The organism is Undibacterium sp. TC9W (genome assembly GCF_049339865.1).
In the GTDB taxonomy this organism is placed as follows: Bacteria; Pseudomonadota; Gammaproteobacteria; order Burkholderiales; family Burkholderiaceae_D; genus Undibacterium.
Genome location: NZ_JBMPPJ010000018.1, coordinates 1 through 57,671 on the forward strand (window position 1 = coordinate 1; position 57,671 = coordinate 57,671).

The window sequence follows — 57,671 nt, forward strand, 5'->3', positions numbered from 1 at the left end:
CTGAAGAAGTTGGGGATGCAACTCCCCAATTCTTGATGAAAATCATGTTCAGCAGCACGTTTTATGCTTTGACTGGAACATGATTTTGTAACGGATGGAAATTAGAACTTAATCAGACGTTCCTTAAAAATCACTGCTTCCATCACCATAAAGTATCGCAATAATACGCAAATAAGCAGGCAAATCATCTATGATCATGTGCATCATTTCATAAGGTGCGCACATGAATATCGAAGTACTCTTCCCCACCCTGGTTGGCATCTCCAAGGCCGATGACGACACCATTTATGCAATCAATGACGAAGTCTTGCGCCGCAAGGAAGACTTGAACCGCTTGCTTGGCCATTCATGGGGTGACAATGTGCTCAGTTCATTCAACAATGAGAAAAATATTTTCGCACTTGCCGGATTGCAGCATTTAAGAAAATTCATCGAAGACAGTGTCTTGCAGTTTGTCCACATGACCAGGCGCGACAAGGACTGGAAAATAGATCACCAATATACGCAAAGCTGGATCAATGTCACCAAGAAATTTGGTTACCAGGAAAGGCATAATCACGACAGGAATGTTGAAGGCGTACCCATCAGCGGCGTATATTACTTCAGCACCAACCAGCATGATGGCGAGCTCGCCATCTTCCCTTGCGACATGCAATACAAGCAGTTTGAAAACTACGTCATCGAACCTGAAGTCGGCAAGCTGGTCTTGTTCAGGTCCGATGTATTTCACAGAGTAGGCCCCAACCTCACAGATACCGACAGAGTGTCTTTCAGTTTCAATTACCTGCTCAATAAATAAGCTCGTTCTAATGCAATAAATGCTTCTCAAAGAATGCGGTAATTTTCTTGTCCACCGCAGACATTTGCCCACGGTCAAAACCGGGTGGGTCATTGAGCATGTCGCCAACCAGGCCAGTCAGATTTGGTGGCAGGGGCGACAACAGGGAACCATGGCCAGCGTCAGGCACGTCCGCAATATGTTCACAAGTCTGACAGACAGCCAATACCCTGCCGCTATGAAAGCGCGGCACCAGCCAGCGGTCTTGTCCGGCGGTGACCAGACCCAGTGGCACAGGTGGATTTTGCAGTGATGCCATGTCAAAATCAGCAGCAGCAGGTACTCCGGCCACAATCGCAGCCACACGGGGATCATGGTGCTCGCGCATTGTAGTATCACTGAAGCGGCTGCGGATAATCGTCAAAGCCAGCCATTTTTTCAGCCCATCAAAGAAGCCACCAGTGAGCCTGGTATTCAAGCCTACGCACGATTGAAAATCATTGACCAGGTCTTCTTCGCAATGCTGCTTAAATCCCGCCGGTGACCAGCGCCCGCCTGCCATGCTGAGTGCGGTATGACCACCTGCCGACATGCCATACATACCCACCTTGTCCAAAGTCAGCAAGGGTCCAAAGCGCGGGTCACGGCCAACAGCATCAATGGCACGGGATACTTCCGCAGGTCGCAAGGTCCAGCTGTCGGGGCCAGGATGACCATCATCCTTGTAATTGTCACCATGGTGTTCGGGCATGGCAACGATAAAACCTGCCTCGACCATACTGCGGGCAAGGTCTGCATTGACCCAGGGGGAGCCACCTGAACCATGCGAAATGATGATCAGATGGCCATTGCCGCGCACAGGTTCTGCGTGTTCAGCCAGCTTGAACTCAAAACGGCCACGATGCACTTGTTGCTCGGGCGCATTGCTGGGGTAATACAGGGTGATGGTGCCATCCATGGCGCTTGGGGCTATCGTTGTCAGGCCAACAGATGCGCTCGCGATGCCGCTACAAAAAAACAGCAGGTATAGCAGCGCATAGGTGAAACAGTGATGTGGTCGTTTTACAAGAAGTAGATACTTCGCTTTCATCATTCAGGCTCCAATCGGTTGAGTGCTGGAGGCTGTACTCCAGATGAACCGGACTATGCGCAGGAAAGCGAATGATGTCTTGCCGCAGACTGAAAATTACAGATTTCGGCTAGCCGATTTCAGGAATCGGCCATATTTTGTTTGCGATACTCAGTAGGCGTGAGCCCGGTGGCAGTCTTGAAGGCACGGTTGAATGGCCCTATGGACTGGAAGCCGGAAGTCAGCGCAATCGTTAGAACAGGCAAATCGCGCCGCGCCGGGTCAGCCAAAGCAGCGCGTGCTTCGTCCAGGCGAAAGGCGTTGATGTAGGCATTGAAATTGCGGTAGCCAAGCTGCTGGTTGATCAACTTGCGTAAACGGTATTCAGGGATTTGCATCTTGCCAGCCAGGCTGGCCAGTGTCAGGTCCTCGCTGCGGTAGTGGCGCTCATCCTGCATCAGTTTCTGCAAAGCCAACACCAATGCACCTTCGCCTGCGCCTGCTGCAGGCACTGGCGGGGACAAGTCTGGCGTCGTTGACTGCTTTTGTACGGGAGGTGCAGGCAAGGGAAACAAATCCAGATGTCCCAGTTTTAACATCCTGAATGTCACGATGGAGATAATGAGCAGCAACACAAGTACATCTGCCATCGCAGTACCGCCTGCCAACCTCCCCTGTGGCGAGCTTAAGCGGGCTATCAATAATAAAACGGTATAGACACTACCAGCAATCACGATAAAAGCACGCAGCCGACGTCGCGGTTCAACCAGATCGGTACGCCAGTTCTTCGCCGCTGCCAGCGCCGCCAGAATGGCAAATACCAGCGGTATCGCTCGCTGCATGCCCATCGTCACAGGGGCAATAATAGTGGCACTGCCCGCTACTACGGCGCAGTTCAAGGCACTCAGGGCGGCTACCGCAAACCAGGCAAGCAGGTGCGTGGGCCGCAATGCATAGTCATCATCGAACAGGGCTTGCACAAATACCCAGAACAGTACGGCGTTCGCAACAGAAATCGCCACCAGTGGCGCTTGCCACAGACGTGGCACCGTGGCTTCTATCCAGGGAGTGGCACTGATCACCTGCACCGCCAGGCCCAGACAAAGTGCGATACCTGAGCGCACTACCAGCAGTTGCGGGCGGTCACGGCCCAGTATGGCGGACAGCAGCAACAGCAAAGCCAGAAGCGTGCCGCGCAAAGCCGCATCGAGCAAGACCAAGGGATCAAAAGCCAACATGCCTGTCCATGAAGATGAAAGGCAAAACAATAACAGCAGCCAGACTGCTCAGGCAAGCTGCATCGCTTAGATTAAAGCTTAATCAGCTATCCAGATGAGAAATCAGCAAATTACTGAAACGCGATAACTCCTTGCGCTTGACGTCATCGCCATGCCCTTCTGTTTCAGGTGTATCAACCGACAAACCTACCGCGATAATATCAATCAGCAATAATTGCAGTATGCGTGAAATCATGGACAGGAAGGTTGCATTGTCTTCGGTATGATTGACCGCCAGACAGACTGTTGCCTTCTTCGCCAGTGGTGACTGATTAGGCGTGATCGCAATCACGTCTGCTCCGGCAAGGCGGGCGGCATCAACAGCTTTCAGCAACTCTGGCAGTTTGCCGGAATTCGAAACCACGATAACCACATCACCAGGATTCAGCAATTCTGCTGCCATGGAAAACAAATGTGCATCACCGTAAGACGCGGTAGGAATGCGGAAGCGGAAGAACTTATGCTGACCATCCAGCGCCACGGCACGTGAATTACCCATGGCATAAAACTCTACCTTGTTTGCCTTGCGCAACAGGGCAATTGCCTGATCAAGTGAACGGACGTCCAGCTGATCACGGAAATTCAAGATTGCCGACACGGTATTATCGATCACCTTGGCGCTCAGGTCATGCGTGCTGTCGCTCATGCGTACCTGGCTGTGGCGTACAGGTATCGTGCCGGTCAGGCTGCTGGCAAACTTGAGTTTGAAGTCAGCAAGACCGAGGAAGCCCAGAGAGCGGCAAAAGCGGATGACGGTGGGCTGACTGACATCGGCCAGGCGGGCAATCTCAGCAATTGCTTCATTCAATACCGTGCGCGGGTTTTCCAGCACCAGGGTAGCGACGCGGCGTTCTGCCGGTGTCAGCTCTGCCTGGATTTGCTGTATGCGGTCCATCAATGAACTGTCGCCGCTACGGCCACGCAAGTGTTCAGACAAAATCGCCGACACGCCATAAAACGCCGGGTTGGGCGTCGTAATGACGAAGGTAGGTATTTGCGCCAGATAACTGGTGAAGCGCCCTTTGGCTTCAAAGCGAGTGCGGAAGGCTGAAGTGGAGAAATAATCGCCCATCAGCGGAACAATACCACCACCGATATAGATGCCGCCAAAAGCCCCTAGAGTCACAGCGAGGTTGGCACTAAAACTGCCCAGCATGCCGCAAAAGCATTCCAGGGTTTCCAGACAAAGTGCATCATCATCAGTCAAGGCGCCACGCATGATATCTTGCGCTGCCAAGCCTTTGACTTTCTTGTTATTTCTATCTGCCAGGGCGCGATAAATCAATTCCAGGCCAGGGCCAGAAATCAGGCGCTCGGTAGAGACGTGAGGCCATTCTTTCCAGGCAAATTGCAGGATGGCATATTCACGCTCATCCACCGGCGCGAAATTGACGTGGCCGCCCTCACTGCCCAGTGTGACGAAACCATCAGAAGTCGGGATCAGGCCAGACACACCCAGACCCGTACCTGGTCCTAAAACACCGATGACGGATTTCGCCACCGGCGTACCACCGCCAACCTGCATCAGGTCTTTGGCTTGCAAACCCGGCAAGGACATAGCCAAGGCGGTAAAGTCATTGACGATGAGCAGGGTATACAAACCGAATTCACGACGTACATCTTCTATGGAAAATGCCCAGTCGCGGTTGGTCATCCTGACCTGGTCACCGTCGATAGGATTGGCAAGTGCAAACGCCGCATGATGCACTTTGCTGGCAGGCACCGTATATAAATAGGCGCGCAGCAAGGCGATGATGTCGGTGTATTCATCGCACTTCAAGACCTTGACGGATTCAAACACACCTGGCGAAGACTCAAGTGTAAAGCGCGCATGGGTTGCGCCTATATCCGCCAACAAGCGCGGGCCGCTGGAAAAGCCTGCCGCGTTACCATGTTCTACCAGTGCGTGTTCTGTCGTCATGCTGTCTTCATATATACGGTTTGCTGCCTATTGTCTTACAGAGAATACAATCCCGCAATTTACCACAAACAGCTTTGTATTCATGCTCCAAATCAGGGCTTGTCGTGACAAAGCCCGGGGCCAGTATGTTGCGGGTATTCTCTGAAGCACAAGACAATATCATTTACCCAACTTTATTGATAGCTCTGCCTTGCTGTTTTTCAGCCAGTGCACATCAATATGCAGCTGCTTTTTGGACTCATCCCAGTTAAAAGCGATTGCTTTCCCCTGCAGGTTTACTGATACTGGCTTGCTGGCAATATGATGAATATGAACTGCGATATCCCTGTCCACCGCCTCTGCACTCTTGCCGGTTTCTGTTCGCAGGCTGATTTTCAACTGCGCCGCATTTGCCTGACTATTAAAATGCATGAGGGTATAAGCACCTTTTTCATAGGCATTCGCAGTCTCGCCATCATCGTCATACAGCTTGCCTGCCGACTTTTTTACGGTGGCATCATGGTAGTAATGCAGCTCCAGTTTTTTTGCTGAATAGTCACGGGTATTCTGGATCAGCGGGCTCATGGGAACAAAAGCGCCGGCACGCACAAACACTGGGATATGATCTGGCTCCACGCTTACCATGCCAGTCGCACCACCCTGATGTTGCTGACCAGTATAAAAATCAAACCAGGTACTGCCTGCCGGGAAATACACGCTGGCTTCTTTTTCACCCGCCTTCATGACAGGATGCACGAGAAAGCTGTCACCCCATAGATAAGTGTCAGCCACGGTTTGCAGTTTCTGGTTTTGAGGCTCCGCATAAAACAACGGGCGCATGAAAGGCAGGCCGTGCTGGTTATTCTCAAATGCCAGGGTATAGTTATACGGCAGCATGCGGTAACGTAATTCTATGGCTGCCTTGGCCAGGGCCTTGGTCTTGGCTTCACGCAAGACCGGTTCAGACGCCACCTCTTCTTGCGCATGGGGGCGGAACACCGGCTGGAACACGCCATACTGCAACCAGCGTGCATACAACTCATCATCCAGATTGGCACCGGCAAAACCACCAAGGTCAGAATGCATATAAGCCATGCCTTGCATGCCCATCTGCAAGGCTATTTCAGGTTGTGAACGCAATCCCCCCCAACTGCGATTGACATCACCAGACCACGGTATCATGCCTAGTCTTTGCGAACCTGAATAACCAGAACGCATGAGGATGAAAGGCCGCTGATTGGGGTAGTCTTTCTTGTAGCCGTCAGCAATCAGTCTGGCCCAGTTATGACCGTAGATATTATGCAATTCATCGGCACTGCCAGTTTTATGCTGCAAGGCAGATGGATGGACTTCCGGTTCACCCAGATCCCCCCACCAGCCAGCCACACCCATGTTTTTTAAATTTTTATAGATGGCCCAGAACCAGTCTTGTGCAGGCGGGTTGAAGATATCGATGAGGCCGGTATTTCCAAAATAAAAATCATAGGTATAGGGCTTGCCCTGCTTGTCAGTTGCCAGAATATTTTTATCAACAGCCTCTTGCCATTTTTTTGAAGTCGTCAAAATAAAAGGCTCGGTAATCAGCACAGTCTTGATACCCTGCTGGGCAAAGTCAGCAATCATGCCCTTGGGATTGGGGAAGCTGTCTTTATCGAATTCCAGATTGCCCATGGTGCCCTTGATATCCTTGCCAAACCAGTAGAGGTCAAAGATGATGGCATCGACAGGGATTTTTTCAGTGTGGAATTTATCCAGTATGCTGCGCGCCTCTGCTTCATTATGATAACCAAAGCGGCTGGCGAAATTACCAAAGGTCCAGCGCGGCGGCAGAGGCTGGCGTCCGGTCAGGCTGGTGTAATTACTGACGATGTCGGCCCAACTGTCACCAGCGATGACCTGGTAAGTCTTGCGGCCACTAATGGTTTCATACGCGAGCACATTGTTTTTCTTGCTGTCGAGATCAAGCTGGCCTATCGCGGCATTATCAAAATGCAGGCCATACATTTTTGATGAAAACACCAGCGGCATGGCAAAGTTCATTTGTTCAGAACGTTCTTCATAGCCATAGTGTGCCTTGTTATACAAAGGCAGGCGATTGCCGCGACGGTTCATGCCCAGTGCACGGGCACCGCCACCATACAGGGCTTCGCTGGCATCCAGGTTGAAATCCAGCACTTCTGCATCAGCAGTTTTGCTATAGCCATTTTTTTCTGACAGCAAGGGCTTGCCCTTGTAGGCATAGGCAATTTGTAGCGGTGATTTGCTGATGCTGACACTGATGTCACCCGCAATGTACTGAATGCTGCTTGCTGTCTCCTTGAAGCTGGTCTTGACGCGCGCTGGCGACAAGACGACGGCATGCGAAGCCGGATTAAATTTTTCAGCAGCAGGGATAAAACTGGTTTCGATTATCTTGTCGCTGTAGGGCTTCAAGATATAGCGACCATCATTGGTCTTGATTTCCAGATGATCGGCCTGCTTGCTGACCAACACAATAGTGCGTGAAGAATTTTGTGCATGTGCTGTTGTCGCCATTGACAGGATCGCGGCTGCAAAGACATTCAGTTTGACTATGCTTATTTTTTTCATGCTGTCTCTAAATTTTTAACCTGCTCATACTAAGGCGCGATCAATATCGTGCTCAAGCCGCTATTGAATTGCACCTTGCCATTGACAACTGTGGCCGTCTTGCCAGAATAATAGTCGCGCAGTTTTTGTCCATCGGCAAACACGCCTGCGACGCTGATGGCAGGATTGCTATTCGCCGGGATATCCAGTGCAATCACTACTTTGTCGCTGATACCGTTCTTGTCATAAACACGCTTAAAGGTATAGGGTTGCTCAGCGAGTTTTTCGTGCAGACCTGCTCCTATGGCAGGATGGGCACGCCGGAATAAACCCAGGTGGCTCCAGTGCTGACGCACCTCAGCAATGCGGTAGCCATCACGGCTGGCATTCTTTGCAAGCTCATCCCAGTTCATGAAAGAACGCAAGGTCGCGTCGCCTTGCGCGCCAGCGACATTCAGCGAGCGTGCAGTTTCATCACCATAATAAATCTGCGCAGCGCCAGGACTGAGTAAGAGTTTATTGGCAGATTCAAATGGCTTTTGGCGCAAGAGATCAAATGGCCCACCGTCATCGTGCGAACTGATGTAATTGAGTACGGAATATCCAGCCAAAGGCCCATGCAGACGCGTGGCGTAATCACTGAACAAGGCTTCATAACTCTTATTGGCATCTGACTTGAAACCAAAATTGATGAGGCTGTCAAAACTATTCTGGTAAAAATTGACGGTCTTGCCGCCACCCATGTCAAATTCCTGGCCATGGCCAATCGCATAGTTATACACTTCGCCGGTCATGAAAAAAACCTGGTTACCCAGTTTCTTTTTGGGGTAGGCCTGCTTCCAGTCTTCATAAGCGGCACTGGCAAGGCCATGCAATTCTTTCCAAATATCTGGCTCTGTATGTTTGGCAGTATCTGCCCGAAAGCCATCAACACCGTATTTTTTCACCCAATCCACATGCCATTTCATGAGGTAATATCGTGGCGCACGTGGCAAACCTGTGCGCTGGAAAAAGTCATCCAGCTCCTTGACTTCTTTGTCGTAACGCCCTTCTGCCTTCCATTTTTCTACCAGCACTGGCGGCAAGCTGACTGTGGCTTTGCTGTCTGTGCGTATGTCCGGCAGGTTTTTCACCAGGGTGCAACTGACCGTGGTTTCAGTATCTTTATAAGTACAGGTGGGCGATGTCCTAACCCATTCATCTGGCCAGACAGTGTCTTGCTCAGTCACGGGGCCCAGGTGGTTCATGACTACATCCAGCAAGACCCGCATGCCATGTGCATGCGCGGTATCGACAAATTCGCGCATGTCAGCTTCTGTACCCAGATTGGCATCGACACGGGTGAAGTCTTTGGCCCAGTATCCATGGAAGCCATAGGACTTGCCCGTGCCTTCATCGGTACCGGCATGGATTTGCTCGACCGGCGGCGTCAGCCAGATGACATCAACACCGAGGTCTTTGAAATAACCAGACCTGATCTTCGCCGTAATACCAGCCAGGTCACCACCAGCATAGCCGCGCAAAGGTGCTGCATCATTTTTACGGCCATAGGCAAGGTCGTTTTTACGGTTGGCATTATGGAAGCGGTCTGTCAGTAAAAAATAGACGGTGGCGTTTTCCCATAAAAATGGTTGCGCTGTTTTTAGCTTGGGTGCTGCCAGCGACATGGAAACGCATGACGTGGCCAGCAGTGCTGCCAGCCCCAGTCTGATTGCTTTTGCTTGCATGAGAAAACTCCGTCGAATGCAGGGACTAATGCTAGGATTAAACTGCTGCAGCATTAGCTGCCGTCTTGTCCAAGCCTGATGCAACTTCGACAGCTTCATCCTTGACCAGCAATGTCAACAAGCCAGCCACTATCATGCAAGCCCCACCCAGCATCAAGACCTTGACGGACTGGTTATCAAAGAAATGCTTCAAGATCGCACCAAGTACGACACCGGCAATGATCTGCGGTATCACCACAAAGAAATTGAACAAGCCCATGTAATAACCCATGCGGTTCGCTGGCAATGCCCCGGCCAGAATTGCATATGGCATGGTCAGTACACTGGCCCATGCTATGCCCACACCGACCATAGGCAAGAGCAGTATTTGTTTCGATGAAATCAGGAAGATACTCATGAGGCTGACACCACCTATGACCAGGCAGAGCATGTGCACAAATTTGCGGCTGGTCATCTTCGCCAGCACGGGCAGCAAGAAAGCCGCCAGTGCAGAGACACCACCATACACCGCGAACATGATACCCACCCAGTTACCACCTTCCTGGAAAGCTGCAGACTGCGCGTCACTGCTATGGAAAACCGTTTGCGCTATCGAAGGCGTGGTATATACCCACATGGCAAACAAGGCGACCCAGGTAAAGAATTGCACCAGCGCCAGTTGCACCATGGTCTTGGGCATTTTGGTGAAACCACCAAGAATCTCCGATACAGCCTTGCCTATGCCCTGGTTATTTTTGCGTTCCTGTTTGAATTTTTCCAGGTCTGCTGGAGGAATTTCCTTGCTGGTAAACACTGTCCACATGACAGACAAGGCAAATATGGCACCGCCAAAATAAAAGGAATAACGCACGGTATCAGGGATCGCGCCATTCACAGGCACATTGCTGACGCCGAGATAATCAGTAAATATCGTCGGCAGCAAGGAGGCAATCACGCCACCGCAACCGATGAAGAAGGTCTGCATCGCAAAGCCCGCAGTTTGTTGTGAAACATCGAGCTTGTCGCCAACAAAGGCGCGGAAAGGTTCCATGGAGATGTTGATGGCACTGTCCATCATCCACAGCACAGCTATCGCCATCCACAAGACGCTGGAATTGGGCATGAGGAACATGGCAATCGATGCCAGTATCGCACCGATGAAAAAGAAAGGACGACGGCGTCCCCAGAATGGGTGCCAGGTATTGTCGCTCAGATAGCCAATGACAGGCTGCACCAGCAAGCCGGTGATGGGAGCAGCCAGCCAGAACAATGCCAGCTCATCGGGGTTCGCACCCAGGGTAGAAAAGATGCGGCTGGTATTGGTATTTTGCAGCGCAAAGCCAAATTGAATACCGAAGAAACCGAAACTCATATTCCACAACTGCCAGAACGACAGACGTGGTTTGTATGCAGATACTTGCATGGTGTTTTGTCCCCAAATTTATTATGAACTACTATTGCGGTATTACTTGGTGGCTAAAACGACTTCCCAACAAAGTCACCATACCAAGAATGCCAGCATACTGAAATACTACCACAGCAAAATGTAATCAAACTACATAAATTTTTAAGACTTACTACAAACAGCAAGCATGCCTGATAAAAATGAGAATCTGGCACAAAACCTTCACTTGAAAACAGCAAACTGTAGCAATACTACCCATGATTGTCTGCACATTTCAAGCTGATCCTGGCACATTCAGGCGTACCAGCCACATCAAGAAAATGCTCGCTACTTCCACAAAAGCAGCGGGCATTTCATTTGCAAAAACAGAGATTCAAAATTCTTACCTGCTCCTGAAAATCAACTCCTTCATTTTCTGCAATTTCGGATACACCACAGGCACAGTCAGCATGGTGCTGGCGATAGCCATAAGCAACAAGGCCGTAAAGGTTTCACTGGTGATGATACTTTTATCCAGCAAAATATTGACAAAGATAATCATGATCAAAGCCTTGGTCTGCAACAGCCAGCCTATGATAGATGCCTCGCCTTTTTCCCATTTCAATATTTTGCCCGCCACCTGTATGCCTATGAGCTTGCCAGTGACAGAGGCGAACAGCAACACAGCCGCAGCGACGAAAACAGCGACGCCGCCCACTGCCCAGTTGGTACGCAAACCCGTGCTCAGGAAAAACACTGGCATGATGGCCAGTAAGACATGGTGGCGCATGAGGTCCATTTTTTCCTGGTTGAACCAATGTGCATCCATGACCGCCCCCGCCAGGAAAGCACCTACCATATAGTGCAGACCCGCCCAGTCAGCCGCAAAAGCACAGGCAGCCAGCCAGATCAGGCCTACATACCAGCGGTCGCGCTCTTCCAGCCAGACCATGAGTTTGCGAAACAAGACAGTAGCAACCGCAAACACCACCAAAAAGCCAACTTGTCGCCCTACCCTGGTCCAGTCCAGCAAGATCACGGCCAGCACACCCCAGATGGCAATATCGTCAAGACTGGCGTAACGCAATATGCGCTGGCCTACGGGTTGGCGCAGGATATCGAGCTTTTCCATCAACAGGATCAGGATGGGCAAGGCAGTGACAGCGCAAGCCATGCCCACACCGAGCACGAATTGCCAGCTCATGGCCTTGGGCCCCATCCAGCCATCCATACTCAGCAGACCCATACCAGCTACGCAGCCAAACAATAAAGGCATGCCCAATGCCAGGCCTGCAGTGATGGTGCTTTCGCGACGGTATTCCCATGCCTTCTTCAAGTCCAGTTCTATTCCGGCAATCATGACAAAGATCATGACGGCCCACCAGGCAATGCCATTCAATGACTGTATCACCTGGGGATTGAATACGAATTTATAGTAGTCCGGATAAATCGCACCAAGAATACCAGGCCCTAGCAAAATACCAGTGATAATTTGGACTACTACCAGTGGTGCGTAATAGTCAGTTTTACCTACTCGCCAGATCAGATAAGGCAAAGTAAAAATCACAAACATCGCGATCAGAAAAATCTCGGTGGTGCTCATACCAGTATGCATAATTTCAACTTTGTTTTTAGTTTATTTTTTTATGCCCCACCAGTGAAACATGACAGTGGCGCCCCCCCCCACTCAGTACTGACTCAGCTTCTGGCCTTGCAATGCTGGGCAATATAGGCAGCATGTCCTGGCATGATGGCCACGCATTTATGCACTACCTCACGCACACTATCGAGATATTCCATGGTGTCCGTTTCGGTCTGCAAATTTACCAGAGGATTGAGGCTTTCAGGAATTAAATTTTGACCTTCAAAAACCTGCAACCAACCAACCTCGGCAAACAATTCATTATCGACACGCAGCAAGCGGCCGCTGGCGCGGAACAGGTCAATCTTGTGCTGCAAGCTGTCCGGCACGGGCATGGCTGCGCAGGCTTTCCAGAAGTCAGAATCATCGCGCTGATTGAGTTTGTAATGCAGGATCACGAAGTCACGGATACGCTCATATTCAAAGCGCGACTGGCGATTGTATTCAGCAATATCGACAGCATTGAAACTACGGTCAGGGAAGAAGTCAATCAGCCGTGCAATGGCCGATTGTATGAGATGGATACTGGTTGATTCCAGCGGTTCGAGAAATCCACTGGACAAGCCTATCGCTACCACATTCTTGTTCCAGGTTTTATTGCGCATGCCAGTCTTGAATTTGATAACGCGCGGATCAGCCAGCGGCCTGCCATCAAGATTCGACAACAACACGGAAGCCGCTTCATCATCACTGACATACTGGCTGCAATACACATGGCCATTGCCTATGCGATGCTGTAGCGGAATGCGCCATTGCCAGCCAGCGCGGTGCGCGGTGGCGCGGGTATAGGGCAAGAGCTCTGGTGCAGATTCACAAGGCACGGCCTGCGCCCTGTCGCATGGCAACCAGTGCGACCAGTCTTCATAACCTGTCTGCAAGGTCTGCTCTATCAGCAAGCCACGGAAGCCGGAACAGTCGATGAATAAATCACCTTCTATGCGCTCGCCATTTTCCAGAACGATGGCATCGACAAAGCCATCAGCTTCGCGCTGACTGACCGAGACTATCTTGCCTTCGGTACGCACCACACCGCGCGACTCGGCAATCTTGCGCAGATAACGCGCATACAGACTGGCATCAAAATGATAGGCGTGGGCAATCTGGTTCAGCGGTGAATTCGGCACATCGTAACGGGCGGGCATGAATTTATTTGCCTTGCCCATCATACGGGTAATCGAATACGCAGCCAGTTCATCGGCCTTACCCAGCATGCGCATTTTTTGCCAGTACTGATCAAAACGCACACTGCCAAGATCCTGGCCTATCGTGCCAAAGCCATGCATGTAACGATCACCCTGCTTGCCCCAGTTGACAAATTCTATCGCCAGCTTGAAAGTGCCCTGGGTCTCGCGCAGGAATTCATTTTCATCGATACCGACCACCTGGTTGAATCTTTGTATCATCGGTATGGTGGCTTCGCCGACACCAACAATACCAATTTCATCCGACTCTACTACCCGTATCCGGTATTGTCCCTGCAAGACAGTCGCCAGCGCCGTTGCTGTCATCCAGCCTGCTGTACCACCACCTACAATCACCACGTTTTTTATAATTGAATTCTGCATGTTGTCTCCACCAAAAAAAACAGCCCCTGTGAGCTGACGCTGACAGGGGCTGCTTACAATCCAGATCAGAACCTGTTTACGATCTGTAGCGGGCGAGCATAATCAGGACTCCCACGCGCTTAAGATCGCAAACTGGTTCTTAGAACTTGTAGTTCAGGCCGAATAGATAAGTCCTGCCATACACGGTCTTGTCCGTGATCTTGTTTGGATCAGTATCATATTGCTGGAACGGTGCGTTGTTCCAGTTATTGGCTTGCGCCAGCAATGACAAACCCTTCAGGTAACCAGTCTGGAATTCATACGAGACCTGGAAATCAACGATAGTTTCACCCTTGATGAAAGTCAATTGCTGATTGTCCTGGAAGTCGCTGATCTGCCCCAGGAAATCAGAGCGTTTGCGACCTGCAATGGCGATCTGGAAGCCATTTTTTTCATAGTACAAACGCAGATTGCTGACACGCTTGGAGAGGCCTGGCAAAGGAATATTTTGCGCACTGATATTTGAAGTGCCGAAACCAAACGCTGGCAGCGTGATCTGGCTTGAGGTATCAGAGTGATTCACCATGACACCAAAACCATCCAGCACCGGAGTGATCATGGAGAATGGAATATTCAAGGCAACTTCAAAGCCATGAATATTGCCGCCTTCACCATTTTGTGGCGTCGTCAGCAAACCAACAGTCGAACCTTGATATGGACCACTCAGAGGCAAAGGTGTAGTTGCACTGACAAAAGGCTTAAAGTCGAAAGTACGTGGTGCACGGTAGATATAAGTATCGAGTTGCTTATAGAAACCGGCAACGCTGAAATAACCCTTCTTGCCGAAATATTTTTCGTACGACAAGTCAAAAGCCTTGGCGCTGAAAGGTTTCAAATCCGGATTCCCGCCACTGCCGCCAAGGATAGGAAATTGACCCGTGGTTTTGACACCAAATTCCTGGCTGGCACGCAAATCATCCATGTTTGCGCGTGACAAAACTTTTGCCAGACCTACACGCAAGAACTGCTCTTTACCGAGATCAAAAGAGACGTTCAGGCTAGGCAGGAAATCAGAATAAGACTTGCCACCTGAGGTAGTCTTGAATGGGCAAGTATCTACAGTGATGCCTGTGCACTTGGCCAGATCAACCTGATTACCAGTCGATCGCTGATTAGTATGAATGAATTGACCGCCAAAATTACCGCGATAATTCAAACCCATTACCTGACCATCCAGATCACCCATTGCGTAGGCGGTCGTTACTTTTTCATTGACGGTCCAGTCTTTTGCGAGCACGGATGCATCAACCCAGCGCGCCAGTTCATAAATCGGGCCCAAAGAGCCATCAGGGTCAAACGAGACTACTGGCAAACCAACTGTGCCCGCAGTTGCCACTGCACTGCCTGGTACCGCTGCAGAAGCATAGCCACCACCGCCTTTAACGACCAGACGGCCTTCCTGGCCAGTACGGGCTTTATCGCGCTCAGTATAGTTAAGGCCAAACTGTGCCGCTACCACAGGACCAAAATTCAGGTCGCGTTTAGCGCTCAGGCGTATGCTGTTGACCTTGTCATTAATATCTGGCAAAGCAACATACCCGGCTTGCGGTGTATTTGGACCACCACCCCAGCCATCGACATCAGTCAATCTGGAAACATTGCGGTCGGAATAATTCAGGCTGGTGGAGTACTTAACATCAGAAAAATTACCACCATTAAAACCGGTATAAGAAATCGAGCCCAGTGGCGTTACGTCACCCGGCTGACCTGCCGTGGTTTCGTAGCGTTTGCTATGCTTGACGGCTTTTGAATAAGACAAATCAGCTACTGCAGTCCACTCGTCGAGTTTCATTTCACTGTTCCAGCCTATCGACGTCAACTTGTCGTCAGCGCTTTCTTTGTGATTGCGAACTACGCCTTTATAGTTACTGAAAGTACCGGCGGTGGCAACACCATTGACGATGGTTGCATTGCTGAGTACGCCGTCTGGATCATAGCCACCGGCTGACCCGGCAATTGCACCTTCCAGACCGGTTTTCTTCAGGCTGGTAGAGCCGGCAGAATAAAATACATCAACCGTAGATTTGAAGTTTTTATTTGGCTTGTATTGCAGAGTCAGGGAAGCGCCGTCACGGTTACTCTTACTGACTTCCGTGTCAGACTTAAAACCACCCGGAGCCACAACTTTGGCACCGTTATAATCGACAGTCGGCGCAAAACCGCCCCAGGAATCGAACTTTTGCTGGCCGCCGCCATCTTCCTTGAACTTGGTCAAGCCCAAAGACACGCCCAGAGTACGGTTCGCAAACTGATCTACATAAGAGAATGATGCGCGGTCGCCTGTGCCCTCTTCGGAGCCGGATTGTACGCCCGTGCGTTGTTTGCGATAGCTGGCTGCCAGTACACGCTTGCCAAAATCCAGTGGCTTGAGTGTATTCAAATCTATCGTCGCTGCCAGCCCCTGGCCAACCAGCGCTGCGTCGGGCGTTTTGTAGATCAATACGGAACCCATGAGTTCAGCCGGGAACAGATCAAATTCCGGGCTGCGGGCATTGCCTGTGGAAGCCTGTTCACGGCCATTCAACAGGGAACCATTAAAACTTGGGGACAAGCCACGCACACTGATATCTGCAGCTTTACCAGACGAACGGCTGCGCTGTGCGGTCACACCCGGCAAACGGGCTATCGATTCGGCAACGCTGGCATCAGGCAATTTGCCTATGTCTTCCGCCGAAATGGCCTCGACGATAGAATTGGAATTTCTCTTGATCGAGATGGCTTCTTCTATACCCTTGCGGATGCCTGTCACGACCACGGTAGTACCAGTTGCTTCTTGCGCTGTAGCGATGTCGGTCATGCCAAAGATCAATACCGCACATCCAGCCGCGACCGGACTCAATTTAAAAGAAAAACGGTGCAGAGCTTCGCCCTGCCGACGCTTATGCGTAGCTTGTTTCATGTAATGTCCCCTCACACTTTTATTTGACTTGCACTCTTTGAGTCACCAGACAGAAACCCAACATTCCAGCCCGGCAATCAGAACCCAACGTTCCGAGATGAATTTTGTACTAAAACTAGATTCAATGTCAAACGAAGACTACAAAAAACTACAAACAAAATACGTGCGCCACATAAGGCCTCTATAGCAAGGCTAGCTCTATGCACTGAAATGTGTTGTGTATGCCCCACAAGGGGGCAGGAGAGTAATGTAGTTAGACTACTTTATGTAATTGGACTACTTATTAACCTCTAAAAATTTCAGCATAACAATCCAGCTGCAAGGGCAAGCAAGGACGATCGTTCATGCGAGAAACTGTAGCGCCAGAGCTATGCTGAGGTCAGAAAGACAAGCTTAGGGGGAAATTCAATTTGTCATGCCAATATCGCGCAGTGATCGTTTCAACAGGCAAATCACGGACGCCGTTGCCGCAATTCATGGATGTTTTTTACCGCTGTGCCAGTCAGCAGAGTTGATGCCTATGCTCTGATCTATGCTCTCACATCGGCACCAGATTCACGGCTTTATACGTAGAGCTCGCCCCTGGCGACCAGACAAACTTGCCCATGTACCAGCACAGTTTCATCTTCGGCACTCACATTCACATACAATTCACTAGGTCTGTGCACATAGGCGCCCTGGGCAAAAATTTGCGTATCGCCAGCCTGGGCGCGCTGATGCCTGACCATGTAGGCACCGGCAGGGCCGACCGCACTGCCAGTCGCGATATCTTCCACCTTGCCTTCATTGTCCCAGGTACGCCCTTCGCGGCGCTGTACATCCAGCACATAGACAAATTTCGCGCCCACGCTGGCCAGCAGCGCTTCAAACTTTTCATGGCAGACACGCGCTTTGTCGAGGTGTTGTTGTATAGGCACGATCAGATAAGGCAGGCCTGTCGATACCACTTGCAGTGGCAAATCCGCTACCTGGTCATGTGCATGCAGGTTCAGAGCCTTCAAGAAATTTTCGGCAACACTTGTGCTCAAGGGTTCCCCGAAACTGGCTTTACCCTGATTCATTTCAGCAAAAAAATTGCCATTCTCTTGTTTGCTACTGGCAAATACACTGCGTTCGTTCAGGACGAATTCAAATTCCGCTGTCTTGCTGTCCGACTGGTAAAGCTGATGCAGGCATGCTGCCGCACCGATGATGGGATGACCGGCAAAGCCCAGTTCTTCTTCCATGGTGAAAATATGAGTTCGCCATCTGTGCTGCCCTTCCAGCTTCTGCAGGAAGATACTCTCGAACTGGCGCATTTCGCGCGTCATTGCCTGCATCATGTAAGCAGACAAGGTTTGCTCCAGCACGAAGACACTGAGACCATTGCCTGCCAGTGTTTGCCTGGCAAAGACATCCACCATGGTAAATGGGAAAACTTGTTTTTTCATTTTTTGCTCCCTGGTCAGCCCTGGTTCAGAACCATCTCACCAGTATAGGCAAAAAATCTTTGACGCCAGGCAAATTCTCAGCGAGTTTTCTTTTGTTGACGTTGCCAGTGCCTGGCATATAAATGCAGACCCGTCATGGGCAACAGAAACCAGAACAAGCCATTGGCGAGCACACTGGCTCTGGTGAAACCAAAATGGTAGTGATAAGCAGTGTCATCGATATATACCGCCACATAGGGGAAGCCAGCAAACCAGCCATCACCCGCTATATTTGGATAAGGCAGCAGCATCCAGAAAGTGCCCAGCCACGATGCCAGACCCAACAACAGCCCGCCCAGCAAGCAGAGGTAAAAGTGTTTTTGCCAGTTCGCGGGGCGCTCGCCTGAAAACAACAGATACAGGTTGCCGCACAGGCTGTAAGTTCCTGCCAGCACCAGCAAACTGGCAGCCACAAAGATAGTGATTAACATGATCTGTCAAACCAGAAATGAGAAAGCAAATACTGACAAAAGCAGGGTATTAAACGTGCATCATACCATCAGGATTTCCGCGATTTCTTGCCACCGTTGTAAAACGGCGTTGTTTTTAAAGATTTAAGCTTGCCTGGCTTGATAACCTGCCGATGGCACACAGAGCGGTGTATCTGCAAGTCATGCACAAAATATAATCCCGCCTCAAGATCAGCGAGAATGCGGCATTCCCACCACACAGCATGTCTTCAGACTTGTTAAGCATTGCTACATTCAGCAGGCTGCTGCAGAAACCGGTGACAGCCTTCGCTGGCGGATTTATGATGAGTGCATTCAAGCAATGTCTGCTCCGGGAGGAATGATGCAATTGCCACCACATACAGCCATGCTGAGCGCCCTGCTTTTGTCTTTTTCACTGGCGGCACATGCTGCTGCAGACAATAATGAAGAAGACGATGACCTCAAGGCCGTCTATGGCGACAAACTGACCGTCAGTATTGCTACGGGTAGCCAAAAGTCGCTGCGGCTGGCACCCGCCGTTACCAGCGTTATCACTGCCGCCGATATTCGCGCTATGGGTGCGACTGATCTGGATCAGGTCATGGAAACCGTGGCAGGCGTGCATGCAGAAAAAATCGGTGCCAACAATTTTTCTGCCTATGTCGTGCGGGGCATCATCAATGAACTCAATTCGCAAATCCTGGTGTTGCAAAACGGCGTACCGATGACTGTGCTGCTGACAGGGAACAGATCGCGCCTGTGGGGCAGTTACCCCTTGCAGCATATCTCCCGCATAGAAATCATCCGGGGACCGGGCTCCGCCCTTTACGGTGCTGATGCCTATAGCGGTGTCATCAATATCATCACCAAAACCGCTTCAGAAATACAGGGCACGGAATTTGGTATTAACACCGGTTCATTTTCCAATCGCGATATCTGGATACAGCATGGCGGCAAACTGGGCGGCGTGGATGTCGCCGCTTATTTTCGGATAGGCAAAAGCGCAGGCAGTGCAGAAATCGTCACAGCCGATGCGCAAACCGGCCTGGACCGCGTATTTGGCACCCATGCCAGTCTGGCCCCCGGCCCCTTGAATAATGGTCATGATGCAGTTGATGCCCATCTTGACCTGAGTTATGAGAAATGGCGCTGGCGCAGCAATTTCATCCTGCGCGATAACATGGGCACGGGAACGGGGACTTCTTCGGCACTTGACCCTAGCGGCAAATTAAAAAGCCAGCGTCTCACGTCAGACTTGTCGTGGAGCGATCATCACATTGGTCAAGACTGGGGTCTGGGCTTCAATATGAGTTATTCGCAATACTTGCAACGCCTGCCCTCGCCCCTGATCTTGTATCCACCAGGAGTGACGTTCCCTACTGGTAATTTCCCTGACGGGATCATAGGTGCCCCCAATACCTCTGAGCGACAATTGCGTGTGTCTGCCTATGCCGTGTATTCAGGCTGGCGTGACCATCAGCTACGTGTCGGCGTCGGACATGATGACCTGAACATGTACGACACCTATGAATTCAAGAATTTTCTGATCACCCCTGCCGGGTTGCCGCAACCTGCGGGTCCGGTACAAACTTACACGGGTGCGCTGGCATTTTTGGAGCCGCACCGCCGCAAGATAGATTATGTATATGCTCAGGATGAATGGCAATTCGCGCCGGACTGGAATCTGACGGCAGGTATCCGGCACGATAATTTTTCTGATGTAGGCAGCACGACCAACCCACGTGTAGCGCTGGTGTGGGAAGCTGCGTATAACCTGACGGCCAAACTGCTGTATGGCCAGGCTTTCCGTGCGCCCTCTTTTAATGAGCTTTACAGCATCAATAATCCTGCACAACGCGGCAACTCGTCCATACAACCCGAGAGCATCAAGACCCTGGAAGCTGCCCTGATATGGCAGGCACGCAATGATCTGCAGGCAAAACTCAATATCTTCCAGTTCAGGATGAAAAACCTGATACGTACCGTGCCCAATGCAATCAAGGGCACGGGCAGCTCCTACGCGAATACCAATAGCCAGGAGGGGCATGGCGTGGAAACAGAGTTGAACTGGCAAGCCAGCCGCCAGTTGCGGGTTAGCGGCAACTACAGCTATCAAATCAATACCGACCAGGTCACCAATCAGGACGCAGGTTATGCACCACATCACCATATCTTTGCCCGCGCCGACTGGCAATTTGCGCAAGACTGGTTATTGAGTCCGCAATTCAACTGGGTGGCAGGACGCAAGCGCACCTTGGGTGATCTGCGCCCACCAGTGGCAGATTACAAATTGATTGATCTCAGCCTGCGTACCAATGCCGGGGCCTGGGAAATATCTGGCAGCATCCGCAATCTGATGAATGTTGATGCACGAGAACCCAGTTTTGCTCCGGGCAGCATCATCAATGACATACCGCTGCCAAAACGTAATTTCTTCCTGCAAGTCATGTATAAAATGTGATTACCAAATTCCGCATGCAGCATTAGCAGATGATGGGGTTCTCTGCTTTTCATCTGCATGAAATAGCAGCGACGTGCAGGCTTTGGGTAAAATAACGCCTGATCCAGTACCAGACGACTATCCAAACCACCTTGCATACTCCTATTAAATACCAGGTTTTCCCCTCTCACCCCAAGCTGTCTCCATTAATCATGCATATCATGATAGTGGAACTGGATGCCTGCGAAGTATTTTTGCCAGCTACCTTGTGTCCCTCCATCATGCTGTTCGCCCGTGGCGGCGCAACCGTCATCGGGGCAGATCAAAGCGAATTCGTTGCTGAACGCTTTTTCTTGCGTGGTCCCTTCATGGAGCCCGCACATGTGCGCTACGCTCCTGGAACCATGAGCTTGTCGGTATGTTTCCGTCCTGGCATGCTGCAACAAGCCATGGGCATCAACGTTGCAAGTATTGCGGGTAGTGCCCTGCCTTTTCAGGATCTGGTATGCCCCGAGCGCACTCAGAACTTCCTGCAAGGGCTGGACAAAGTAGAAGATGGCAGAGCCATCGTGGATTTATTTCAACAGTTTTTGCTCAATGTACTTGATCACAAACCCAGGAGCAGCATAGGCGCGGCATTTCTGGCGGCACACAAGAAGATATTTTTCCCGCTGTTGGAGTTATCCGAATATTTTGGCATAGGGCAAAGACAGCTGGAACGCCGGGTACGCGAGAATTTTGGTGTCACTCTGCGTGATGTCAGGCGCATAGTCAGGTTTGGTTTTTCCCTGCCCCACATCATCAAGCCAGATGTCGGCTGGGGAGACCTGACCCAGATTGCCCAGGATACCGGTTACTACGATCAGGCTCACATGCACAGGGAATATGTGGAGCTGGCAGGCATTCCACCTGCGCAGCTCAGGCAAAAAATCAGCGCCCGCGATCCGGCATACTGGATTTATCTGATGCCGGATGAAGATTTCAATAAACTTTTTTTATTGATCGATTGACGGGTCGGTACAAATTTGACGCATTGATACAATGACGTGAAAGGCTAATTATTTAAACTGTTTTTCATGACCAACATGGGAAACACGATAAATATGAGCCAGCAAGAAAACAGCCCAAAGAATCAACGAAAGTCTCTGCAAGTACGTCAATTGAAAGTTGATTTATCCCAGGGCTTCTCACGTCACTGGCTGGGAGGCGATGCCTTCCGTACCCATTTATTCAATGCCCAGTCCTACAGTTTCCCGCTTGGCGAACAATATTTCATCGACAGCGTCAAGGCGGCTCTGCCCCTGCTCAAGGATGAGCAATTAAAAGAAGACATCAGGGGATTTATCGGCCAGGAAGCCAGTCACCGTCATATCCACAAGCAATATAATCAGCAACTGGATGCACAGGGCCTGAGTTATCTCCTGGAAGGCTATGTGGCCTGGCGCATACGCACGGCAGCCATGCTCAGCGTCAGGAGCAATCTCGCCATCACCATGGCCTACGAACATTTCACTGCCATTTTCGCTGATGGCACTTTGAGCGAACCTTGCTGGATAGGTGATGCAGAGGAGCCGCTGAAGACTTTATGGACCTGGCATTCGGTAGAAGAGACCGAACACAAATCCGTGGCATTTGATACCTATCATGCAATAGGTGGTGGCTATTTCCGGCGCATCACCTGGTTCCTGTATGTGAGCATGTTGTTCAGTGTTGATACTGCTGTGCAGACCATGCATTGTCTGTACAAGGATGGCCAGTTATTCAAGCCAAAGACCTGGTGGCAGGCACTCAAATATTGTCTGCGCCCGCGTGGCTTGCTATGGTTTTCGTTGCCACATTACCTGGCTTATTTCAAGCCTGGCTTCTGTCCCTGGGAACGTGAGAATCTGCATCTGGCTGAGCAATGGCTGGAAGAACAGAGCAACACTTATCGCGAGATAAGCAAGCCCGCACAAACCTGAAAAGCATGCATACAAATAAAAAGCTCGCTGAATATATATTCAGCGAGCTTTTTACCTCAGGATTAAATCCAGATGAATAGCTTAGTGCTGCAACAAGGCATTCACTTCGGCCAGATCATCTTCCTTCAAAGTGCCTGCGGCTGATTTCAAACGCAGGCCATTCAGGATAGTGTCGTAACGTGCTTTCGCCAGAGTCTGACGTGTGGTGTATAACTGCTGCTGTGCATTCAATACGTCGATGTTGATACGCACACCAACCTGATAACCAAGCTTGTTGGAATCCAGTGCTGACTGGCTGGAAATTTCTGCCGCTTCATAAGCCTTGACCTGCGCCAGACCAGAAGTTACGCCGACAAAAGCCTGCCTTGCCCCCTGCGCTGCTGAGCGACGGGTAGTTTCAAAATCATTGCGCGCTTTTTCTTGCAGGGCAACCGCTTCTTTGACACGGCTATCAACAGAAAAACCTGCGAAGATAGGGATATTCCATTGCACACCGATCTGGGTAGTCTTGTTAACACCAGTCGGATTAGGATTAGTGGCGCCGGCATTGGATGTACGGCCAGTACTGGCGACCAGATCGACGGTAGGATAATGACCGGCACGGTTTCTTTCAACTTCGCGCTTGGCAACTTCAATCGCCACTTGTGAAGCCACGACATTGAAATTTTGCTGTTCAGCAGAAGTCACCCATTGATCAATCACTGCCGGTTGTGGTTCATTGAGTTTAACGCCTGTTCTCAATTGCGCCAGCTCACCAGCTTCTTTGGCGATGATTTGTTGCAAGGCAGCGCGCTTGACTTGCAAATCACTTTGGCCTGCATATTCTTGCGCAGTCACCAGATCGTAACGGGCTTGCGCTTCGTGCGTATCGGTAATGGTCGATGTGCCAACTTCAAAATTGCGTTTGGCAGAAGCCAGTTGTTCAGAGATGGCGCTTTTTTGAGCGCGCAGGGTCTCGAGGGTATCTTGCGCGGCCAGTACATCAAAATAGGCTTGGGCTACGCGAATAATCAGATCCTGCTTGGACTGTTCGAACAAAGCCTGGTTGATGACCAAAGACAATTTGCTTTGTTCATAGGCTTGCCAGTTGCCCCAGTTGAACAGAGGTTGCGACAATCCCAGTGTCCAGGTATTGGTCACGCCGGTGAATGAACGACTGCCGCTGACTACGTCATTTTCTGCTTCAGTGCGTGCTTTACCGTCACTGCCTTTCAGAGCGATACCGGGTAACAGACCTGCGCGGCCTTGCACAGGTTTTTCCTGTGCCGCAGTCAGGCTGGCACGGGCACTTGCATACTGCGCATCATTTGCCAGAGCATCCTTGTAAATTTGCAGCAAATCAGTTGCATTTGCATTCAAGGTCAGGAAAGCTGAGGCCAGCAGTGTGGCAAGAATAGGATTACGCATGTAAGGCTCCGAAAAAAAGTAAATTAATAAGTGGGCATACCCGTATCGACTTGTTGTGCCCATGCATGCACACCACCAGTCAGATTAATTGTTTGGGTGAAACCCTGACGCTCTAAAAAATTTGCTACCTGCATACTGCGCCCGCCGTGATGGCAGATGCAGACAATCACATCGTCCGGTTCCAGCTCTTGAAAACGGGCTGGCACTGTCTGCATGGGCATCAGTTGCACACCGGGGATATGACAAGTCTCATGCTCCCAAGGTTCCCGTACATCGAGTAAAACCGGGGCTTTTCTACTACTATCGTTTAACCATTGAGCCAGCTCTGTTGCAGTAATGTTTTGCATGCCATGTCTCCTGTTTTCTTTTCAGGATTACAGGCTGAAATGCGAAACTGGTTTGGCACCTGCAGCAGGCTCTACCACCGTTTCAAACAAGCTTTTCTTGCTCACTGCAGTTGCTGAAGTACGCGTGAATAATTGCGCTGTCAATGCTGGCAGTTGCCCTATGAAAGCCAGCAAACGGCCACCCACATTCAATTGCTGTTGCAGATGTTCAGGCAGTTCTTCCAGACCGCCGGCGATGACGATAGCATCGTAACCACCCGTATTTTTATCGCTGAAAGCATCAGCCAGAACCACATCAACATTGCTGACATGATTGCGGTGCAAATTACTGGTCGCCAGTGCATGCAAGACTTTGGATGATTCCAGCACAGTCACGTGACGAGCAGAGTAAGCCAGTAATGCGGCCAGATAACCTGTACCCGCGCCGACCAGCAAAACGTTTTCCTGCTTCTTCAACACCAGCTCTTGCAAAATGCGAGCTTCCAGCTTTGGCGTCATGGCCTTGCTGCCGTCCGGCAAAGGCAACTCGGTATCAAAAAACGCCAGGCTTTTTTGTTCTGCCGGGAAATACTCTTCGCGTTTAACCACAATCAGCATATCAAGTACTTCCTGGCTCAACACATCCCAAGGGCGGATTTGTTGTTCTATCATGTTGAAGCGTGCTTTTTCGATATTCATTTCTATACTCGATTGCAAAATTGATGGAAACGGCATTTTATCAAAGCACTTGGGCAGTTTGACGATTACCGCGCCATTTTTGCGTAATCCACAGCCCCAAATCATCCAGATAGGTATAAATCACCGGTACAACCACCAAAGTCAGTAATGACGAAGTGACAATCCCGCCTATCACAGCCTGTCCCATCGGCGCACGCTGCTCAGACCCTTCAGACAGGGCAAATGCCAGTGGCACCATGCCAAATACCATCGCCAGCGTCGTCATCAGGATGGGGCGCAGACGTACGTGGGCCGCTTCCAGCAAGGCTTCCATGCGGTTCATGCCATCTTTTCTTGCCTGATTAGCAAAATCTACCAGCAAAATCGCATTTTTGGTAACTAATCCCATCAACATGATGAAACCGATGATGGAAAACATGTTCAACGTAGAGCGGAAGAACATCAAAGCCAGGAAAACACCGATCAAAGTCATGGGCAAAGCCGACATGATGGCAATCGGCTGCAAGAAACTGGCAAATTGTGATGCCAGGATCATGTAGATGAAAATCACCGCCAAAGCCAGCGCTGACAAGGCATAGCCGAAGGATTCAGTCATGTTCTTGGTGGCACCGCCCATCTTGTAGCGGTAACCGGGTTGCCATTGCATGCCATCCAGCACTTTTTTGACTTCAGCACTGACTTCACCTGCAGAACGGCCCACCACATTGGCAGACAACTCCACTTCGCGGTTCAGGTCACGGCGGTTGATCTGGTTGGCGCCTGTTGATGGCTTAATGTCTGCCACCTGGCGCAAGGGCACCATTTTTGGTGAGCCGTCTGCATTGGTCTGTGTGCTGCTGAGCATCAGACGTGACAGGTCTTCGGCATTATTCCTGTCATTCGGTGACAGGCGCACGGTGACATCATAGTTTTCATCATCCGGCGCACGCCAGGTCGTGGCAATTTCACCTGCCAGCAAAGGCCGCAAGGCACCACCTATCTGGGCCACACCTACACCCAGATCTGCTGCAATATCACGGCGCGGTTGCACCGAGATAGTTGGCTTTTGCGCCTTCAGGCTGGAATCCAGATCGACCAGGCCAGGTATTGCACGCAGTTTGTCCTGTACCTGCTCCGACAATTTCGCCAGTTCAACCAGATCACTGCCTTGCAGACTGAAACGCAGATTCTTGTTATCACCACCTACACCGTCCAGCGCACCGATATGCGTGACCGTGATACCAGCAATCTGGCTTAAACGGGTGCGTAGCGGCACTGACATCTGGCTGGTAGTTCTGGCCCTGTCCTTGCGAGGAACAAGACGTATAAAGGTGGTCACATAATTCTTGCCCTGTGCCGAACCAGTATTCACCGTGCTATAGGTATCCAGCACTTCAGGGAACTCCTTCACGACGGCCTCTACCTGATGCACCTTGGTCTCGGTCAGCTCCAGCGATGAGCCCACAGGTGTGTAGTAGTTGACACCTGTTTCGGAATAATCAGCCTGCGGTACAAATTCTGAACCTATCAAGCCTGTACCCGGAATTGCCAGACCGAGGAAAAAAGTTAGTGCGGCGATCAGCAAAGTCTTGATGCGGTGCTTGAGCGACCAGCGCAACATCACTTGATAACCGCGCGAAAACCATTGCACGCCACGTTCAAACTGTTCCAGCACACGGCCTATGCTATTCGCATACCAGCCCTTGCGAATGGATTTGCCGTTTTCATCTACCGTAGGATGACCATGTGCATCCGGGTCTGGCCAGATCGATGACAGCATCGGGTCCAGCGTGAAAGACACAAACATGGAAATCAAAACAGCGGCAGTAACGGTAATGCCAAACTGGTGGAAGAAGCGACCGATAATGCCCCCCATGAAACCGACTGGCAAGAATACGGCCACGATGGAAAAAGTCGTCGCCAAAACCGCCAGGCCTATCTCTGCCGTACCTTCCAGCGCTGCCGTGTGGTGATCCTTGAACTTGCCATTGACCTTCATGCCAGCATGCCGCACGATGTTTTCACGCACCACAATCGCATCATCAATCAGCAAACCCACGCACAGCGACAAGGCCATCAGAGTAATCATATTGATGGTGAAGCCAAACATGTCCATGAACAGGAAGGTGCCTATCAAGGCCACTGGCAAGGTCAGGCCCGTAATGACAGTAGAGCGCCATGAATTGAGGAACAGGAAAACAATCAAAATGGTCAGTGCAGCACCTTCTATCAGGGTGCGGCGTACATTCTCTACACCCACACGTATCTGGCGCGAACCATCCTTGATGACTTGTACTTTGACACCCGGATATTGCGCCTGCAATTGCGGTTCCAGCGCCTTCAAGGCAGCAGTCAGGCCATCGGCGACCTCTATGGTGTTTTGTCCCTGTGCCTTCAAAATATCCAATGCCACCGTGCGCTGGCCGTTATACAGGGCCAAACTCTCTTGCTCTTCCTGACCATCCACCACACTGGCGACTTGCGACAGCATGACTGGCTGGCCACCACGGCGGGCCACGATGATGCGGGCAAAGTCTTGCGGGTTCTTGATGCGCCCCTGTATCTGCACGACTTTTTCATTATCGAGTGCACGGATGGCACCGGTAGGTAATTCCTGGTTTTCATTGCGCAGGGCATTGATGACCTGATCGACACCCAGACCCAGCGATTCCATTTCACCCGGTTTCAGGTAAATCTTGATCTCACGCTTGACGCCGCCGACCAGGGTTACCGAGCCAACACCGCGTACGTTTTCCAGACGCTTTTTCACCAGTTGATCACCGATGGTGGTCAGTTCACGGAAATCACGTTTCTTGATCTTGTCGTCATTCGTCACCGAGACCGAGAAGATAGGTTTATCAGAAGGATCGTAACGCGTCACCCTTGGCTCTTTGACTTCCTTGCGAAAGCCAGCCTTGATGAGTGCGACTTTTTCACGCACATCCTGCGCTGCCTGTGCGGGATCAACGGTCAGGTCAAATTCAAGGATGACGACAGAGGTGCCTTCATAAGAACGCGAAGTCAGCGCACTGATACCGTTGATGGTATTGACGGTTTCTTCAACCTTGCGGGTGATGTCCGACTCTATGGTCTCAGGCGCGGCCCCCGGATAATCAGTCTGGATCACCACCACCGGGAAAGTAATATCGGGAAACTGATCTACCCGCAAACGCTTGTAAGAGAACAAACCCAGCACAACAAAAGCCACCATCATCATGGTCGCCAGCACTGGATTGCCTATGCTGATACGTGTGAACCACATGATTACACCTTGCCTATCGTGGTAATCAGTTTCACAGCCACGCCCGCACGCAAACGACCCAGGTTTGCCTTGACTATCCTGGCTTGCGGTGCCAGGCCGGACAGCACCTCAACCACGGGCTTGCCCTGGCTTTCACCACGCAGGCCCAGCTTGACCTGCTTTTGTTGCAGGATATTATTTTCTATCGCATAGACGAAAGCCTGTTCGCCTTCATATTGTATGGCCGTGTCAGGCACGGTCAGCACTTCAGTTTTTTTATCAACTACCAATTGCGCTTCGCCAAACATACCTGCGCGCAAAATGGTGTCGGGATTGGCGACCTGCACATAGGCCATGATGGAACGTGAGCCTGCTGTCGTGGCAGGGTTGATACGCACTACCTTGCCATCGACAGCGGTTTGCACACCTTCTATTTTGAGTTGCACGGCCTGACCAATTTTGATGCTGGCAATATCCTGGGTTGGTACCGGTGCTTCCATTTCCAGCATGCGTAAATCAACGACATCAAGCAAGCGGTTATCCGGCGAAATCTTTTCACCGGGTTGCACCATACGGTTGCTGATCATGCCTGAGATAGGTGCGCGTATGACAGTATCCGCCAGCGCTTTTTGCGCCACATTCAATGCAGCTTTGGCGCTATCGACATTGGCGACGGCAATGGCATATTGGCTGTTGGTATTGTCGTAGGCATTTTTGGAAATGAAACTTTTCTCCAGCAAGGCCTTGTTATTGTCGCGTGCGAGGCGGGCAATTTCAAGCTGCCCTTGCGCAGCGGCCAAAGCCCCTTTGGCCTGCTCTTGCCGCGCCAGGTAATCACTGCTGTCCATCTTGATCAGGACTTGGCCAGCCTGCACGGCCTCGCCTTCGCGCACCAGCACTTCGGTAATATCACCAGCTACTTTGGCCTTGACCGCAGCCTGGTTGATGGCGCGCAGAGCGCCAGACAAAGCCAGCAATTTTCTGACTTCGGCATTACCCACTTCGACGATGTCGGCGGGCAAGAATTCCAGTGTTGAAGGAGCCGCCTGCCCAGCCAATGCTGCAGCACCTGCCGAAGCCTGGACAACATTACCCTGAGATTTTTTCTTCATTACCATCATTCCTGCAGCCAGTAACAGCACTACAGCAATGATCCAGAAAATCTTGCGCTTTAACATGATTGTTTTCCAAAAGTAATTGTTTCAGGGACCTGGGGCTAAGACGGTCAATCAACTGTCCAGGTCGTAAGAAACCCTGACTTTAGAGCCTGACATAGTGTGAGGGTCAAGCAGCGCATACTCTCCAGTAAGAAAAAATCTATTTTTTCAACAAACTACACAAAGCCATTTCTATATAGTGTTCTATATAAGTATCAAGCTGCTCAGGATCTACTTTGCAGACGCCCTGAGAATGTTTCCATATCATCATCATGATCATGGGAGCAATCAAAAGACGGGAATCAATTTCCAGATTCACGTCCCGTATATCCCCGCGAGCCATGCCGCGCTTTAACATCTTGGCGACCATGCTTTCGCCACGGTCTATGACCTCTTCCTGGTAAAACCGGGCAAGCTCAGGGAAATTCCCTGCTTCTGCCATCATCAGTTTCGGCAAGCCAGATAATTTGTTATTCCCCACGCTGCCCCACCAGGTTGCCATGATCAGGCGGAACAACTCTTCACTACTGCCTTCAAACTGATCAATTACACCTTCTGCTTCACCGATCAGAGGAACTATGCTCTCCCTGACCACGGCCTTGAACAACTCTTCCTTACTGGAAAAATACAGGTACAAAGTGCCCTTGGAGACGCCGGCAGCGCGCGCCACATCGTCCAGACGTGTTGCAGCGAAACCGCGCTCTACGAATAAATCGAGGGCAGCAGCGAGTAATTCTTGCGGGCGGGCATCCTTGCGGCGCTCCCACTTGGGCTTAAAAGGGCATAGCATAATATTAACAACTCAAATTAACTTACTTTTGAGTCAGTAATATAGTCCGCCCCCCGTTCAGCGTCAAGATAAACACTTGTCAGGTCCAAATAAAGTCTTGAACGAAACAATAAATTCTTAAATATCAAGCAACAGTCAAACAATAAGGTCTTGAATAAAGCTTTGAGAAATCACAAGTCCAAAGTTGAAAGCATTCAGAGATGCATATTAAGCAACCACAATAAACAACAATAATAAGCAACAATAATTAGAAGCCATTACACATGTAAAGCAAATGAGCAGGCTTTGAAATTTTGCTTTAACTCAATTCCCTTTTGATCTATAGCTACTTTGCCAAGCTGCTTCGATTATTGCAATCGCCATGCGACAGGATGCAAAATTGAGTAGATCAAACATAAGAATGTTGGAACAGGCTGCAGATATATAACAGCCGCCCCTTAGAAAATACAAACAAAGTCCGTCAATTTGCGAGTCAACGATGCAGTCAGCAATTAGCCAGAATTATGTTCGCTACCGAACATACGACTTGATGAAGCCCGCATATCCTTGCAAAAAAAACAAACACATCGACTGGTTAGCTTAACCACGCGACGTGTTACCTACCCGCATCTTGACAGTTAAAGTACTTATGCCCGCCCACCTCAAAAAAATAATATTACCTTTATTCATCATTTCGCCTGCGTTATTTAACCAGGCACAGGCTAACGAGATGGAACAGCAAATGTTGCGTTGTTCCGTACTCGGCGATGCGAGTGTCCGCCTTAGTTGCTTTGATGCTCTCGCCAAGGCAGCTACCCCAGTGGAGGCTGACAAACCAATTGCCAAGGCAGAAGCGCTGCAAGATTTGAAAGAGACCGTGGCACCTGAAAAGCCACCAGAAGCAGCACCCGAAATGTCGCGCATGGTGCAACGCTGGGAACTCGATGAAGCATCCAAGCGCGGCAAATTCGTGTTTCGGCCTCATCATGATAATTATCTGCTGGTGGGAAATTACAGCAATGCCTCGAATGATGAACCGTTCAAGAAATTCACCCCTGCAGGCGTGAAATCCAAGCATGTTGAATTGACTTATCAACTGAGCATGAAAATGAAACTGGCTGAAGAAGTGGGTAACTCGCCTGTTGATCTGTGGGTGGCCTACACCCAGCAAAGTTTTTGGCAGGCGTATAACCGCAGTGCATCCAGCCCTTTCCGCGAGACCAATTACCAGCCAGAAGTCATGGCAATGATCCCCATCAATAAAAGCCTCGGTGATTTCAATATCCGCTACCTTAATTTTGGCATGGTACATCAGTCGAATGGTCAGACCTCGACTTTATCGCGCAGTTGGAACCGCGTCTATGCCGAGCTGGGAGTTGAGCACGGCAATTTCTCATTCAGCACAAGACTCTGGCGTCGTCTTGATAACGCCAGGTCAGATAACGACAATATCGATATCGTTGATTACATGGGGCATGGCGACATACATGCCACCTATCGCGAAAAAGGCGGGCGCGAATTTTCGCTGACCGCACGCCGCAATTTCAATACCGGCCATGGTGCATTGCAAGCCAGCCTAGCCATGCCTATTACGACCAATCTAAAGGCTTATTTGCAAATGTTCTCGGGATATGGCCAGAGCCTGATTGATTATAATCATTCGCAAAAATCAATTGGTGCGGGATTCATGGTTGATTTCTGATTGTTTTGATTGCAGTCTGTTGTCCCTGCAAGGCTGTGCATTATTTACGGCCAGGCAGGCACGCTGACTTATCTTTTACCTGTTTTACAGGCGCAAAGATATGTCCAGCCTCCCTCCTTAACGCATCCGTCTGGTAGTTTCCCTGGCGATCAGTTCCAGACCAGGCAAAGTCGTATCGACTTCATTACCCGCAATCAGACCCAGCAGAGTCTTGGTCGCGAGCAAACCCATGTCATACAACGGCTGGTGGATGGTAGTCAGCGGTGGCGTTGTATACAGTGAACTGGGTAAGTCATCGAAACCTATCAGGGAGATGTCTTCCGGCACGCGTATTCCCTTGCGGTACAGGCCGAGCCTGACACCATAAGCAGAAAGATCGTTGGCCGCAAACACCGCGCTGAATTGTTGCTGGGTTTCCAGCAAACGGTTAATCGCCAGCAAGCCACTTGCCTCATGGAAGTTACCCTCAGCCACCAGGTTCTTTTCAAAGGGAATATTGGCTTCACTCAGAGCATTTTGATAGCCCTCTTGCCGCTCTGCAGCATCTGTATTATTTGCCGGCCCAGTAACAAAAGCGATGCGCCGGTGACCCAGCTCGATCAAATGCCGGGTTGCCAGATAAGCGCCATGGACATTGTCGAGCTTGAAACCAACCGCAGTCTTGCTATTGAGGCTGCGGCCAGTCGCGACGATGGGTTTATCCAGGGCAAATTCCAACACTTTTTTGTCAGCGATACGGCCAGACAGCAGGATGATGCCATCCACTTTACGGGCCAGCAAAAGCTTGATGCGGGCAGCCTCTTCGTCTGCATTCCAGTGTCCGCTAACAATCACCGATGCATAGCCGGTACCCTTCAAGCCATCATCGACCCCATGCAGGGTTTCATCAAAGAAGGGGCTGGAAATATCCTGCACGACTATGCCTATGGTCATGGACCGACCACTTTTCAGTCCCTGCGCCAACTGATTGGGCTCAAACTTCATTTCTGCAATAGCAGTTTCTACTGCCTTGCGCTTGACATCAGAGACCTTGGCCGTACCATTCAGGATGCGCGACACCGTGCTGGGCGACACACCCGCCTCACGCGCAACATCCAACAAGGTGACTGGCTCATTTTTACTTTTTGTTCTCTCGACCACGCAATGCCTTCCCAAGCAGGGTAATTATTTATTTTAGTATTGATAACTTGCATTCACAATTCAGTGAAAAGCTTTTCACAATTAGCATAACATGGATTTTCGCGCGTGCGCAGTGGCTCTGCCTTCTATCCAGTGTCTCTGTACTCAAACAAACACAACCGCGACATTCGCGAGATTATTGCGCCCACTTCGTTGATCGCTTTTAAACATGCCTTGCCAGCACTGAAGGGAGCGGAGACGCCGCCCTGCACAAGTGCTCAACCAGTTTTCTATGGTCTGGCAAATCAGCCAGGGCGCGTTGCGCCATCTGGGCGATCATCTGGAATTCCTGAGTAGCTTCCTGTTCTTGCGGATACACGAATTTGTTATTCGCCATATCGGTCTGAAATTCCATCCCATACAAAACAAACTGCCAGCTTGATGGTGGATACATTTCCAGGTCCGCAATAAAGTCCATGCGGTGCGGCGGACGGCAGCTCCACATCTTCAGTTTTTCCTGCAGACTCTCAGGGATGGAGGCAGCATCCCTGTTGTCACGCCAGAATGCAGTATCGCTTCTTTGGCTCAGGCTGAAATGCATTTTGACGAAATCAACGACGCGTTCATAACGCGCTTTCATATGCTGATTGAATTGGGTCGCCACCGCATCAAACTCGCCATTGAATGGAAACAGATAGGTCAGCAAATAGGCTGCCGTTTCTATCAGGCCTATGCCTGATGATTCCAGCGGCTCGATAAAACCACCCGACAAGCCTATGGCCACACAGTTTTTTATCCACTGCGTTTCACGGTAACCGACATTGAGCTTCAATAACCTGGGCGTCATGCCGTCAGCCGCCGGGCCTATGTGTTGACGCAAAACTTGCTCTGCCCTGGCCTCGTCCGTATGACGACTGGAAAACACATAACCTATGCCGCGCCTTTGCTGCAATCCTATGTCCCATATCCAGCCTGCTTCCTGCGCACTGGAGATGGTATATGAAGGGATAGGCGCATCTGGCTTTGCATAAGGCACTTGCAATGCCAGGGCCCTATCTACAAACAACACATCACTCAAAGACTTGAATGGCGACCCCAGGGTCTTGCCTATCAGACCTGCGCTGAAGCCTGTGCAGTCTATAAACAAATCTGCCGCCAGCACCTGGCCATCTTGCGTATGCACGGCTGCAATCGCGCCTTGTTCGTCCAGTTGCACATGCTCTACTGTTCCCAGTATCCGGTTCACCCCTAGTGATTGCCCGTGCTCAGACAATAATGCAGCAAGACGGCCGGCATCAAAATGATAGGCATAATTCATAGGCCCGAGAAAGTCTTTGTCGGCAAATCTCTTGGGCCCTCGCGAAGCATCTGCTATGCATTTCTGCATGGTCACTGCATCAGCGAAAGCTGGTTGCTGACCATCGCGCGCGGCCAGCCCCTTCAACCAGTAAGGTAATAATTCTGGCCCACGCTGGCTGGGGTGACTGAAGGGATGGAAATAATGATCGGTACCGGAGCTCCCAGCCGGTCTGACCCAGTGATCAAAGCGTATGCCCTGCTTGAATGTGGCATGACATTCCTTGATGAAGCGCGCCTCATCTATACCTATTGCCGCCAGCGTACCGCGTATCGAAGGAAAGCTGCCCTCACCAACACCAATAATGCCTATGTCTTTTGACTCCACCAGACGTATCTGTATGCCCTCTACCTCTTTGGAAGATGACAGGTGTTTGGCCATGAAACATGCAGTCAGCCAGCCGGCTGTTCCACCTCCTACGATCAATACATTTTTTACGGTTTTCATTTGAGCAACTCCTCAGGTTGAGCGAAGGTCCAGAGTAAATAGCATGGTGTGCGAAGTGTTTCGACAGCAATTTCCGATGCGCCGTCGTCAAGTAATAACGATGGCAGTGGCAGGCAAAACGCAATGAAAACAGCTGTTTAGCCGACAATAATGTCCTGTCGATTGCCAACAAATCCGGGGGCCGGGCATTAAACTGCGCTGTGGTTTTCACCTCAATCCGGCTCATATTACAACATTTTGAAAACGTTATCATTTTATGTTTGACACAGAATTCAAGTTTTATGTATTATGAAAACGGTTTCAAAAGAAAATCAAAGAAACACCAATAAGAAAACGTTTTCAAAAACGTCATGGTTTAATCAGAGCAAAAAAACCAATCCAACCTGTAACAGGAGACATATGAAAATCCGCAATCTTGCGACTCGTAAAGTCGCGACCACACCTATACAACTGGCGATCATTACCTTGATCACCAGCATGGGTGCTGCCCACGCGCAAACACAAGCGCCTGCCCCAGCACCAACAAGCGCCAGCCAAGCCAAGGCAAATAGCGAAAGCACGACCATTTCTGAAGTGATCGTCACAGGCACCAAGCGTGCCACGTCACTGCAAAAAACCCCGATTGCCATCACCGCCATCAATGCCGCAGCACTGGAAGATGCCCATGTGCAAAACGTGCAGGACGTGGTCAATCTGGTGCCAGGCTTCCAGGCTACCGGCCAGGGTGATCATGGCGTCATCACCATGACCATGCGTGGTATCGGTAACGACAGTGCCAAAACTGAATACGCCGATCCTGAAGTTGCCCTGTTTATCGACGGTATCTATGCCCCCCGCCCCGAAGGCGCAACATCTCTGCTGTTTGACCTGGAAGGCATAGAAGTATTGCGCGGCCCGCAAGGTACTTTGTGGGGACGTAATGCCACAGTTGGCGCAGTCAATATGCAAACCGCCAAACCAAAAATCGGTGAAAGTTCTGGCTCAGTAGAAGGCGGCCTGGGCAGCTACAAGCGCTTTGGCACCCGTGGTGCATTCAATATCCCGGTCAGTAATGAAATGGCTTTGCGTTTTGCCTATGCACATGAAAAACATGATGGTTATGTCGATTATCAGGCACCCACCATGCTATCCATCGATAGTCAGAAAGCTGCGTTTGCCACGTACCTCAAAAACGGTGGCACGGTAGTTCCCTTCCAGCCTATCAACTACGCCTTGTTTGTGCAGGATGGTCCCAAATATGGTGCCCAAGACCAGACTGCTGCCCGTATCAGCATGTTGTGGAAACCTAACGCTGCCACCAAGATCGATCTGTCTTATGAGAAATTCATAGACCGTGGCACGCCATCCATGAACCTGTTGCAAACACCGCGCGCCGGACAAAGCCACTGGTCAGCCCTGATCGATACAGCCCCCTTTACAGAGCGTGATAGCGATGCCATCCGTGGCCGCATAGAATACGCAGTAGCCAAGGACATGCAACTGACTTACATAGGTGGCTATTCCAAGTTCAGTGGTTCGTCCCGCTTTGACCAGGATGGCGGTGCCAATGCGCCAACCAGCTTCACCTCTGGTGGCAGCATGCAGGCAAACAATACTGTCTCGTCCAACTATAAAAACTTCAGCCATGAAGTGGAGCTGCAATCCACAGGTACGCGTGATGTGGACTGGCAACTGGGTTTGTATTATGGTTCTGAAACCAATGACATTCGTTTCGATATCCCTATCCTGAATGGTACTTACCAGGGTACGGTAGGCTGGCAAGGTTCTTTCATTCAGCCTAAAGAAACAGTCGAAACAGCAGCAGCCTTTGGCCAGGCAACCTGGAATGCCAGCAATGACACGCATATCACTGGTGGTCTGCGCTATACTCAGGACAAACGCACCAATGTTGGCGGGCGTGGCTACGGTTTTTCAGGCAAACCCGAACTCAGCCAGTCGGCGATCACACCAAATGTCAATCCTGCCTCTGCCGATTCAAATTTTGCCCCCTACTCTTTCAACGATGGCAGCTACAGCGGCAACAAGGTCACTGGCCTGCTGCGCATCTCGCATGACATAGACAAAGACAATATGGTGTACGGCAGCATCTCCACCGGCTACAAATCTGGTGGCTTGCAGGATGGCGGCAAAACCTATGGTCCTGAAACCCTGACCAACTTCGAACTCGGTTCCAAGAGCACGTTGATGGGTGGTGCAGTCAGATGGAATAATGCCCTGTACTACGGCAAGTTCAAGGACTTCCAGTTCAGCGCACCAGTGACGGCCCCAGATGGCACCCGTGGCTTGCAAACATCGAATGCTGACGGTGCCAAAGTGTATGGTTTTGAATCCGAGCTGGCAGCAAAACTGAGCAAGGATGACAAGCTGCAGGTCACTATTGCCATCGCCAAGGCAACTTTGGGAAGTTTGATAGGCGGCTCGAATGACTATTCCCTGCCAGCCTGCAAAATCCCTGGCATCAGCAATTGCCTTGATGTATCGGGTAATACCATGCCACATACACCGAAGTTCTCCGCCCAGGTTTTGTATCAGCACACCTTCCACCTGAGTGAAGGCACACTGACACCACGCATCAGCCTGCATTACGAGACTGAAACCTGGCTCAGCGTTTTCAATTATGGTGATGGCGACAAGCAGGAAGCCTATTCCCGCGCCGATTTGGGCCTGCGCTATCAATCCACGGGCAAATCCAGCTGGTATGCAGACTTCTTTGTGCGCAATGTTGGTGACAACAAAGTCAAGACCAGTGCCATGAATGCCAATGGTCCATGGCAGGCGCAGTACTTGCCTCCGCGCACCTTTGGCGTCAATGTTGGTATTGATTTCTAAAAGTACATAGATTCAAACTGGTAATACATGCCCCCCGGTCCACGCAAGTGGCCCGGTTTTTTTTCTTTGTCTACCCCGAAAACATACGTTTTAGCATTGTTTAACACAAGTGCAAATCACAAACATTGCATTACGTAAATTCGTCATTAAAATGAATTTTGGCTCAGCAACATAAAGCTTCCCCCTTGCCATGTATTTTTTTACAACAGGAGATCAAGATGCGAAGAATATTTATTAAGTCCTTGCTTGCGCTTGTCGGTTTTTCCATGCTGGCAATGAGCCAGATATCTGCTGCTGCAGACAAGGGAAGTGCTGATGAAGCAATGGCCCTGGTAAAAAGAGCGGCTGCTTACCTCAAAGAAAATGGCAAGGACAAGGCCTATGCCGAGTTCAATAATCCCACCGGGCAATTTGTCGTCAAGGATTTATATGTTTTTGTGTATAACACCAATGGTGACGGCATCAACCGCGCCCATGGTGCGAATGCGAAGATGGTGGGCAAGAATTTACTGGAATTGAAAGATGCGGACGGCATGCCCATCGTCAAAAGTTTTCTCGATGTTGCCAACAGCAAAACCGGTCATGGCTGGGTCGATTACAAATGGCCTAATCCGACGACCAAGCAAATGGAGCCAAAATCAACTTATATCGAACGAGTGGGTGATGTCTTGATAGGTTGCGGGATTTATAAATAATACACAAGCAATGTAGCAGAACAGACTTGCAAAGGTGCAGTTTGCGCCTTTGCAAAATCTATATTGCGACAGGGATTCAATCCTGCCGGGAATACCTCGTCATGACTCAGGCTGCAGCAGGAGTTTCAACCAGCTGTTTCTGCAATTGTGCGCGGACAAAATCACGATACCAATATGCACTGTCTTTCAAGGTGCGCTGCTGCGTTGCGTAATCCAGATACACCAAGCCAAAGCGCTTCGCATAACCTGAATTCCACTCAAAATTATCCAGCAAACTCCAGTAAAAATAAGCTTGCACATCAACGCCAGCAGCTATCGCATCATGCATGGCCTGGAAATGTAATTGCAGGTATTTGATGCGCTGCTCATCATGCACTTTTCCATCTTCCAGTTTGTCAGCAACTGCCATGCCATTTTCAGTAATATAAATGGGTGGCAAGGCCGGATATTCGGCGCGCAGTTTCAACAATAAATCTGTCATGCCTGAAGGATAAACTTCCCAGCCCATGTCACTGAAACCGAGCTTGCCTTCAGGCTGTTTGGGTGGATTGTCGGTACTGATAAAAGCACGGAAATAATAATTCACACCAAGAAAATCCAGAGGCTGGCGAATGATATCCATGTCTTCTGCATGCACATGAAACTTGCTCATATCCATGCGGTCCAGCGCCTTTTGTGGATAAGTTCCTTTGAAGATCGGGTCCATGAACCATTGCACAGAACGTGCATATTCCCATTCTGCCTGGGCAATGTCCGCAGCTGAGTCGGTAGCTGGCATGGCTGGCCACTGATTCAGGACTATGCCCAGTTTGGCCGGACAATTGATGGCGCGCATGGCTTGCAGCGCCAAGCCATGCGACAGCAAAAGATGATGCGAAACCTGTATCGATAGTGCAGTATCAGCCACGCCGGGCGCAAACTGGGCATTGCCATAACCAAGATTGGCAGTACACCAGGGTTCATTATGAGTAGCAATGCTGGCAAGGCGGTGACCAAAGCGGCGCGCGATTTCTGCCGCATATTCGGCAAAGTGCAAGCAGGTATCACGATTGAGCCAACCGCCAAGGTCTTGCAAGCCCTGCGGCAAATCCCAGTGATACAAAGTCAGATGGGCAGCAATGCCTTGCTCTTCCAGCTTATCCAGCAAGCGGGAATAAAATTCAAAGCCTTTTTCATTCCAGTCACCATAACCCAGCGGTTGCACACGCGACCATGACACAGAAAAACGGTAAGCCTTGAGCCCCAAGCCAGCAATGATGCCTACATCCTCAGCATAGCGATGGTAATGGTCACAAGCGACATCACCGGTGCTGCCGTCAATGATAGTTCCAGGCGTATGGGTAAAGGTATCCCAGATGGAAGGGCCACGGCCATCAGTGGCTGCGGCCCCTTCTATCTGATAAGCACTGGTGGCAACGCCCCAGGTAAAAGCAGGGGAAAACTCGGGCATCGTTGATGGATTAGTCATGGTCTCTTTTTGGATAAATTTGCATGCTGCCCGTGGCAAACATGCATACTGTTCTTATAAGTTGTCATGCTTCATTGTTCAGGAATTGGCTACCAGCCCTCCTCTTGCAAACACCGGGCCTAAACCCAGGTGTCAATGCAGCATGCATTTATCTGAAACCGTTTTCAAATTATCGTAAAAAATGATTTTTTGATCATCAATCAAGGTAGAAACGAAAATCGCTGCTCACACCTCAAAACAATCAACATGAAGATTATTTGAACAAATTATTGAAAACGTTTTCACAAATGGGAATTTATCACCGGATATGTAGGCTGTCAACGCCAGACTTTCACAAACTGTATACATCCCTCTACAAAAATTGCGAACCAGCTTTAAAAATGCAGATTTTGTCATGCCGCATGCCGCATATCTCCAATGTCTGCACTGAAATCAATTTCACTCGTAACCCCCTGTTTCTCTGCTGAGAATACAACACGATTTCAATTCAAATACCTGAGTCACCATTGCCCGGCTGACGCTGTAAACAAGACGTTCTCCATAGGAATCAAGCTATCAATCCGGTAAGATTTTCTGTATCCATTTATATTTTTTTGCGAATGCAATGCTCCGTTTTAAAAATTCATGTTATTCTGCGCTTGAAAAGGTTTTCATAAATGATGACCGATTCCAATTAAAACTATTAACGAGACAGCCTGCCAACTCATTTGTCATTCATGACTGGTCATATCCTCCACAAAGAGGATTCTGTACCGGCAGATAACAAGTGAGCATCATTTCATGCATCGCTCCATGACGGGCTATGCGGGAAGGAAAACCGGCAGGCATGCCGCCTACTTGTAAAGAAGCGTGCAGCCCATGATTACTGAGACAGAAGTCAATATTCCGCCGGTAAATCCGGTCAGAAGGTCGCCCTTGTACTGGGTGCCAACCACTTACTTTACGATGGCGCTGGCCTATATGATGCTGACCAATGTCAGCGCCATCATGTTCAAGAACATGGGCATGGACAATGGCAAGGCCGCTGAATATGCGAGTTACCTGATTCTCGCCTATACCATCAAGCCTCTGTTTGCCTCTTTTGTGGAAATGTACAAGACCAAGAAATTCTTTGTCATTTGCACGCAACTGATCATAGCCGTCGGCTTTGTCGGCGTCGCCCTGGTCATGTCACTGCCGAACTACATGCTGATACTGATGAGCCTGTTCTGGGTCATTTCCTTCCTCGGAGCGACCCAGGATATTGCGGCCGACGGCGTGTACGTCACCTCACTGAACAGCAAGGCACAATCCCTGTATTGCGGCATCCAGAGCCTGAGCTGGAATATAGGCCCCATCGTGGCGGCAGGTGGCCTGGTTTATTTGAGTGGCAAGTTGCATACCGATTTTTTCCATCATGACCCCAAGGTATTTGGTGCAGACTGGATGGATGCCTGGCGCATCATTTTCCTCATCGTCGCTGGCGTCATGGCGCTCATGGCAGCCTGGCATTTGCGCACCATGCCAGACGGTGCGAAGGCAGAAAACACACCTGCCAATGTGGGTGAAGCCCTGTTCATCTTGCGCGACTCTTTCGTCACCTTTTTCCAGAAACGCGATGTCTGGCTGATGATCGCTTTCGCCTTCCTGTTCCGTCTCAGCATAGGCTTCCTGGAAAAAATCGGCCCCTTCTTCATGGTCGATCCTGTCAGCAAAGGTGGCCTGGGTTTATCGAATGAAATGCTGGGCCTGACCTATGGCACGTATGGCCTGATCGCCGTTTTACTCGGCTCCTTGCTAGGCGGCTGGTTTGTCGCCAAGCGTGGTTTGCAACCGACGCTTTTCATACTCTGCTGTGCCGTGAATATCCCGAATGCCAGCTTTCTGATCATGAGCATCTTCCAGCCTGAAAGCCTGTGGCTGATCACCGCTGGCGTTGCCGTCGAAAAATTCTTCTTTGGCTTTGGCTCAGTCGGTTTCATGATCTACCTGATGCAGCAGTTAGCCCCCGGTAAATACACGACGACACACTACGCCTTCGGCACCGGCCTCATGGGCCTGTGTATGATGGTCACCGGCGTCATCAGTGGCCACTTGCAGCAATTACTGGGATATACAAATTATTTCATCTTCGTCATGCTGGCAACGATCCCCTCTTTTGCGGTATGCTGGTTTGCGCCCTTCCATCATAAAGAAGGGCAAACAGAAAACTGAATCAGTAGCACACAACAAAATAAAGGCGGCTCGTCCCAACCGTTCACGCTTTAAAGTAACAAGTCCCCCACTTTCAATGCCGCCTTGCGCGGCATTTATTTTTTTTGGCTGTGGATAGACCGGATGAACTCATCTGACATTGCACGATTTGCCGTGCATTCAAGAATTTAAATAAAGGTCGCATTGCTGTTGCTGTTGACGTTTGCAGTTCCCATGTGTTGACGCCGTTTGTGCGGTACAAAAATGGATTAAGAAGGACCGCTGTTTGAGGTATAGCAGGGGTTTCGTGCAGCATGCTGCGCGCCTGCGTAACGACATGCGCTTGCAAGCGCATGTTCCTAAGGGCAAGGCCGTAGCGAGTTTCGGGCCTTCCCACTTTTTGTACTGCACAAACGGGAACCCCCTTCAGGGGGATGTTGGCAGGGTTTCACAAAGCATGCTTTGCGCTGACAACATCTAAGCCGCTTGCAAGCGGCGCAGTGGAATCGACGCCTGGGTCGCCTTTTTGGCACACCTTTTTGGCGAAGCAAAAAGGTGTGTAGCTGCCGGTCTACCACCGGCCTGCAATCGCAAATTACGTATGCGGATTTTAAAAATCTAATCCATAAAATCCCTCAAACCTGAAATTAATAGACCTCTCGGTACACTACGAACGCCACTGGATTCCAGCCAAAAGCACGCTGGAATGACGTTATATAGATTGCAGTCATGCACTGCTCAATCAGCCAAATGAAACCAGACGCTCTTCGACTCCAAATCAGAGCGATTTGACGAATAACATAAAACCACAGTAATCCTTAGTGCCTCAACCAGTCCCCCCATCGCACAAACATAAATACTCAAAGCCTCGATATAAGCAAACCGCATATACCCCAACAATTTCCCAAACTATGGCTATACTATCCCCATACTTGCCACTTTGACCTCAAAATAGCCTTACCCAAATGCAAGTAAATCATTTTCCAACTATGCTTAGTTGGAAAAATTCCTTAGCCTCAGGAGATGAAATAGCTAGCATAGCTGCCTCATAAACAAATGCTAAACCTGTTGCACCCCTATTGTTTGCACCCAGGAGCACACTAAGATGACAAAACAAACTGATCCCGCAGTACTTGCGTTGATTGGCAATACGCCTATGGTCAAGGTTACCCGCTTTGACACAGGGCCATGTGAATTATTCCTCAAACTGGAATCACAAAACCCTGGCGGCTCCATCAAGGACCGCATAGGCAGGTCGATGATAGAAACCGCAGAACGCGAAGGCCGCTTGCAGGCAGGCGGCACCGTAATCGAGGCAACGGCTGGTAATACCGGCCTCGGTCTGGCGCTGGTGGCCCGCGCCAAGGGTTACCGCGTGGTGCTGGTCGTACCGGACAAAATGTCCACAGAAAAAATCCTGCACTTGAAAGCCATGGGTGCAGAAGTCCACATCACCCGCTCTGATGTCGGCAAGGGCCACCCTGAGTATTACCAGGACTATGCGGCACGCTTGGCCAAAGAGATACCAGGCTCCTACTTTGCCGACCAGTTCAATAACACAGCCAACCCGCTCGCACATGAAACCACGACAGGGCCAGAAATCTGGGCGCAGACTGACCACAGAATCGATGCCATCGTCGTAGGCGTAGGTTCGGGCGGCACATTGACGGGCCTGACACGCTATTTCAACAAGGTCCAGCCAGGGCTGGAATTTGTACTGGCTGACCCCAAAGGTTCGATACTGACTGAGTATGTAGAGACCGGTAATGTCAATGAAGTCAGCGGCTCCTGGGCGGTAGAAGGCATAGGTGAAGACTTTATCCCTGGCATTGCCGATCTCAGCTCTGTCAAACATGCCTATACCATAGACGATGCCGAGAGCTTTGGCACAGCACGTGAACTGCTGCGCGCTGAGGGCATACTGGCAGGCTCTTCTACAGGTACTCTGCTTGCCGCCGCCCTACGCTATTGCCGCGCCCAGACTACACCCAAGCGCGTAGTCACCTTTGTCTGCGACACCGGCACACGCTATCTGTCCAAGGTATATAACGACAACTGGATGACAGACCAGGGTTTGCTCAAGCGTAAAAACTATAACGATCTGCGCGATATCATCAGCCGCCGTTACGATGAAGGCGGTGTCATCAGCGTCAATGCAAACGACACCCTGATGGTGGCGTTCAACCGCATGCGGAGTGCCGATATCTCGCAATTGCCTGTCATACGCGATGGCGCGATTATCGGTATCATTGATGAATCAGACCTGCTGTTGAAAGTATCTGCCGATGCCAGCCTGTTCCGCAGTGCCGTAGAAGACACCATGACCAGCCAGATAGAAACCCTGGCACCGGATGCCAGCATCGCTGCATTACGCGCAACGCTGGACCGCGGCCTGGTTGCTATCATTGCAGCCGATAAACCGGAAAAGCAGTTTTATGGCCTGATTACCCGCTTTGACCTCCTTAACCATATGCGCAGGACACTTTCATGAGCTATCCCGAATACAAGAAGCCTACCCACCCGCAAGCCTTTGGCACGCGTGTTATCCACGCCGGACAGTTCCCTGACCCGGTCACCGGTGCCATCATGCCGCCTATTTATGCGACATCCACCTTCGTGCAGGACAGCCCTGGCGTACACAAGGGCCTCGATTATGGCCGCTCGCACAATCCTACCCGCTGGGCGCTGGAACGCGCCGTAGCTGACCTCGAAGGCGGCGCGCAGGCATTTGCCTTTGCCTCCGGCCTGGCAGCGATTGCCACCGTGCTGGAAATTGTCGATAGCGGCGCCCATATCATCGCCGGCGATGATATGTATGGCGGCAGCTACCGCCTGTTTGAACGCGTGCGCAAACGCAGCGCTGGCCTGCAATTCACTTATGTCGATATGACCAAGCCAGAAGAAGTGCTGGCCGCGATACGCCCCGACACCAAGATGCTGTGGGTAGAAACACCAACCAACCCCATGCTGAAGCTGGCTGATCTGCGCGCGATTGCCAAGATTTGCCGCGAGCACAATATCATCGCCGTGGCTGACAATACTTTTGCCAGCCCCAAGGTACAACGTCCGCTGGAACTGGGTTTTGATATCGTCGTGCATTCCATGACCAAATACCTGAATGGTCACTCCGACATCATCGGTGGTATTGCCATCGTTGGCGGCGAAGCACATCAGGCTGACTGGCGCGAACGTCTGGGCTTTTTGCAAAACTCGGTTGGCGCGATCGCCAGCCCCTTCGACAGCTTCCTCGCCTTGCGCGGCATCAAAACGCTTAACATTCGCGTCGAACGCCACAATTCAAATGGCCTGGACCTGGCACACTGGCTGGAAAAGCAGCCCAAGGTCAAAAAGGTTTATTACCCAGGTTTGGAAAGTCACCCGCAACATGAGCTGGCCAAACAGCAAATGGATGGTTTTGGCGGCATCATTTCCATAGAACTTGATACTGACCTGGCAGGTGCGCGCCGCTTCCTCGAACGTTGCGAAGTATTCGCCCTGGCTGAGAGCCTGGGTGGTGTAGAAAGCCTGATAGAACATCCGGCCATCATGACGCATGCGACGATCCCGGCAGAACAAAGAGCCAAGCTGGGTATCACGGATTCATTCATACGCCTGTCGGTAGGCATAGAAGATGTGGAAGATTTAAGGCAGGATTTGCAGTCTGCGCTCGATGCAGTTTGACGTAGTTTAATGAAGTGTTGAACTAATGCCTCTGGCCTGACAAACCAGAGGTAGTAAATTCAAGTAGCAAGCCGCCGTTTCCAAAACGGTTGATCAGTCCAGCGTTGCTCCTGCTGGTACCAAATCTTCAAATGATGCAGATATGCCGCTTGTATGGAAGCCAGCTCAGCCACATGAGCAGCTTGTGCCTCAGCATCATAATGCGACACCGCTTCTGCTGCGGCCAGGCCTGTGTACAAGGCATTGAAAATACCTTGTGAAGACAGTGGGTCAAAACTCAGCGCAGCATCACCAACGGCCAGCCAGTTGGACCCGGCAAACTGCTCCAGCACTGCGGTGTGGGCAGCACAATATCCATGCTGCTGTCCTGGTACAAAACCATATCCATCAAGACATGCTGACAATTGCGTATTCTGGCGCAAACGCTGCAACAGTCCTTGCTGATGATTGCAGGCAGAGGCTTCCGGCAAATCCGCATCGGTGTAAAACGCCACGATGCGACCCTGACCTGGCAGGGATGAGCTATACCACCAGCCGCCCCCCTCGGCACTGATGTGGCTGGAGCCTGCTGTATTCTCGGTGTCCCTGCCCACCAGCCAGCTGCACACCAGTTTGTCCGTGGCTTTGCGGGCTATGCCCAGTTGTCGTGTCAGTAGAGATTTTCTGCCACTGGCATCGATCAGCATTTTGGTCTCCACCTGCACAGACTTGCCCTGCACGGCGATGACAGCATCCCAATATTCAGGATTGCTTTTTGCCGGTGCAAAAGACAGCAGCTTGCTTTGCCTCAGTAAAGCTGCGCCACGCTCTTGCGCGACATCCTGCAGCCAGCAATCAAAGTGGTGACGGTCTAGATACCAGCCGTGACCATCAAGATTGCGCATGGCATCTTGCTCGGTTGCCTGATCGCTGCCCCAGTGACTGATATTTAAATGCGCAGGCTGATGACCTTGCTGCAAAAACGCATCATACAAACCCATGTCAGCCAGCAGCTTACCGGCCGCGGCTGGCAGTGATTCACCTATGCGCGTAGCTGCTGGAGGTGCAGCTTCAAGCATCACTACTTTTTGAAATGGTGCCAGGTTCAAAGCAAAGGCAGAGCCCGCAGGCCCGGCCCCCAGTACTAAGGCGTCTATCTGCAAGATCGCCATACTTAACGATGCAAACCCCGCGGGAAGCGGCGTACTTTTTCTATCGTCATGATATCGACAGATTCAGCATTCACCACTTCTGCCGCCCCTACCATGGCATGCTCATCATGTTGCGCATGCTTGGTATTGGGTGCCGGCATATTGGCGATAGGTATGTGCTGGTCTTCGACTTCAAACTCAGCCGGGAAGTGTGCGTGGTCAGATAGTCCAGGATGCACTTCAACCACACCGAGATGATCAAAGTGATGGATCATATTATTGATCTGGTCGGTATAGCTGGTGCTGCCCAATGGATTGATCCACGAGGCACGGTTGGCAAATGCGGCCAGCCTTTCACCTAGCGGCTTTTTCTCATCCATGACGACGTCATAGTTTTGCTTTGTCAGGACCTGGTTAGGCACGCGGGCTGGCCAGAAGCTTGGCACATACGGGTCATAAGACTTATCGTAACCAGAGCGGCAGCTTGCGGTATCCGTCTGCCATGGCACAGCCATCCAGCGGGTGATGCCGCCAGCCTGCTGGCCGTACAAGGGGCCATTAGGTATAGTGACGCCATCGCTGGTCAGTATCTCACCCAGGCCAGGTGCAATCCAGCCATCGAGCGCATGGGCAAAGCGGAAAGGTGCCATATACATGGTGCTGGCACGTACTGGCCAGGTCATTTCGCAACCGGGATGGAAGGCATCAGCCAGGCAAAAGTCCAGCGCTGCCTGTGTCAGAGTATCGCCCTGCTGCTCTAATGGCACTTCATCTATGCTTGTCGCATGTTTGCGCTCTGGATCATAGTCTTCAACAAAATTACCTTCTGCCCACTCCATCAGCATCGCCAGCTGGGTTGCCGTAAGCGAGGCATTTTGCCTTGGCGTTTGCGCAGCGGGTATCGCCATGGCATCGCCATACAACCATGGCCAGGGCTTGGGTGACCAGGCATCAACTTCATAGTTGCGGAACTGGTTGGCGATGGTACGGCGCAATTCTACATAGGCTGTGTTGTTGCTGGCCAGGCGCGACAGCGCATCGGCACTGGTCAGATCGATAGCGCCCTTCCAGCCAAAGCCTGCCGAAAAACCGGCATTCACCCACTGCAAACCATTCAGACGTTCAAACAGGGGCAGGATGTCAAAGGTGAAGCTGGGGCGCTTTGGTTTGGGCAAAGTACCAGCGGTGATGGCAACGTCGCGCATCAAGTCCCACATAGTTCGCACTGATTTTCTCTGCGGCGCATAATTGGGTGGTGCAACGACGACCCAGGCTGGCTCCACCATCAGCTCCAGTCCTTCATAAACGACCTTGGCATTGATGGGACCGTCAGAAGTATCGTCATGCCAGCCTTCATTATTGGCAAAGGTGATGGCGCGGCTGTTGTCATAGGAGGCGGAAACGCCATGACCACCCAGCACAATCAGACGACCTTGCTTATCTGTAAAAGCCTCCCCCAAATACACAGGCTCGCCCATGAACTTGCCATCATCGAAGCGCTGAGGCTTGGCTTTTTTGCCGCTGACTTTTCTTTGCTTGGGCGTGATTGACAGCATATCCCTATCGGTGACGACAGCATTACGCAAGGTGGTGGGAGGTGCAGATGCTGCTTCAGGAATATCCAGCGCCAGTTGAAAACCATACCAGGCTGACTTGGTATTGGCCAATTGTACCTGCCACTCCACCTTGGCATTATCGGCATTGAGCTCCTTGACGATCTCGCCCTTGGCATTCACGCCATATACGCGGAACCTGGCGCCCTGGCGCTTGAGTTTTTTGTGGGCATCGCGATAATAGCCTGGGTCCTCTGGTTTTGGGTAAGGCACTTCAGGCCCCAAAAACCATTCCTTCTCACTGCTGCCTACACGCGCAACGCCTATGGAGGGGTAAATTACAGCCTTGACGATGCAGGTATCTTTGACTACGGGTTCTGCTTTTGCCTGCGCTACTGCGTGAAAGGGGCAGCCCGCTGTTGGGGAGCGTGGCGCAAGTGGGTCTTGCAAACTCTGACCATTGGCCTCATGTCTGGCATCTGCACCTGCTGCATACACGACTTTGCGCGCCTCAGCGATAGAACCTACGGGCGCTTGCACAGGCGGCACGCGCCAGATATTGAAGGCCAGGCCCTGTCCATATTCAGACTGACCACGCACGCTGATATCTTGCTGCGGCAAGATCAACGTTGCGACATGGATGAAAGGGCTTTCAGATTCCGGCCATTCCACCGTTGCCTCATCCAGCGGCATGGTCTTGGGATTGGTACGCAGTTGTACCATGAAACGGAATTGATACTCACGCTTGGCCAGGCGATTGCACATATCGACTGCCAGATAATCGCGTTCATCATTCGGCACATTCTCTGACGGTGTCACTGGCTCCAGGCGGTATTTGACATAGTCATTTTTCCCTGCATGGAAAGGCAGAATGGCCCAGTAAGTCGTAGTCAGGGTACTGCCCTCGACCTTTTCCATCTGGTCCAGTATTTTTTTTGTCTTGGGATGTTTTTTCAGGTAACCGGGATAATCCTGTGCAACCACACCGGCATAAGTAAACTCCACCATCTCCTTGGCATTATCGACAAAGAAAATTGGAAAGTTTTGCATGATGAAATCAGCCGTGTCACCATCATCACCAAGCGCCTTGGGGCCAGGCACGCCAAACAGTTTGATGCCTATGCCCAGGGTCGAATACAAGTCAGGCGAAGTTGGCGTGGTGTCGCTTGAAAATCTCACCCAGGCATCCAGGCTGTCGTGGGCAAAAACACCGACCTTGAGTTTGGCCGGTATTTTCTTTTCCATGACCAACCTGGCACTGGCAACTCCATGTAATTTGCGGAACACCGCACGCTCTGCCGGACGCTGGCCCAGTTTGATGCGATTTTCTTGCGCTATCCCGACAAACATCTCGGTCAGGCGCTCAGGTGCCTGATTGGCCTGGTCAAAACATGGCGGAATGGGGTCTTGATCTTTGCTCATAAACTGTCTCCCTTTTTGTACTGAATGCGCACTTGATAGCTTTAGCTGGTGCGCATTGTTGATGCGGACATTTGCCGGACGCGCGCAGCAAGGCGTGTCCGGCAAACATGAAAATCAGGAATGCAGGATGATTATTTGATAATATTGAATTTTCGTCAAGTTCAGATGCTCGCAGATGTGCACTTTTGACAAAACTTGACGATGTTGGCTTGAGGCATTAACTCAAAATGCCCCAAGCTAAAGATCGAGGAAAAGCTATTTGACCCCGACTTCACCCGTCATGAGGCGATTGAAATAAACCGTACCCTGCCCTTTGCGTAAGCCATACAATTGCGCAGGACGATTGCTACCCAAGCGCCACTTGCCCGGCAACTCTTCGAGGAAGTCACCTTCCCGGATGCGCTTGCGAAACGCGCTCTTATCCACCAGACGCCCCAGCAAAATCTGATACACGCGCTGCAATTCAGACAGTGTGAATTCTTCTGGCAATAAATGTGCTGGCAGGGAAGTGTATTCCACCTTGTTGCGCAGGCGCTGGACTGCCACATCCAGTATCTGCGCATGATCAAAGGCCAGCTTGGGCAAGCCCTCATCCGACTCAACCGGGCACCAGCGTACCGCATCAGCATTGCCGCCGTGACTGAGCGTGATGCGGTCAGAGGAGATCAGGGCAAAGTAAGCAAAGGTAGTGGACCAGCCACGCGGATCACGGTTGCGGCTGCCAAAACCCTGCAATTGCTCAAGATAAGGTGCTTCCACTCCTGTCTTTTCCTTGAGCTTACGCAGGGCTGCACCGTCCAGGTCGATATCATTGTGAACATCAATAAAACCGCCTGGCAAACTCCACTGCCCCTTGCAGGGATGGTCACCGCGTTTGACCAGCAAGACTTGCAGAGCCTGGTCTCTGATCGTGAAAATCACCAGATCCACACTCGTCAAAGGCACATCATAGTCATGGATATTGTAATTGAGCAGAAATTCTTTTTCGCTTTGTTTAGCAGTCGCCATGCTTTTACCCCTGAGTATTCAATACTGCCATTGTAAGCGATAGCTGGATTTAGTACAAATCCGTCACTAAGTTCGTAAATATTTAAAACTAACTTAGTTGAAATTTACAACAAAGTATCTTATATTACAGTCAGGACGACACAAAACCGAGAACGATATGGAACTCAATAACTACGGTGCAGGCGTATTTGGCATCAAAAACTTTATCACTGAAGAAGAATGCGAACGCATGATCTTTACCAGTGAACAAATGGGCTATGAAGAAGCCATGATACAGACTGGCACAGGCATGCGCATGTATAAAGATGTGCGCAATAATGACCGCGTCATCTTTGATGACAAAATCCTGGCAGCAGCGATCTTTGAAAGGGCAAAACTATTCCTTCCCGCAGAATTGAAGGAATGGACTTTGCTGGGCCTGAATGAACGCTTTCGCTTTTACCGGTATGAAGAAGGTCAATACTTCAAATGGCATAAAGATGGCAATTATGCCCGCAATGAAGATGAAGTCAGCTTTTTGACCCTGCTGATTTATCTGAATGGTGACTACACTGGCGGCAGCACATCCTTTCGCTGGGAAACCATACAGCCAGAAAAAGGCATGGCGCTGGTTTTCCCGCATATGATGTTGCATCAGGGTGCCCCTGTCGAAAGCGGCGTCAAATATGTCTTGCGCACGGATGTCATGTACCGCAAGGCTGCAGCTACAGATGTACCTGCGGCATAATGGTGGTCAGTCGCATGGAAGTGCATGACCATGGCTCGGGCGTGCATAGCATCAAAGGCTTTTTGACTGAAGAAGAATGCAGGCGCATGATAACTTGCAGCGAGCAGATGCAGTATGAAAAAGCTGCTATACAGGTCAAAACTGGGATAAGCGGGAAAGATCAGGTACGCAATAATGACCGCATCATTTTCGACGACACCACGCTTGCCTCTTTGATTTTTGAACGCGCCCGCATGGTGTTGCCGGCGCAATTAAAGGATTGGAAGTTGTCAGGTCTGAATGAGCGCTTCCGTTTTTATCGCTATGAAGCTGGCCAGTATTTCAAATGGCATCATGATCTCAATTTCAAAAGATCAGAAACCGAAAGCAGCTTCTTTACCTTGTTGATTTATCTGAATGCAGATTATGCAGGCGGCCATACTGCATTCCGCTTTGCCGACATCAAACCTGAACCCGGCATGGCGCTGCTTTTCCCTCACTTGATACCGCATCAGGGCACTGCTATTGATGCTGGCATTAAATATGTCTTGCGTACCGATGTCATGTACAAGAAGATGGAAAAATAAATAGTTGGCTATACTTATCGCAAACATGAACCTGCGAACCGCGTTTCTGCTGATGTCATGATCGCGCAAGCAGGCAAAGCTATCTTTAAATTGTTGCTACCACCGGGCGAGTTCCGGTTTGCTTTTGAAGATTAAATCATCTAAGGAACGCAACCAGCATCAAGATTTCCTAAAGTGACCGATTGCCTGATTCCACTCTCCAAGATCAAGCTGATACAGACCAAACAGACCTTGACGAACTTTTACAGTCAGGACTTCATCAATATTTTTGCTGCACCAGTAGTTCTTGGCATGATAAGGATATTCAATCACGGGAAGCTTCTTGTCTTCAGGCAGCAAATTGAGGCAGCTTGCATCACGGTGATACCTGGCCTCGATTAAAGAGCCGCCAGCCAGCTGATTAATCCGAATACCCCCTACATAGCTGGCAACACCAAACACCATCCCACTTAATATCGCCAGGCCTATGATGTTAAAAAGCGGTATTAATTGACGTTTGCTTGCCTTGAACATTAAACCTGCCAGCATGGCTGCGGCAATCAGTCCAGAAACAATATGCGGCAACAAATATGTGAAGTTAAAGAAGGCATATTCTTCATGCTGCAACATGCGGTCCACGACACTGTAGGCGATTAAAATTGCTATGCCTGCCAATACCAATTTTGTTGCAGGGTGCTTTGTCAAGTCGAAATCAGAGTCCTCAAACTGACTATTCTTTGGATACTTCTCGAAAACACTCAGATCACGAAGGATTCTTAATAAATCAGGTTCAGAATTGTTCTCATTCAAGCCGCTATTTGTATTTTGCAATTGCCACTCTTGAGCTTTGATATTCAAGGGAAGCTGGCCAGACTTCGGGCGGAACTGGATAATTTTGAGGCGCTCGACAAGAGTTGCATCTTTGAGCTCAGTCCAGGGGATATCTCTTTCAAGAAAACGCAGGATAGTCCACCTACTATCCGGCAAGAGTTTCAAGCGCACACCCAGGTCATCCACCTGCAGGTTGGCAGAGCGATAGAATTTTCCGGTTACACTTTCGAAGGCTATTAAACCGATAATGAGGAGTACAGAAGCCGGAGGAAGAGAAATATTCTTCAATACATCGATGAGCGTTGCTGGCTTCAACAAGCCCACATACATCAAGTAAAAAATTCCCGTAAAAGGAAGCAGAAGTAGCATGAGCAGATGCACTATCCAGGTCTGCTGCTTTCGCTTCCATGTTAAAACATGGTTTATGGGTACAATTTGCATACTGTCCTTCATTGAGGCTCACATTCATACAAGGCCTGACTTACGGCACGCCCAATTGCCAGGTGGCAGCGGGAGCAGTTAAGCATTGCCCCATTTAATGCCAGCACCACAAGGGTTCATGTCTGGCAGTCATTGAGGTGTAATAAACCTCAAGGTTTCTATTGATCCTGCTTGTTCTGCTTGTATGCGCGAATTGCCTCAGTCTGCTCCCTCAGATCGAACTGGTAGGAACCGAACAAGCCTTTGCGAACCTTGACGGTCTGCACTTCAGCCAGATCCCTGCTACACCAATAATCCTTGGTCATATGGGTATACTCAACGGGTGGGAGACTTTTATCTTCTGGCAGTAATTTCAGGCAATTTGCATCGCGATGGTATCTGGATTCGAGCAAGGGGCCACCAAAAAGCTGATTAAGGCGAACACCTCCTACATAACTGGCAACACCAAATATCATCCCAACCATCATTACCATGGCTGCGATGATACCAGGAGGGATATCGTCACGCCTCTGTATCTTGAACAGCAAGATAGCCAGAATGGCTGCGGCAGACGAGCCTGCAATTTCATGTGGCCCGGGCCTGAAAAACGCATAAGCTTCATGTTGCAACATCACGTCCAGTAAACTGTATAACACTAGGAAGCCCATTAGCATGAGCAATTTTTTGGTGACTGGGTGCTTCATCAAATCAAAGTTAGCCACGTCAAGAGTACTGTCCTTGGAAAAAGATTCGAAAACTTCCAGCTCACGAAAAAGCCTTATTAAATCAGGCTCAGCGCTTCTGGTTTGAAACCTGACACCAGACTTTTCCAACTGCCACTCTTTAACTCTGATACTCATTAGCTGTGCTGAAGGTTTTGGACGCAGATGAATGAGTTCAAAACTCGACAGATAAGTGACACTCTTCAGATCAGTCCAAAGTATTTTTCTTTCGAGGAATTTAAGCATTGCCGAACCATTGCCAGGCGATTGCTCCAAGCGCACTCCAGAATTATCAACAATTAATCTGGCCGAGCGAAAAAACTTTTGAATCGCAAAATGCAAGGCAATGCCTGGCGGAAAAGCAGCCAAAGGAATAAGTGATAGCAGGGGTATTTTTTTGAAATCCCCAAGCTTTACCAAGTCCCAATATTTGAGCCAAAAAAGTCCTGCGAACACGCCCAAGGACAACGTAGCCAGCAGCAACAATAGTATCAAGGAATATTGATTCTTCTTCCAGGTGAAGACATAAGTTTCTGACACAGTTTTCATCATATTCTTGAGCCGGATGCGGTATGCACAATTAGTATCAGGCACGCATGATGTCACAGATAGATACTTGCCACAACTTCAATTCATTTTTGATATCGCGAACGCAATAACTGCATCATCGCCACATTCAATTCCCAGGCATCTGATACGACCTGATTTGTGTAAGGCAGGCTTTGCGTGTAAGGTGATGGTCCAAACTCTGGTGTCAATGTGATCTGCTGTTTACCTGACGCACACTGTTGGCTGATGATGGCGTCCCACCAGGACAGATGCTGTTGCAAGGCCGCAGCATGTTCAGGTGCGCGGAAGTCATTGACTTGTGGTCCCTGGCTATGGCCGACGCGGGCATGGATGTGGCGCACATGCGGGAATACTTTTTCCAGTATATGCGCCTGGTCTTCGAGCAGGGATTCACAGGCACAACACCAGTGTGAGAGGTCTGCATTGAGTTGCAATTTTGGGCGCTGCTCCAAATAGGGTAAGAGCAACATGGGATGGCCACTGAAGCGGCTGCGATGGATTTCGTGGACGATGGCGATACCGGTTTCGGCAGCTATCTCGTCAGCCAGATTCAGCAATTCAGTGTTTTGCGCCTGGGTGTAAAAGTCCTTGCCGGTATGGGTGTTCACGAATAAGGGTTTTGCGTCGCAGGCATTGCGTAGCAAGTCATTCAGCGCTTGCTTGTGCGCGGCAAAATCGCTGTGAAAAACAGTTTCCCATTGCTGGGCGATCAGCTGCAGACCTGCGTCAGCAATCGCTGCCGTCCACGCATCACGCTCTGCCCCGTCCATCGACAAAGACATTTCTATGCCATCAAACCCGGCTTCCAGCACCTTGCCAATGAAAACTTCACGGCTCAGATGAGCACTGCCCCAGTGCGGGGCGAAAATCAATACTTCAGAATTCATCATGTGCTACTCAAACAAAACCACGGACGGGGAAACTGGCGTCGCGCTGTATCCAGTTTTGTGGTGAATAATTGGTCGTTCCATCAGTCACATGCAGGGTGTAGGCATGGCGTGAAACTACCGAGCGATTCGGTGCGCTGTAATGTGGCAACAGGCCATGGAAGCACACCAGACTACCCGCCTTGACTTCCAGTGGAATAGCTGTGCTGTCATCTGGCCAGGGCAAGCTGTCGAGCTTTTCTACCCGCACCTGATCGCCTTCACGCACGAAACGTTCGCGCATGGGCGTGCGATGACCACCCGGTTCTGCCCACATACAGCCATTTTCCAGTGTTGCATCTTCGAGTGCGAACCAGAAGGTAGTGACACTGACAGGATCAGTTTCAAAATAAGTTGCGTCCTGGTGCCAGCGCACTTCACCACCTATGCCAGGTTGCTTGAAGATATACATGGACTGGTAAATCTGTGGCTGCTGCAAGCCCAGTTGCTCTGCTACTTTCGCCAGTGCAGTGCCACGGGAAAATGCACTGAAGACCGGGTCAAGATCATGAATGGCATGACCGATCTTGTTGATGGACAGGGACTTGGCCTGGCGCAGATTGCCTTGTTCATCAAAGGCTTCTTCTTCAAAAAAACAACTGATGTTATTGGCCGAATTCAGGAAGTAATGATCTACCTTCTTCTCTTGCTCCTTGGTCGTGAAGATGGATTTGGAGGATGCCGGATCAAATTCATCAACGATTTTGGCTGCACGCTCACGCAAGGCAGCGATTTCATCGGCATTCTTGAAATTGGGGACGATGACGTAGCCGTCTTGCTGAAATTGCTGGATTTGTTGTGCGTTGAGCATGCTGACTCCTGGCTGTGAATGCGGGGGAAGCAAAAGACAATCACCTATCTTGACACTTTTGCTTGATCTGCATCAAGTGTAGCGAATTTCATTTGTTGCGCACAATACCCACAATGATTGACAGATTGTATTCAATCTATAGACAATGGCTTTCATGGACCAACTAAAAGCAATGGAAATCTTCGTCGAAGTGGCAAGGCAGCGCAGTTTTAGCGCAGCCGGACGCCACCTGGGCATCAGCCGTGCCATGGTCAGCAAGCACATCATGCAACTTGAAGCTGAACTTGGCGCACGGCTGCTGCACAGATCGACCCGAGAAGTCAGCCTGACCGAGCTTGGTCAGGCCTACCTGGAGCCTTGTAGCGCCAGCGTGGAGCAGGCGCGGCAGGCGCGGCTGGTGGTCAGTCAGGCGGGCAATGAGCTGGCCGGAGGCATACGCATACAGGCGCCAAATAGCTTTGGCAGCGATTGGCTGGCCGATGCACTGGCTCGCTTTACTCTGCTCCACCCCATGCTGCAGCCGACTTTGCATGTCGATGACAAACTGCTGGACCCGTTCAAGCATGGCTTTGACCTCAGCATACGGGTCGGTGGTATACCCGACAGCCCCGGCTTGCATGCGCGCAAGCTGGCGCCCTGTCGCGGCCTGCTATGTGCCAGCCCTGAATATCTGGCAAAGAATGGCATGCCAGCACATCCGACAGAATTGAACCAGCATCGCTGCCTGCATTTCAGCCACCTTACTCAGGGCAATACCTGGCATTTTGAGCGCAATGGCGAAACCCTGGCAGTGGATATCACACCCGGCTTTGCCTCCAACAATGGCAAGG

Annotated in this window: 40 protein-coding genes (1 of these 40 running past the window's edge); 13 read left to right on the forward strand and 27 right to left on the reverse strand. The window is 50.5% G+C overall.

Going from position 1 to position 57,671, the window contains the following annotated elements:
- Positions 1 to 223 precede the first annotated feature (223 nt).
- Entirely contained in the window at positions 224 to 799 is a 576-nt protein-coding gene (locus ACO0LN_RS21880; RefSeq protein WP_162057867.1) for a putative 2OG-Fe(II) oxygenase, read from the forward strand.
- Positions 800 to 806: 7 nt separating this feature from the next.
- Here ACO0LN_RS21880 and ACO0LN_RS21885 read toward each other — a convergent pair whose 3' ends face one another.
- The 11 genes from ACO0LN_RS21885 to ACO0LN_RS21935 form a co-directional block, all read right to left on the reverse strand.
- Entirely contained in the window at positions 807 to 1,871 is a 1,065-nt protein-coding gene (locus tag ACO0LN_RS21885; RefSeq protein WP_422977439.1) for an alpha/beta hydrolase family protein, read from the reverse strand.
- Between the two features lie 116 nt (positions 1,872 to 1,987).
- On the reverse strand, positions 1,988 to 3,085 hold the full coding sequence (locus tag ACO0LN_RS21890) for a helix-turn-helix domain-containing protein (protein WP_422977441.1): 1,098 nt from the start codon (positions 3,083 to 3,085) through the stop codon (positions 1,988 to 1,990).
- A gap of 82 nt (positions 3,086 to 3,167) precedes the next feature.
- Positions 3,168 to 5,045: a glucokinase gene (locus ACO0LN_RS21895; protein ID WP_422977443.1), complete on the reverse strand. Its 1,878-nt coding sequence runs from the start codon at positions 5,043 to 5,045 to the stop codon at positions 3,168 to 3,170.
- 159 nt (positions 5,046 to 5,204) lie between these two features.
- Entirely contained in the window at positions 5,205 to 7,613 is a 2,409-nt protein-coding gene (locus ACO0LN_RS21900) for a TIM-barrel domain-containing protein (protein ID WP_422977445.1), read from the reverse strand.
- A 29-nt stretch (positions 7,614 to 7,642) separates the two neighbouring features.
- Positions 7,643 to 9,319, reverse strand: a complete 1,677-nt coding sequence (locus ACO0LN_RS21905; RefSeq protein WP_422977447.1) for an alpha-amylase family glycosyl hydrolase — start codon at positions 9,317 to 9,319, stop codon at positions 7,643 to 7,645.
- Positions 9,320 to 9,356: 37 nt separating this feature from the next.
- Positions 9,357 to 10,721 (reverse strand): MFS transporter, encoded by a 1,365-nt coding sequence (locus ACO0LN_RS21910; protein WP_422977449.1) that lies wholly within the window; start codon positions 10,719 to 10,721, stop codon positions 9,357 to 9,359.
- Between the two features lie 364 nt (positions 10,722 to 11,085).
- Positions 11,086 to 12,285, reverse strand: a complete 1,200-nt coding sequence (locus ACO0LN_RS21915; protein WP_422977451.1) for a cation:proton antiporter — start codon at positions 12,283 to 12,285, stop codon at positions 11,086 to 11,088.
- 95 nt (positions 12,286 to 12,380) lie between these two features.
- A complete protein-coding gene (locus ACO0LN_RS21920; protein WP_422977452.1) occupies positions 12,381 to 13,889 on the reverse strand; it encodes a tryptophan halogenase family protein in 1,509 nt (502 codons plus the stop codon).
- Between the two features lie 139 nt (positions 13,890 to 14,028).
- Positions 14,029 to 16,827: a TonB-dependent receptor gene (locus ACO0LN_RS21925; protein ID WP_422977454.1), complete on the reverse strand. Its 2,799-nt coding sequence runs from the start codon at positions 16,825 to 16,827 to the stop codon at positions 14,029 to 14,031.
- Between the two features lie 563 nt (positions 16,828 to 17,390).
- Positions 17,391 to 18,257 carry a PhzF family phenazine biosynthesis protein gene (locus ACO0LN_RS21930; protein WP_422977456.1) on the reverse strand — a complete coding sequence of 289 codons (867 nt, stop codon included), beginning with the start codon at positions 18,255 to 18,257 and terminating at the stop codon, positions 17,391 to 17,393.
- A 77-nt stretch (positions 18,258 to 18,334) separates the two neighbouring features.
- A complete protein-coding gene (locus ACO0LN_RS21935) occupies positions 18,335 to 18,727 on the reverse strand; it encodes a hypothetical protein (RefSeq protein WP_422977458.1) in 393 nt (130 codons plus the stop codon).
- 361 nt (positions 18,728 to 19,088) lie between these two features.
- On the opposite strand from ACO0LN_RS21935, the gene ACO0LN_RS21940 reads away from it, so the two are divergent.
- From ACO0LN_RS21940 to ACO0LN_RS21950, 3 genes are all read left to right on the forward strand, one after another.
- A complete protein-coding gene (locus tag ACO0LN_RS21940) occupies positions 19,089 to 21,188 on the forward strand; it encodes a TonB-dependent receptor plug domain-containing protein (RefSeq protein WP_422977460.1) in 2,100 nt (699 codons plus the stop codon).
- A 191-nt stretch (positions 21,189 to 21,379) separates the two neighbouring features.
- On the forward strand, positions 21,380 to 22,177 hold the full coding sequence (locus tag ACO0LN_RS21945) for a helix-turn-helix domain-containing protein (protein ID WP_422977462.1): 798 nt from the start codon (positions 21,380 to 21,382) through the stop codon (positions 22,175 to 22,177).
- A gap of 75 nt (positions 22,178 to 22,252) precedes the next feature.
- The gene (locus ACO0LN_RS21950; RefSeq protein WP_422977464.1) at positions 22,253 to 23,128 is read left to right on the forward strand and encodes a metal-dependent hydrolase; all 876 of its coding nucleotides are present in this window, start codon (positions 22,253 to 22,255) and stop codon (positions 23,126 to 23,128) included.
- 81 nt (positions 23,129 to 23,209) lie between these two features.
- Here the strand turns inward: ACO0LN_RS21950 and ACO0LN_RS21955 are convergent, their stop codons facing one another.
- The 6 genes from ACO0LN_RS21955 to ACO0LN_RS21980 form a co-directional block, all read right to left on the reverse strand.
- On the reverse strand, positions 23,210 to 24,535 hold the full coding sequence (locus tag ACO0LN_RS21955) for a TolC family outer membrane protein (RefSeq protein WP_422977465.1): 1,326 nt from the start codon (positions 24,533 to 24,535) through the stop codon (positions 23,210 to 23,212).
- A gap of 23 nt (positions 24,536 to 24,558) precedes the next feature.
- Complete coding sequence (locus ACO0LN_RS21960; protein WP_162040090.1) at positions 24,559 to 24,882, reverse strand: rhodanese-like domain-containing protein; 324 nt, start codon at positions 24,880 to 24,882, stop codon at positions 24,559 to 24,561.
- Between the two features lie 27 nt (positions 24,883 to 24,909).
- Positions 24,910 to 25,560 (reverse strand): protein-L-isoaspartate O-methyltransferase family protein, encoded by a 651-nt coding sequence (locus tag ACO0LN_RS21965; RefSeq protein ID WP_422977468.1) that lies wholly within the window; start codon positions 25,558 to 25,560, stop codon positions 24,910 to 24,912.
- Positions 25,561 to 25,600: 40 nt separating this feature from the next.
- Complete coding sequence (locus ACO0LN_RS21970) at positions 25,601 to 28,801, reverse strand: efflux RND transporter permease subunit (RefSeq protein WP_422977470.1); 3,201 nt, start codon at positions 28,799 to 28,801, stop codon at positions 25,601 to 25,603.
- A 2-nt stretch (positions 28,802 to 28,803) separates the two neighbouring features.
- Complete coding sequence (locus tag ACO0LN_RS21975; protein ID WP_422977472.1) at positions 28,804 to 29,958, reverse strand: efflux RND transporter periplasmic adaptor subunit; 1,155 nt, start codon at positions 29,956 to 29,958, stop codon at positions 28,804 to 28,806.
- Positions 29,959 to 30,097: 139 nt separating this feature from the next.
- Positions 30,098 to 30,727, reverse strand: a complete 630-nt coding sequence (locus tag ACO0LN_RS21980) for a TetR/AcrR family transcriptional regulator (protein WP_422977474.1) — start codon at positions 30,725 to 30,727, stop codon at positions 30,098 to 30,100.
- Positions 30,728 to 31,436: 709 nt separating this feature from the next.
- Here ACO0LN_RS21980 and ACO0LN_RS21985 point away from each other — a divergent pair.
- A complete protein-coding gene (locus ACO0LN_RS21985) occupies positions 31,437 to 32,408 on the forward strand; it encodes a phospholipase A (RefSeq protein WP_422977476.1) in 972 nt (323 codons plus the stop codon).
- A 117-nt stretch (positions 32,409 to 32,525) separates the two neighbouring features.
- On the opposite strand, the gene ACO0LN_RS21990 is transcribed toward ACO0LN_RS21985, so the two are convergent.
- Together ACO0LN_RS21990 and ACO0LN_RS21995 are read right to left on the reverse strand one after the other, a co-directional pair.
- A complete protein-coding gene (locus ACO0LN_RS21990; protein ID WP_422977478.1) occupies positions 32,526 to 33,548 on the reverse strand; it encodes a LacI family DNA-binding transcriptional regulator in 1,023 nt (340 codons plus the stop codon).
- Between the two features lie 202 nt (positions 33,549 to 33,750).
- On the reverse strand, positions 33,751 to 35,331 hold the full coding sequence (locus ACO0LN_RS21995) for a tryptophan halogenase family protein (RefSeq protein WP_422977480.1): 1,581 nt from the start codon (positions 35,329 to 35,331) through the stop codon (positions 33,751 to 33,753).
- A gap of 399 nt (positions 35,332 to 35,730) precedes the next feature.
- Here ACO0LN_RS21995 and ACO0LN_RS22000 point away from each other — a divergent pair, with 399 nt between their 5' ends.
- Entirely contained in the window at positions 35,731 to 38,160 is a 2,430-nt protein-coding gene (locus ACO0LN_RS22000) for a TonB-dependent receptor (RefSeq protein WP_422977482.1), read from the forward strand.
- A 218-nt stretch (positions 38,161 to 38,378) separates the two neighbouring features.
- Complete coding sequence (locus ACO0LN_RS22005; protein WP_422977484.1) at positions 38,379 to 38,855, forward strand: cache domain-containing protein; 477 nt, start codon at positions 38,379 to 38,381, stop codon at positions 38,853 to 38,855.
- Positions 38,856 to 38,961: 106 nt separating this feature from the next.
- Here the strand turns inward: ACO0LN_RS22005 and ACO0LN_RS22010 are convergent, their stop codons facing one another.
- Complete coding sequence (locus ACO0LN_RS22010; RefSeq protein WP_422977486.1) at positions 38,962 to 40,323, reverse strand: GH1 family beta-glucosidase; 1,362 nt, start codon at positions 40,321 to 40,323, stop codon at positions 38,962 to 38,964.
- A gap of 858 nt (positions 40,324 to 41,181) precedes the next feature.
- Between ACO0LN_RS22010 and ACO0LN_RS22015 the strand changes: the two genes are divergently transcribed.
- From ACO0LN_RS22015 to ACO0LN_RS22025, 3 genes are all read left to right on the forward strand, one after another.
- Complete coding sequence (locus tag ACO0LN_RS22015) at positions 41,182 to 42,516, forward strand: MFS transporter (RefSeq protein ID WP_422977488.1); 1,335 nt, start codon at positions 41,182 to 41,184, stop codon at positions 42,514 to 42,516.
- 1,084 nt (positions 42,517 to 43,600) lie between these two features.
- The gene (locus ACO0LN_RS22020; protein ID WP_422977490.1) at positions 43,601 to 44,986 is read left to right on the forward strand and encodes a pyridoxal-phosphate dependent enzyme; all 1,386 of its coding nucleotides are present in this window, start codon (positions 43,601 to 43,603) and stop codon (positions 44,984 to 44,986) included.
- Entirely contained in the window at positions 44,983 to 46,176 is a 1,194-nt protein-coding gene (locus ACO0LN_RS22025) for a trans-sulfuration enzyme family protein (protein WP_422977492.1), read from the forward strand. Before ACO0LN_RS22020 ends, ACO0LN_RS22025 begins: the two co-directional genes overlap by 4 nt.
- 59 nt (positions 46,177 to 46,235) lie before the next feature.
- On the opposite strand, the gene ACO0LN_RS22030 is transcribed toward ACO0LN_RS22025, so the two are convergent.
- From ACO0LN_RS22030 to ACO0LN_RS22040, 3 genes are all read right to left on the reverse strand, one after another.
- The gene (locus ACO0LN_RS22030) at positions 46,236 to 47,327 is read right to left on the reverse strand and encodes a tryptophan 7-halogenase (protein ID WP_422977494.1); all 1,092 of its coding nucleotides are present in this window, start codon (positions 47,325 to 47,327) and stop codon (positions 46,236 to 46,238) included.
- Positions 47,328 to 47,329: 2 nt separating this feature from the next.
- Positions 47,330 to 50,281 carry a LodA/GoxA family CTQ-dependent oxidase gene (locus ACO0LN_RS22035; RefSeq protein ID WP_422977496.1) on the reverse strand — a complete coding sequence of 984 codons (2,952 nt, stop codon included), beginning with the start codon at positions 50,279 to 50,281 and terminating at the stop codon, positions 47,330 to 47,332.
- Positions 50,282 to 50,536: 255 nt separating this feature from the next.
- Entirely contained in the window at positions 50,537 to 51,289 is a 753-nt protein-coding gene (locus tag ACO0LN_RS22040) for an NUDIX hydrolase (protein WP_422977498.1), read from the reverse strand.
- A 157-nt stretch (positions 51,290 to 51,446) separates the two neighbouring features.
- Between ACO0LN_RS22040 and ACO0LN_RS22045 the strand changes: the two genes are divergently transcribed.
- Positions 51,447 to 52,016 carry a 2OG-Fe(II) oxygenase gene (locus tag ACO0LN_RS22045; protein ID WP_422977500.1) on the forward strand — a complete coding sequence of 190 codons (570 nt, stop codon included), beginning with the start codon at positions 51,447 to 51,449 and terminating at the stop codon, positions 52,014 to 52,016.
- Positions 52,016 to 52,582, forward strand: a complete 567-nt coding sequence (locus ACO0LN_RS22050; protein ID WP_422977502.1) for a prolyl hydroxylase family protein — start codon at positions 52,016 to 52,018, stop codon at positions 52,580 to 52,582. The genes ACO0LN_RS22045 and ACO0LN_RS22050 overlap by 1 nt, the downstream gene beginning before the upstream one ends.
- A 159-nt stretch (positions 52,583 to 52,741) precedes the next feature.
- Here ACO0LN_RS22050 and ACO0LN_RS22055 read toward each other — a convergent pair whose 3' ends face one another.
- The 4 genes from ACO0LN_RS22055 to ACO0LN_RS22070 form a co-directional block, all read right to left on the reverse strand.
- Positions 52,742 to 53,833 (reverse strand): hypothetical protein, encoded by a 1,092-nt coding sequence (locus ACO0LN_RS22055; protein ID WP_422977504.1) that lies wholly within the window; start codon positions 53,831 to 53,833, stop codon positions 52,742 to 52,744.
- A gap of 158 nt (positions 53,834 to 53,991) precedes the next feature.
- Positions 53,992 to 55,086, reverse strand: a complete 1,095-nt coding sequence (locus tag ACO0LN_RS22060) for a hypothetical protein (protein ID WP_422977506.1) — start codon at positions 55,084 to 55,086, stop codon at positions 53,992 to 53,994.
- Positions 55,087 to 55,166: 80 nt separating this feature from the next.
- Positions 55,167 to 55,994 carry a sugar phosphate isomerase/epimerase family protein gene (locus ACO0LN_RS22065; RefSeq protein ID WP_422977508.1) on the reverse strand — a complete coding sequence of 276 codons (828 nt, stop codon included), beginning with the start codon at positions 55,992 to 55,994 and terminating at the stop codon, positions 55,167 to 55,169.
- 7 nt (positions 55,995 to 56,001) lie between these two features.
- Positions 56,002 to 56,841, reverse strand: a complete 840-nt coding sequence (locus tag ACO0LN_RS22070) for a phytanoyl-CoA dioxygenase family protein (protein WP_422977510.1) — start codon at positions 56,839 to 56,841, stop codon at positions 56,002 to 56,004.
- A gap of 154 nt (positions 56,842 to 56,995) precedes the next feature.
- Between ACO0LN_RS22070 and ACO0LN_RS22075 the strand changes: the two genes are divergently transcribed.
- Positions 56,996 to 57,671, forward strand: the 5' portion of a protein-coding gene (locus ACO0LN_RS22075) for a LysR family transcriptional regulator (RefSeq protein ID WP_422977512.1). Its footprint extends 254 nt past the window's final position; the window shows 676 of its 930 coding nt (coding positions 1–676); it begins with the start codon at positions 56,996 to 56,998; its stop codon lies off the right edge, out of view.

Excerpts from the sequence above, each read along its gene's own strand:
- ACO0LN_RS21880 (WP_162057867.1), top strand. The coding sequence starts at position 224 with ATGAATATCGAAGTACTCTTCCCCACCCTGGTTGGCATCTCCAAGGCC.
- ACO0LN_RS21885 (WP_422977439.1), bottom strand. The coding sequence starts at position 1,871 with ATGATGAAAGCGAAGTATCTACTTCTTGTAAAACGACCACATCACTGT.
- ACO0LN_RS21890 (WP_422977441.1), bottom strand. The coding sequence starts at position 3,085 with ATGTTGGCTTTTGATCCCTTGGTCTTGCTCGATGCGGCTTTGCGCGGC.
- ACO0LN_RS21895 (WP_422977443.1), bottom strand. The coding sequence starts at position 5,045 with ATGACGACAGAACACGCACTGGTAGAACATGGTAACGCGGCAGGCTTT.
- ACO0LN_RS21900 (WP_422977445.1), bottom strand. The coding sequence starts at position 7,613 with ATGAAAAAAATAAGCATAGTCAAACTGAATGTCTTTGCAGCCGCGATC.
- ACO0LN_RS21905 (WP_422977447.1), bottom strand. The coding sequence starts at position 9,319 with ATGCAAGCAAAAGCAATCAGACTGGGGCTGGCAGCACTGCTGGCCACG.
- ACO0LN_RS21910 (WP_422977449.1), bottom strand. The coding sequence starts at position 10,721 with ATGCAAGTATCTGCATACAAACCACGTCTGTCGTTCTGGCAGTTGTGG.
- ACO0LN_RS21915 (WP_422977451.1), bottom strand. The coding sequence starts at position 12,285 with ATGAGCACCACCGAGATTTTTCTGATCGCGATGTTTGTGATTTTTACT.
- ACO0LN_RS21920 (WP_422977452.1), bottom strand. The coding sequence starts at position 13,889 with ATGCAGAATTCAATTATAAAAAACGTGGTGATTGTAGGTGGTGGTACA.
- ACO0LN_RS21925 (WP_422977454.1), bottom strand. The coding sequence starts at position 16,827 with ATGAAACAAGCTACGCATAAGCGTCGGCAGGGCGAAGCTCTGCACCGT.
- ACO0LN_RS21930 (WP_422977456.1), bottom strand. The coding sequence starts at position 18,257 with ATGAAAAAACAAGTTTTCCCATTTACCATGGTGGATGTCTTTGCCAGG.
- ACO0LN_RS21935 (WP_422977458.1), bottom strand. The coding sequence starts at position 18,727 with ATGTTAATCACTATCTTTGTGGCTGCCAGTTTGCTGGTGCTGGCAGGA.
- ACO0LN_RS21940 (WP_422977460.1), top strand. The coding sequence starts at position 19,089 with ATGCAATTGCCACCACATACAGCCATGCTGAGCGCCCTGCTTTTGTCT.
- ACO0LN_RS21945 (WP_422977462.1), top strand. The coding sequence starts at position 21,380 with ATGCATATCATGATAGTGGAACTGGATGCCTGCGAAGTATTTTTGCCA.
- ACO0LN_RS21950 (WP_422977464.1), top strand. The coding sequence starts at position 22,253 with ATGGGAAACACGATAAATATGAGCCAGCAAGAAAACAGCCCAAAGAAT.
- ACO0LN_RS21955 (WP_422977465.1), bottom strand. The coding sequence starts at position 24,535 with ATGCGTAATCCTATTCTTGCCACACTGCTGGCCTCAGCTTTCCTGACC.
- ACO0LN_RS21960 (WP_162040090.1), bottom strand. The coding sequence starts at position 24,882 with ATGCAAAACATTACTGCAACAGAGCTGGCTCAATGGTTAAACGATAGT.
- ACO0LN_RS21965 (WP_422977468.1), bottom strand. The coding sequence starts at position 25,560 with ATGAATATCGAAAAAGCACGCTTCAACATGATAGAACAACAAATCCGC.
- ACO0LN_RS21970 (WP_422977470.1), bottom strand. The coding sequence starts at position 28,801 with ATGTGGTTCACACGTATCAGCATAGGCAATCCAGTGCTGGCGACCATG.
- ACO0LN_RS21975 (WP_422977472.1), bottom strand. The coding sequence starts at position 29,958 with ATGTTAAAGCGCAAGATTTTCTGGATCATTGCTGTAGTGCTGTTACTG.
- ACO0LN_RS21980 (WP_422977474.1), bottom strand. The coding sequence starts at position 30,727 with ATGCTATGCCCTTTTAAGCCCAAGTGGGAGCGCCGCAAGGATGCCCGC.
- ACO0LN_RS21985 (WP_422977476.1), top strand. The coding sequence starts at position 31,437 with ATGGAACAGCAAATGTTGCGTTGTTCCGTACTCGGCGATGCGAGTGTC.
- ACO0LN_RS21995 (WP_422977480.1), bottom strand. The coding sequence starts at position 35,331 with ATGAAAACCGTAAAAAATGTATTGATCGTAGGAGGTGGAACAGCCGGC.
- ACO0LN_RS22000 (WP_422977482.1), top strand. The coding sequence starts at position 35,731 with ATGAAAATCCGCAATCTTGCGACTCGTAAAGTCGCGACCACACCTATA.
- ACO0LN_RS22005 (WP_422977484.1), top strand. The coding sequence starts at position 38,379 with ATGCGAAGAATATTTATTAAGTCCTTGCTTGCGCTTGTCGGTTTTTCC.
- ACO0LN_RS22010 (WP_422977486.1), bottom strand. The coding sequence starts at position 40,323 with ATGACTAATCCATCAACGATGCCCGAGTTTTCCCCTGCTTTTACCTGG.
- ACO0LN_RS22015 (WP_422977488.1), top strand. The coding sequence starts at position 41,182 with ATGATTACTGAGACAGAAGTCAATATTCCGCCGGTAAATCCGGTCAGA.
- ACO0LN_RS22020 (WP_422977490.1), top strand. The coding sequence starts at position 43,601 with ATGACAAAACAAACTGATCCCGCAGTACTTGCGTTGATTGGCAATACG.
- ACO0LN_RS22025 (WP_422977492.1), top strand. The coding sequence starts at position 44,983 with ATGAGCTATCCCGAATACAAGAAGCCTACCCACCCGCAAGCCTTTGGC.
- ACO0LN_RS22030 (WP_422977494.1), bottom strand. The coding sequence starts at position 47,327 with ATGGCGATCTTGCAGATAGACGCCTTAGTACTGGGGGCCGGGCCTGCG.
- ACO0LN_RS22035 (WP_422977496.1), bottom strand. The coding sequence starts at position 50,281 with ATGAGCAAAGATCAAGACCCCATTCCGCCATGTTTTGACCAGGCCAAT.
- ACO0LN_RS22040 (WP_422977498.1), bottom strand. The coding sequence starts at position 51,289 with ATGGCGACTGCTAAACAAAGCGAAAAAGAATTTCTGCTCAATTACAAT.
- ACO0LN_RS22045 (WP_422977500.1), top strand. The coding sequence starts at position 51,447 with ATGGAACTCAATAACTACGGTGCAGGCGTATTTGGCATCAAAAACTTT.
- ACO0LN_RS22050 (WP_422977502.1), top strand. The coding sequence starts at position 52,016 with ATGGTGGTCAGTCGCATGGAAGTGCATGACCATGGCTCGGGCGTGCAT.
- ACO0LN_RS22055 (WP_422977504.1), bottom strand. The coding sequence starts at position 53,833 with ATGCAAATTGTACCCATAAACCATGTTTTAACATGGAAGCGAAAGCAG.
- ACO0LN_RS22060 (WP_422977506.1), bottom strand. The coding sequence starts at position 55,086 with ATGATGAAAACTGTGTCAGAAACTTATGTCTTCACCTGGAAGAAGAAT.
- ACO0LN_RS22065 (WP_422977508.1), bottom strand. The coding sequence starts at position 55,994 with ATGATGAATTCTGAAGTATTGATTTTCGCCCCGCACTGGGGCAGTGCT.
- ACO0LN_RS22070 (WP_422977510.1), bottom strand. The coding sequence starts at position 56,841 with ATGCTCAACGCACAACAAATCCAGCAATTTCAGCAAGACGGCTACGTC.